Source organism: Methanoculleus sp. UBA208, from assembly GCF_002498065.1.
Taxonomy (GTDB): domain Archaea; phylum Halobacteriota; class Methanomicrobia; order Methanomicrobiales; family Methanoculleaceae; genus Methanoculleus.
In genome coordinates this window covers 1,091-51,751 of record NZ_DAFZ01000047.1, presented here as the reverse complement: position 1 = coordinate 51,751, position 50,661 = coordinate 1,091, and the positions used below count along the sequence as shown (strand labels likewise).

The 50,661-nt window shown below is 63.2% G+C and carries 49 protein-coding genes, 3 tRNA genes and 2 pseudogenes; 29 read left to right on the top strand and 25 right to left on the bottom strand.

What is annotated here, in order from left to right:
• Window positions 1-204: 204 nt before the first annotated feature.
• From BRA62_RS04770 to BRA62_RS04760, 3 genes are all read right to left on the bottom strand, one after another.
• Window positions 205-1,626: an aldehyde dehydrogenase family protein gene (locus BRA62_RS04770; protein ID WP_292365234.1), complete on the bottom strand. Its 1,422-nt coding sequence runs from the start codon at window positions 1,624-1,626 to the stop codon at window positions 205-207.
• A 241-nt stretch (window positions 1,627-1,867) separates the two neighbouring features.
• On the bottom strand, window positions 1,868-2,797 hold the full coding sequence (locus BRA62_RS04765) for a galactose-1-phosphate uridylyltransferase (RefSeq protein ID WP_292365232.1): 930 nt from the start codon (window positions 2,795-2,797) through the stop codon (window positions 1,868-1,870).
• A gap of 182 nt (window positions 2,798-2,979) precedes the next feature.
• Complete coding sequence (locus BRA62_RS04760; protein ID WP_292365230.1) at window positions 2,980-3,987, bottom strand: 5,10-methylenetetrahydromethanopterin reductase; 1,008 nt, start codon at window positions 3,985-3,987, stop codon at window positions 2,980-2,982.
• A 344-nt stretch (window positions 3,988-4,331) separates the two neighbouring features.
• Between BRA62_RS04760 and BRA62_RS04755 the strand changes: the two genes are divergently transcribed.
• On the top strand, window positions 4,332-6,293 hold the full coding sequence (locus tag BRA62_RS04755; protein WP_292365229.1) for a tubulin/FtsZ family protein: 1,962 nt from the start codon (window positions 4,332-4,334) through the stop codon (window positions 6,291-6,293).
• Here the strand turns inward: BRA62_RS04755 and BRA62_RS04750 are convergent.
• Window positions 6,277-7,245 (bottom strand): DUF128 domain-containing protein, encoded by a 969-nt coding sequence (locus BRA62_RS04750; protein WP_292365228.1) that lies wholly within the window; start codon window positions 7,243-7,245, stop codon window positions 6,277-6,279. The two genes, BRA62_RS04755 and BRA62_RS04750, sit on opposite strands and share 17 nt — an antisense overlap.
• Entirely contained in the window at window positions 7,242-7,667 is a 426-nt protein-coding gene (locus BRA62_RS04745) for a dCTP deaminase (RefSeq protein WP_292365227.1), read from the bottom strand. Before BRA62_RS04745 ends, BRA62_RS04750 begins: the two co-directional genes overlap by 4 nt.
• A gap of 55 nt (window positions 7,668-7,722) precedes the next feature.
• Between BRA62_RS04745 and BRA62_RS04740 the strand changes: the two genes are divergently transcribed.
• Window positions 7,723-7,794, top strand: a tRNA-Arg gene (locus BRA62_RS04740).
• A gap of 124 nt (window positions 7,795-7,918) precedes the next feature.
• Here BRA62_RS04740 and BRA62_RS04735 read toward each other — a convergent pair.
• Together BRA62_RS04735 and BRA62_RS04730 are read right to left on the bottom strand one after the other, a co-directional pair.
• Window positions 7,919-10,930 (bottom strand): Ig-like domain-containing protein, encoded by a 3,012-nt coding sequence (locus BRA62_RS04735; RefSeq protein ID WP_292365226.1) that lies wholly within the window; start codon window positions 10,928-10,930, stop codon window positions 7,919-7,921.
• 265 nt (window positions 10,931-11,195) lie between these two features.
• On the bottom strand, window positions 11,196-12,590 hold the full coding sequence (locus BRA62_RS04730) for a carboxypeptidase regulatory-like domain-containing protein (protein WP_292365225.1): 1,395 nt from the start codon (window positions 12,588-12,590) through the stop codon (window positions 11,196-11,198).
• A 149-nt stretch (window positions 12,591-12,739) separates the two neighbouring features.
• Here BRA62_RS04730 and BRA62_RS04725 point away from each other — a divergent pair.
• Window positions 12,740-13,906: pseudogene (locus BRA62_RS04725) on the top strand (RNA-guided endonuclease InsQ/TnpB family protein); the annotation flags it as partial.
• 144 nt (window positions 13,907-14,050) lie between these two features.
• On the opposite strand, the gene BRA62_RS04720 reads toward BRA62_RS04725, so the two are convergent.
• From BRA62_RS04720 to BRA62_RS04700, 5 genes are all read right to left on the bottom strand, one after another.
• Window positions 14,051-15,574: an AMP phosphorylase gene (locus BRA62_RS04720; protein ID WP_292365224.1), complete on the bottom strand. Its 1,524-nt coding sequence runs from the start codon at window positions 15,572-15,574 to the stop codon at window positions 14,051-14,053.
• Window positions 15,575-15,786: 212 nt separating this feature from the next.
• Window positions 15,787-15,987, bottom strand: coding sequence for a type II toxin-antitoxin system HicA family toxin (locus tag BRA62_RS04715; protein ID WP_292365223.1), 201 nt, complete (start codon window positions 15,985-15,987; stop codon window positions 15,787-15,789).
• 19 nt (window positions 15,988-16,006) lie between these two features.
• Window positions 16,007-16,285: a type II toxin-antitoxin system HicB family antitoxin gene (locus BRA62_RS04710; protein ID WP_292365222.1), complete on the bottom strand. Its 279-nt coding sequence runs from the start codon at window positions 16,283-16,285 to the stop codon at window positions 16,007-16,009.
• Window positions 16,286-16,562: 277 nt separating this feature from the next.
• Window positions 16,563-17,186: an acylphosphatase gene (locus BRA62_RS04705; RefSeq protein ID WP_292365221.1), complete on the bottom strand. Its 624-nt coding sequence runs from the start codon at window positions 17,184-17,186 to the stop codon at window positions 16,563-16,565.
• 417 nt (window positions 17,187-17,603) lie between these two features.
• The gene (locus BRA62_RS04700; RefSeq protein WP_292365220.1) at window positions 17,604-19,946 is read right to left on the bottom strand and encodes an MEMAR_RS02690 family S-layer glycoprotein; all 2,343 of its coding nucleotides are present in this window, start codon (window positions 19,944-19,946) and stop codon (window positions 17,604-17,606) included.
• A gap of 497 nt (window positions 19,947-20,443) precedes the next feature.
• Between BRA62_RS04700 and BRA62_RS04695 the strand changes: the two genes are divergently transcribed.
• The 4 genes from BRA62_RS04695 (at window position 20,444) to BRA62_RS04680 (ending at window position 22,632) form a co-directional block, all read left to right on the top strand.
• A complete protein-coding gene (locus tag BRA62_RS04695; RefSeq protein WP_292365218.1) occupies window positions 20,444-21,223 on the top strand; it encodes a thymidylate synthase in 780 nt (259 codons plus the stop codon).
• Between the two features lie 52 nt (window positions 21,224-21,275).
• Window positions 21,276-21,348 (top strand) — tRNA-Gln (locus tag BRA62_RS04690).
• 52 nt (window positions 21,349-21,400) lie between these two features.
• The gene (locus tag BRA62_RS04685; protein ID WP_292365216.1) at window positions 21,401-22,234 is read left to right on the top strand and encodes a TIM barrel protein; all 834 of its coding nucleotides are present in this window, start codon (window positions 21,401-21,403) and stop codon (window positions 22,232-22,234) included.
• Window positions 22,235-22,371: 137 nt separating this feature from the next.
• A complete protein-coding gene (locus tag BRA62_RS04680; RefSeq protein WP_292365214.1) occupies window positions 22,372-22,632 on the top strand; it encodes a type II toxin-antitoxin system HicB family antitoxin in 261 nt (86 codons plus the stop codon).
• A 1-nt stretch (window position 22,633) separates the two neighbouring features.
• On the opposite strand, the gene tnpB is transcribed toward BRA62_RS04680, so the two are convergent.
• On the bottom strand, window positions 22,634-23,809 hold the full coding sequence (tnpB, locus tag BRA62_RS04675) for an IS200/IS605 family element RNA-guided endonuclease TnpB (RefSeq protein ID WP_292365212.1): 1,176 nt from the start codon (window positions 23,807-23,809) through the stop codon (window positions 22,634-22,636).
• 115 nt (window positions 23,810-23,924) lie between these two features.
• On the opposite strand from tnpB, the gene BRA62_RS04670 reads away from it, so the two are divergent.
• From BRA62_RS04670 to BRA62_RS04660, 3 genes are all read left to right on the top strand, one after another.
• Window positions 23,925-24,170 carry a type II toxin-antitoxin system HicA family toxin gene (locus tag BRA62_RS04670; RefSeq protein ID WP_349680539.1) on the top strand — a complete coding sequence of 82 codons (246 nt, stop codon included), beginning with the start codon at window positions 23,925-23,927 and terminating at the stop codon, window positions 24,168-24,170.
• Window positions 24,171-24,366: 196 nt separating this feature from the next.
• Entirely contained in the window at window positions 24,367-24,492 is a 126-nt protein-coding gene (locus BRA62_RS04665; RefSeq protein ID WP_292365208.1) for a hypothetical protein, read from the top strand.
• Window positions 24,455-24,754: a nucleotidyltransferase domain-containing protein gene (locus BRA62_RS04660; protein ID WP_292365206.1), complete on the top strand. Its 300-nt coding sequence runs from the start codon at window positions 24,455-24,457 to the stop codon at window positions 24,752-24,754. The genes BRA62_RS04665 and BRA62_RS04660 overlap by 38 nt, the downstream gene beginning before the upstream one ends.
• Window positions 24,755-25,119: 365 nt before the next feature.
• On the opposite strand, the gene BRA62_RS04655 is transcribed toward BRA62_RS04660, so the two are convergent.
• The 4 genes from BRA62_RS04655 to BRA62_RS04640 form a co-directional block, all read right to left on the bottom strand.
• A complete protein-coding gene (locus tag BRA62_RS04655) occupies window positions 25,120-25,536 on the bottom strand; it encodes a DUF7557 family protein (protein ID WP_292365204.1) in 417 nt (138 codons plus the stop codon).
• A gap of 343 nt (window positions 25,537-25,879) precedes the next feature.
• Window positions 25,880-26,614: a DUF1614 domain-containing protein gene (locus BRA62_RS04650; RefSeq protein ID WP_292365202.1), complete on the bottom strand. Its 735-nt coding sequence runs from the start codon at window positions 26,612-26,614 to the stop codon at window positions 25,880-25,882.
• 31 nt (window positions 26,615-26,645) lie between these two features.
• Window positions 26,646-27,248, bottom strand: a complete 603-nt coding sequence (locus BRA62_RS04645) for a fibrillarin-like rRNA/tRNA 2'-O-methyltransferase (protein ID WP_292365200.1) — start codon at window positions 27,246-27,248, stop codon at window positions 26,646-26,648.
• The gene (locus tag BRA62_RS04640; protein WP_292365199.1) at window positions 27,245-28,108 is read right to left on the bottom strand and encodes an NOP5/NOP56 family protein; all 864 of its coding nucleotides are present in this window, start codon (window positions 28,106-28,108) and stop codon (window positions 27,245-27,247) included. Before BRA62_RS04640 ends, BRA62_RS04645 begins: the two co-directional genes overlap by 4 nt.
• Window positions 28,109-28,189: 81 nt before the next feature.
• Here BRA62_RS04640 and BRA62_RS04635 point away from each other — a divergent pair, with 81 nt between their 5' ends.
• Window positions 28,190-29,113 carry a calcium/sodium antiporter gene (locus BRA62_RS04635; RefSeq protein ID WP_292365197.1) on the top strand — a complete coding sequence of 308 codons (924 nt, stop codon included), beginning with the start codon at window positions 28,190-28,192 and terminating at the stop codon, window positions 29,111-29,113.
• On the opposite strand, the gene BRA62_RS04630 is transcribed toward BRA62_RS04635, so the two are convergent.
• The gene (locus BRA62_RS04630) at window positions 29,106-30,317 is read right to left on the bottom strand and encodes a tripartite tricarboxylate transporter permease (protein ID WP_292365195.1); all 1,212 of its coding nucleotides are present in this window, start codon (window positions 30,315-30,317) and stop codon (window positions 29,106-29,108) included. The two genes, BRA62_RS04635 and BRA62_RS04630, sit on opposite strands and share 8 nt — an antisense overlap.
• An 89-nt stretch (window positions 30,318-30,406) precedes the next feature.
• On the opposite strand from BRA62_RS04630, the gene BRA62_RS04625 reads away from it, so the two are divergent.
• The 7 genes and pseudogenes from BRA62_RS04625 to BRA62_RS04595 all read left to right on the top strand — a co-directional run bounded on the left by BRA62_RS04625 (window position 30,407) and on the right by BRA62_RS04595 (window position 33,592).
• Window positions 30,407-31,087, top strand: a complete 681-nt coding sequence (locus tag BRA62_RS04625) for a uroporphyrinogen-III synthase (RefSeq protein ID WP_292365193.1) — start codon at window positions 30,407-30,409, stop codon at window positions 31,085-31,087.
• A gap of 5 nt (window positions 31,088-31,092) precedes the next feature.
• Window positions 31,093-32,004: an RNA-guided pseudouridylation complex pseudouridine synthase subunit Cbf5 gene (locus tag BRA62_RS04620; protein WP_292365237.1), complete on the top strand. Its 912-nt coding sequence runs from the start codon at window positions 31,093-31,095 to the stop codon at window positions 32,002-32,004.
• A 65-nt stretch (window positions 32,005-32,069) separates the two neighbouring features.
• A tRNA-Ser gene (locus BRA62_RS04615) sits at window positions 32,070-32,156 on the top strand.
• A 161-nt stretch (window positions 32,157-32,317) separates the two neighbouring features.
• A pseudogene (locus BRA62_RS04610) lies at window positions 32,318-32,503 on the top strand (CDGSH iron-sulfur domain-containing protein); the annotation flags it as partial.
• A 3-nt stretch (window positions 32,504-32,506) separates the two neighbouring features.
• Window positions 32,507-32,974, top strand: a complete 468-nt coding sequence (locus BRA62_RS04605; RefSeq protein WP_292365236.1) for a CDGSH iron-sulfur domain-containing protein — start codon at window positions 32,507-32,509, stop codon at window positions 32,972-32,974.
• Window positions 32,975-33,089: 115 nt separating this feature from the next.
• Window positions 33,090-33,335: a DUF7557 family protein gene (locus BRA62_RS04600; protein ID WP_292365191.1), complete on the top strand. Its 246-nt coding sequence runs from the start codon at window positions 33,090-33,092 to the stop codon at window positions 33,333-33,335.
• Complete coding sequence (locus BRA62_RS04595; protein ID WP_292365189.1) at window positions 33,320-33,592, top strand: type II toxin-antitoxin system RelE family toxin; 273 nt, start codon at window positions 33,320-33,322, stop codon at window positions 33,590-33,592. The genes BRA62_RS04600 and BRA62_RS04595 overlap by 16 nt, the downstream gene beginning before the upstream one ends.
• 34 nt (window positions 33,593-33,626) lie before the next feature.
• Here the strand turns inward: BRA62_RS04595 and BRA62_RS04590 are convergent, their stop codons facing one another.
• The 3 genes from BRA62_RS04590 to BRA62_RS04580 all read right to left on the bottom strand — a co-directional run bounded on the left by BRA62_RS04590 (window position 33,627) and on the right by BRA62_RS04580 (window position 36,996).
• Window positions 33,627-34,802 carry a CPBP family intramembrane glutamic endopeptidase gene (locus tag BRA62_RS04590; protein ID WP_292365187.1) on the bottom strand — a complete coding sequence of 392 codons (1,176 nt, stop codon included), beginning with the start codon at window positions 34,800-34,802 and terminating at the stop codon, window positions 33,627-33,629.
• A 40-nt stretch (window positions 34,803-34,842) separates the two neighbouring features.
• Window positions 34,843-36,054 carry an MFS transporter gene (locus BRA62_RS04585; protein ID WP_292365185.1) on the bottom strand — a complete coding sequence of 404 codons (1,212 nt, stop codon included), beginning with the start codon at window positions 36,052-36,054 and terminating at the stop codon, window positions 34,843-34,845.
• Between the two features lie 93 nt (window positions 36,055-36,147).
• A complete protein-coding gene (locus BRA62_RS04580; RefSeq protein WP_292365183.1) occupies window positions 36,148-36,996 on the bottom strand; it encodes an aldo/keto reductase in 849 nt (282 codons plus the stop codon).
• Between the two features lie 91 nt (window positions 36,997-37,087).
• Here BRA62_RS04580 and BRA62_RS04575 point away from each other — a divergent pair, with 91 nt between their 5' ends.
• Entirely contained in the window at window positions 37,088-37,447 is a 360-nt protein-coding gene (locus BRA62_RS04575) for a VOC family protein (RefSeq protein ID WP_292365181.1), read from the top strand.
• 306 nt (window positions 37,448-37,753) lie between these two features.
• Entirely contained in the window at window positions 37,754-38,368 is a 615-nt protein-coding gene (locus BRA62_RS04570; protein ID WP_292365179.1) for a cupredoxin domain-containing protein, read from the top strand.
• 46 nt (window positions 38,369-38,414) lie between these two features.
• On the opposite strand, the gene BRA62_RS04565 is transcribed toward BRA62_RS04570, so the two are convergent.
• Window positions 38,415-39,743: a cobyrinate a,c-diamide synthase gene (locus BRA62_RS04565; RefSeq protein ID WP_292365177.1), complete on the bottom strand. Its 1,329-nt coding sequence runs from the start codon at window positions 39,741-39,743 to the stop codon at window positions 38,415-38,417.
• A gap of 130 nt (window positions 39,744-39,873) precedes the next feature.
• On the opposite strand from BRA62_RS04565, the gene BRA62_RS04560 reads away from it, so the two are divergent.
• The 6 genes from BRA62_RS04560 to BRA62_RS04535 all read left to right on the top strand — a co-directional run bounded on the left by BRA62_RS04560 (window position 39,874) and on the right by BRA62_RS04535 (window position 45,655).
• Complete coding sequence (locus tag BRA62_RS04560; RefSeq protein ID WP_292365175.1) at window positions 39,874-40,566, top strand: energy-coupling factor ABC transporter permease; 693 nt, start codon at window positions 39,874-39,876, stop codon at window positions 40,564-40,566.
• Window positions 40,563-40,862, top strand: a complete 300-nt coding sequence (locus tag BRA62_RS04555; protein ID WP_292365173.1) for an energy-coupling factor ABC transporter substrate-binding protein — start codon at window positions 40,563-40,565, stop codon at window positions 40,860-40,862. Before BRA62_RS04560 ends, BRA62_RS04555 begins: the two co-directional genes overlap by 4 nt.
• Before the next feature lie 33 nt (window positions 40,863-40,895).
• Window positions 40,896-41,672: a cobalt ECF transporter T component CbiQ gene (cbiQ, locus tag BRA62_RS04550; RefSeq protein ID WP_292365171.1), complete on the top strand. Its 777-nt coding sequence runs from the start codon at window positions 40,896-40,898 to the stop codon at window positions 41,670-41,672.
• Complete coding sequence (locus BRA62_RS04545) at window positions 41,669-42,874, top strand: energy-coupling factor ABC transporter ATP-binding protein (RefSeq protein ID WP_292365169.1); 1,206 nt, start codon at window positions 41,669-41,671, stop codon at window positions 42,872-42,874. Before cbiQ ends, BRA62_RS04545 begins: the two co-directional genes overlap by 4 nt.
• A gap of 89 nt (window positions 42,875-42,963) precedes the next feature.
• The gene (gene pyk, locus BRA62_RS04540) at window positions 42,964-44,487 is read left to right on the top strand and encodes a pyruvate kinase (RefSeq protein ID WP_292365167.1); all 1,524 of its coding nucleotides are present in this window, start codon (window positions 42,964-42,966) and stop codon (window positions 44,485-44,487) included.
• Between the two features lie 184 nt (window positions 44,488-44,671).
• Window positions 44,672-45,655: a cation diffusion facilitator family transporter gene (locus tag BRA62_RS04535; RefSeq protein ID WP_292365165.1), complete on the top strand. Its 984-nt coding sequence runs from the start codon at window positions 44,672-44,674 to the stop codon at window positions 45,653-45,655.
• Between the two features lie 13 nt (window positions 45,656-45,668).
• On the opposite strand, the gene BRA62_RS04530 is transcribed toward BRA62_RS04535, so the two are convergent.
• Both BRA62_RS04530 and BRA62_RS04525 read right to left on the bottom strand, forming a co-directional pair.
• Entirely contained in the window at window positions 45,669-46,349 is a 681-nt protein-coding gene (locus BRA62_RS04530; RefSeq protein WP_292365163.1) for a hypothetical protein, read from the bottom strand.
• Between the two features lie 74 nt (window positions 46,350-46,423).
• A complete protein-coding gene (locus tag BRA62_RS04525; RefSeq protein WP_292365161.1) occupies window positions 46,424-46,972 on the bottom strand; it encodes a diacylglycerol/polyprenol kinase family protein in 549 nt (182 codons plus the stop codon).
• Window positions 46,973-47,090: 118 nt separating this feature from the next.
• Here BRA62_RS04525 and BRA62_RS04520 point away from each other — a divergent pair, with 118 nt between their 5' ends.
• On the top strand, window positions 47,091-48,356 hold the full coding sequence (locus BRA62_RS04520; protein ID WP_292365159.1) for a hypothetical protein: 1,266 nt from the start codon (window positions 47,091-47,093) through the stop codon (window positions 48,354-48,356).
• On the opposite strand, the gene BRA62_RS04515 is transcribed toward BRA62_RS04520, so the two are convergent.
• Window positions 48,331-48,597, bottom strand: coding sequence for a hypothetical protein (locus tag BRA62_RS04515; protein ID WP_292365157.1), 267 nt, complete (start codon window positions 48,595-48,597; stop codon window positions 48,331-48,333). The two genes, BRA62_RS04520 and BRA62_RS04515, sit on opposite strands and share 26 nt — an antisense overlap.
• 112 nt (window positions 48,598-48,709) lie before the next feature.
• Between BRA62_RS04515 and BRA62_RS04510 the strand changes: the two genes are divergently transcribed.
• Together BRA62_RS04510 and BRA62_RS04505 are read left to right on the top strand one after the other, a co-directional pair.
• Entirely contained in the window at window positions 48,710-49,429 is a 720-nt protein-coding gene (locus BRA62_RS04510) for a small multi-drug export protein (protein ID WP_292365155.1), read from the top strand.
• Window positions 49,430-49,484: 55 nt separating this feature from the next.
• Window positions 49,485-50,318 carry a cache domain-containing protein gene (locus BRA62_RS04505; protein ID WP_292365153.1) on the top strand — a complete coding sequence of 278 codons (834 nt, stop codon included), beginning with the start codon at window positions 49,485-49,487 and terminating at the stop codon, window positions 50,316-50,318.
• Window positions 50,319-50,661: the final 343 nt, after the last annotated feature.

Sequence of the window (50,661 nt, the reverse complement as noted above, 5' to 3'; positions counted from 1 at the left end):
CCTTCGGCCTCCTCCCCCGCCCACGAGGGGCGGGGGCAGTGCGTGGCGATATCACCTCGAAAACCGTGCCACTTGGGTCGTAGAATTGTGGCAGATGCAAAAAACGAGAAGCAATTCGCGAGCAGCGACCTTCTCAAACACCTTCCCCTTCAGGAAGCCACTGCCCGTCTAAGAAACTCGCCGCACGGTACCCACCACAGCCCCCTACGGCAAAAAGATCATCATCCGCTCTTCGGTCATCTCCTCGATCGCGTACTTCGGCCCCTCGCGCCCGATGCCCGAACCCCTGACCCCGCCGTAGGGCGCGTGGTCCATCCGGAACGTCGAGATGTCGTTGACCACCAGGCCGCCGACCCGGAGGTCCGCGAACGCCTGCGCGATCTTCCGTGAATCGTGGGTGAAGATGCCCGCCTGCAGACCGTATTCGGAGTCGTTCGCAAGTGCAATCGCCTCCTCGAAGGTCTCGTAGGGGGTGACCGTCACCACCGGGGCGAAGACCTCGGTCCGGTTCACCTCCATATCCGCCGTCGCGTCGATAAGGACCGTCGGCATAACGACCGGGCCGTCGCGGGTTCCTCCCGCGAGCACCTTCGCGCCCGCGGCGACGGCGTCCTGCACCTTCGCAAACGCCGTGGCGGCGGCAGACTCCGAGATCATCGGCCCCACGTCGGTGCCGGGCTCGCGCGGGTCACCGGCGGTAAGGGCACGGGCACGGTCGACGAGCAGCGCAAGCGCCTCCTCGTAGATCGGGCGATGGAGGTAGACCCGCTGCACCGAGATGCAGGTCTGGCCGGCGTTCGAGAACGCGCCGGCAACGATACGGCCGGCCGCGAAGGGGATATCGGCATCTTCGTGAACGATCACGGCCGCGTTGCCGCCGAGTTCGAGACCGACGCGTTTCCGGCCGGCGATCGCTCTCAGGTGCCACCCGACGGCCGGGCTCCCGGTGAAACTCACGCACGCAATCCGGTCGTCCCGCACCATCCGCTCGGCAAGATCGGTGCGGCAGGGAACGACGCTGATCGCTTCTGCAGGGATGCCGGCATCGAGCGCCATCTCCCCGAGCATCAGCGAAGAGATCGGGGTGGCCGATGCGGGTTTGAGGATGACAGAGTCTCCGGCGGCGATGGCCGGCCCCAGTTTGTGGCAGGCGAGGTTGAGCGGGAAGTTGAACGGCGTGATCGCGAGCACCGGGCCGAGCGGAAACCGGCGGAGGCAGCCAATTCGCCCCTCACCGGCCGCGTTCCAGTCGAGGGGGAGGATCGTGCCGTCTATCCTGCGCGCCTCCTCGGCGGACACCTCGATCGTCTCTCCGGCACGCAGGACCTCGTTTTCCGCGAGAGCCCGCGTCTTGCCCGCTTCGAGCATGATCGTCCCGATAAGATCCCGCGACCGTTCCCGGATGAGATCGGCGAGGGCATAGAGGATCTCCGAGCGGCGGTGGGCCGGGAGGCGCCGGGCAAGAGAGAAGCCGTCCTCTGCAGAACGGAGAGCGTCCTCGACATCCGCGCTCCCCGCCAGGCAGACCCGGCCGATCGTCTCACCCGTGTAGGGGAACCGGACCTCCAGGATCTCGGTGCTCGTTCGCCATTCTCCGCCGACCAGGAATCCGCGCGGCTCTGTCATAGGAGAGAATCGATGCGGCTTGAAATTAATTTTTGGCTCTGCTGGAGTGCTTCACACAACCTCCGGACGATATCTGGTTGTCAGTAAAAGGGAGGCCTCTGCCGGGATAGTGACATATCTTCACGCGAAATGCGACTGGCCCGCACCTCGCACCTCCGGTGCTCGAGCTCCGGACGTTCCGTCCGTCGCACTTCGCGTGAGCCGGCGGCGTATGGGTAAACCCGGAGATGCTCAACAAACCTTACGTTTTCTCCCGGAAGAGCGCGCCCAGGGCTTCGGGAAGCGTCAGGACGACCGGCTCCAGGTGCAGCCTCTCCATGAACGCCGAGTCGCACATGGAGAGGCTGTTCGGGTTTAACCGCGCGATGAGGGAGCAGAACGCCCGATGACCCCGTCCTGCCTTTCCGGGGGCGTCAAAGAAGATCGAGGCATTGAAGGCGTGTGTGCCGAGGCTCCGGTAAAAGTCGATGACACGAAGGATCCCGTCGGCCAGCGGCTCGATATACGGTTCCAGTTCCTCAAGCGTCGATATCGGGAGGATTCCCCGGACCTCACGCTCGCCGAGGGGGACGGGGTTTGCCGACCAGAAGATCTCGTCTTCGAAGAAGAGCCTCTCAGAGCAGCGCTCGATCTCTATCAGGTCGTCCCAGTAAAGGCGGCCGTGGTCGGTGAGGTAGCGGCGCCCGGCGGAGATATAGAGGTCTGCGAGGCGGGTGGGCTCCGGGTCGGCGATGCCCTGCAGGTGCGGGTGGACGATGCTCGCGCCGGCCGAAGGAAGGTGGTTCCAGTTGATGCTCGCATAACCCGGAGCCCTGGCCAGGGCCTGTGCCGTGCCGGATATGGCGTCAGCGAGGCCCCGCCGGTCGAACCGGCCGGGCGCGTGATCGGGCGCGATAACCGTGACCACGTGCCGCTCGGCGAACGGGTAGAGGTTCGGGAACGTCACGCTCTCCCCGCACCGGAGACGGCTGCCGTCCTCGAACGTCGGGGTGGAGATCTCTACGGCGCCGGGGCAGAACGGACAGTCGTCACGGGAGTCGGGCATGGCAGGGACGGTATCGATCTGCCTCTCAAAACGGACAGGACTGATCCGGCACCGGATACCGGTGAGCGATTCCCGGCGGTACTGGAGAATTCCCCGTTCAGTCCGGATCTCATGGGTGGTGAACATAGTCCTTTATACACCGATTGGCGCGCCGACCGTATAAAACCCTGTCCGGGTCGGCTGCGGTGGGAATCTGGGGGTCGGGCAGAGTGCACAAATGCCAGAGATAACCGGGAATACCCATGGAAACGGCCCGCACAGCCAGGCGCCGATGCGGTTCGGGGAAAAAAGGGTGATGGTTGTTTGCCTCAGACGATGTACTTGCCGAGGAGGCGGATGGAGTTGGTCATGTCGGGGCCGAGCGGCGAACCGAAGATGATCTGGGTAACTCCGGACTTTGTGAGGTCTTCGCACTTCTGCTTGACCATGTCGGGGGTTCCGGCGATGGTGAAGGCGTCGATCTCCGCGTCGCCGACGAGTCCGCCGACGGTCTTGAAGTCGAAGCGGCCGAGCGCTTCCTTGATCTTCGCGACGTTGTCCAGGTTGAGTCCGTGGCGCTGGAGAAGCGCGGGCGGAGAACCGGCGGCGATGAATGCGGCAACAATCTTTGCAGCGTTCCGGGCCTTCTTCTCATCCCTGTCGATGGACATGGCGGTGTAGGCGCCGACGTCGAACTTCTTCTTGTCGACTGCGTCCATTGCCTTCTTGATGATCGGGATAGCGACGTCGAAGTCCTTGGGGTTCGAGGCGTTGATCAGGGCGCCGTCACCGATCGTGCCGGCGAGCTCGAGCACCTTGGGACCCTGGGCACCGATGTAGACCGGGATGCCCTTCTTTCCGGGCAGAGTGACGCCGGTCAGCTTGGCGCCGTCATAGTCGAAGAACTCCATGTTGCCGCTCTTCTTGACTTCCTCACCGGCGAGGAGTTTCCTGATCTGCTCGACACCCTCTTTCAGGTGGCCGACGGGCTTGACGGGGTCGATCGCGAGCTTCGGAAGGGTCGAGAGGTCACCGGGCCCGATACCGAGGACGGCACGTCCGTCGGAGATCTCGTTTAAGGTAGCCATGAAGGAAGCAATGGCTGCCGGGGTGTCGGTGAACGTGTTCATGATACCCGGTCCCATCTTGATCGAGTCGGTGTTTGCCGCGATCATGGCGAGGGTCGGGTACGCGTGACGGTTGTTGTAGTGGTTGGTGATCCAAGCGTAGTCAATATCCTTCGACTCTGCGAGCTTGGTGTAGTTCACCACCTGCTTGACGTTGATTGCTCCGGGCACAAATTCAATTCCATATGTAGTCAAGGCTATGCACCTCATTGAGTAGTTACGTGCAGGGAGTTAAATATATTATCATTTTGTGCTCGTCAAACGACACGTACCGCACGGGTAGTGCAAAACGGAGAGGTGTAACGGGTTCCCGGGGACATTCGGCGAGTCTTCTTCCTTACCGTGCAGGGGGCTCCAGTGCGGGAGGATTAAACCGGAATTGTTAAATACAGGGGTTTTATGAACGGGCACACTCCCGCCTTCCCGGGGACGTACAGAAATATATATGTCCGCCCGCCCACATATTCATCAGTAGTTTGGGGTGATATGCATGCTTCTTTCGCGGCAGAAATCACTCCGGTCATGCAAGGGTACCAGGCAGGGAGTATAACGTTATGCGAGTGCTGGCGATCGGGTTTGGTGGCGCCGGGTCACGGGTCGTGGATCAACTCTACGACCACGACCGGCGAAGCAAAATCTGCTGCATGAGTGCGGTAGCAATCGACGTCGACCCGAATTCCCTGCTGCAACTCCGTCATCTCCCGGACCTCGCGAGGATCTTCTTCCCGCAGGTAGATATGACAGATCGCGCCCGGGTCACCGACGTGATCGATATCGAGGAGGTGATGACCCGGCTCCAGAGTATGGATACAATGGAGATCGATGCCATCCTCCTCTGCTGCGGGCTCGGGGGCAGCGTCATCGACATCGCGCCGCCCATCATCGACGAGCTCCGGAAGTCCTACGTGGAGCCGATCTTCGCCCTCGCCATACTCCCGTGCCTGGAAGAAGGAAAACGGGTCTCGGCCAAAGCCGCCGACGACCTCGACGTCCTCCAGGAACTCGTCGATGCCGTCATCCTCTTCGACAACGAGACCTGGTCGCACAAGGTCAGGGCGGTCATAGCTGCGGCCGAGGCGGAGAACACCGGCGTCATGAACCAGCTGCGCCAGCTCCCCATCGCATCCGACCCGAGAACGCACTACAATATGCTCAACGAGCGGATTGCACGGCAGATCGGCCTCCTCCTTCGTGCCGGGGAGTTCAACGAGTCCGGGCTCGAGGTAGCAGAGGTCGTCCTGGATGCAGGGGAGGTCCTCAACACCCTGAAAGGAAACGGTTTCGTCGCGGTCGGCTACGCCGCCGAGCGCCTGCCGACCGGATGGCTGAACTTCCTCCACCGGCGGCAGTCGCTCAAAGACTTCATCCAGGGTTCTCAGGAGAAGGTCGCCCGGATCATCTCGCTCGCCAAAAAGGCTGTCTATGAGGAGGTATCGGTTCCCTGCGACCTCACGAGCGCCGACAAGGCGCTGGTGCTGATCGCCGGCCCTTCGGCCGAACTCTCGATGAAGGGGTTCCAGACCGTCCGGAAGTGGATCGACCGGAGCATCGCCGGGCTCGAGATGCGGTCCGGCGACTACCCGGTGAAGAAGACATCGTTCGTCGGGATCATCATCGTGCTCTCGGGGATCACCAACATCCCCCGGGTGGAGGAGATCCGGGACATCCGGACGGAATACCAGCTTGAATGCGAGGAAGAAAGACTGAGAGCCGAGGAAGAGGAGCGGTTGCGCGACGAGGAGGCCGCCCTGGCATCGGGTGCCGACTCGTGGATTCCGGAGAGTGACGACGCTCCGGGCTTTGCCTCCCCCCTTGAGTCGGCATATCTTGAGGAGAGTGGATACATGACGGATACGCCTACACCGGAGAAAGACGAGATGATCGCGCTCCCCGGCAGCAGCGGGGGCGGCCAGAAGCGCAGGGACGATACCATCGACATACTCCCGAAAGCCGAGAAGAAGCAGGACGACGGCGCCGTCATCCTTCCCCCGAAGCAGGGCGGGAGAGAGATCGACCTCACCGGGTCCGCCTCGATCACCTCGTCCGTGCCCGCGCCGAAGAACTCCACCTTCGGCCTGAAAGGGATCAGCATCGAAAAGACCGCCCCAAAGGATGATGCGATAACGTACTCCGCATCTCTAAAACCCGTGCAGCGGCCGAGTGACGGGTCGCTTTCCGCAGATGCGGGCACCCTGGATCGCGGAATACAGCGGCCGAAAGAAGGGGTGTTCACCGGCGATCACGTTACGCTCGGCCACGGGATGCAGCGGCCGAAGGACAGCCTTTTCGAGGAAGCCGGCCTGCACGTGCGCGAAGGGATGCCCTTACCGAAGGACGGTTCGCTGGACCGGACCGGCCGGGGGTTCGCCCGGTCGGGTTCCCGCCCGAAGGAGGTTGACCCCTCGCGCGGGAAGCTCGAGGTGATCGACGCGGCCGCCCGACAAAAGAACCGGAAAGAAGAAGAGAAGAAACCGGACGACGACCCGGACGACGACGGGATCACCTGGATCCGGTAGCGTCCGCTATCCGTTCGAACGGGGTGGTCCCGGCACCAATCTCGGTCCTGAAGGTATATCCCTTCTCAACGGCGTTCCCCACCATGTTCATGCCGGAAAACGCGACGACGGAGAGCCGGTAGGGGTGTTTTGGGAGGTTGAACTCCCCGATGCCTCCTCCGGCGGGGAAGACGAACCCGCACTCCGTCATCAGCCCGGCGGCTTCCTCCACCAGGCCCCGTGCTGCCGCAGGCACCGCACGGACGTTCGCAAGCGCTACGCCGGCCCGGGTCGTCACCACCCGGTTTATCGAGGTGAGTCCGGCGGATATGAAGAGGTGGAGCGGGTCGACCGATGTCCCGCGGTAGCCGATGAGATCGAGGAACCCGGCAGAGCCGTTCCCATCGACAGCAATCCTGCCGGCATACTCGAGCCTCGTCGGGATACCCATCTTCTGGAGGACGCCGTCCAGGGTGACGCTGCAGGCCGTCATGATCCCGGCATGGCCGTCGGGTACGCGGGGGTCGGAATCGACGATCCGGTAGGTGTTCAGGAACCCGTAGCCTGCGGCTGCCACCTCGTCGAAGGCTGCCGTGACGGCTGCGAGGTCATCCTCCCGCACGATGGAGAGATTGTAGGCGACGCTTCCTGTCCCGGTCATGGGATCGAAGGTGCTCCGGAAGGAGAGACGCTCGAGCCTCGATATGATGAAGCCGATCCGCTCGCCGACGAGCGCGCTCTCGCTCTCGGCGGTCCCCGCCTCGGTGAGGAGGCGGCCCCGGTTCCCGACCTTCTCCGTAAACCCCATCTCGTCGAGATACTGGAGGTAGTACTGGACGGCGCGATCGCTCAGGACGAATCCCCGTTCGGCCATCTTCTCGCTCAACCGTTTCGCGCCCAGGGGTTCGTGCGACTCCGCAAGGATCCGCAGGATTTCGAGGTACTTCCGTTCGGAGCGTATCGGCGGGCTCATCGCGTATGCACCACACCTTCACTATCCTGATACCGGCCCGCATAAACCCGGTCGCCGTTCAACACTTCCTGCAGGATCATCTGCACGACCCGGTCGCCTTCTGAAAGGCGGATCTCCTCCGGACCGGCGTTCGTCAGGCAGAGCGTCAGCTGGCCGCGGAACCCGGGGTCCACGAATCCACCGCCGAGGAGGACGCCGCGGCGGGCGAGCGAGGAGCGGCACCGGAGGGTTGCCGCAAGGTCTTTGGGGAGTTCCACCCGCTCGATCGAGGGAACGAGGGTGCATGCACCGCGCGGAAGCACGGTCTCTTCGGCCGCACGGAGGTCATAGGATGCGGGCTGCTGGGATGCACCATGATATGGCTCGATGACGAGATCGCCGTTCTGGAGCCGGCGAACGATTTCGCTGGACGAAATGATCATTGTATAGGGTACTGGCATAAAAACGCTTAATAACTTATGATAGAAACCGAAGAGGGGACCCATGGGGTAGTGGACATCCTTTTGGGCTTCGAACCCAAGGACGCGGGTTCAATTCCCGCTGGGTCCGTTGTTTTTCCCGGGTGCAAGCACGCCCGGAGATTGTTACGCGAGCAGGATATACGCCGTACGGTGTTCTCCGGCCCGGTACCGGGTGCGCCGCCTGCAGGAGGGCGCACCACTCTGTGAAGCGATCACTGGAGCCTGATGTAGTCCTTCTGCCCGTTTCCGATATGGGCCGAACAGGTATCCCAGGCATCCGGGGCATCGGGCGCGGTGGCATAGACCCTGATCATGTAGTCACCCGGGGGGAGGTCCCGGACGTCGAGAGAGGTTTCCATCGAGCTCACGCCGGGCGGGGACTTCAGGGTATCGAACCGTATCCACGTGTACCCGCCATTGTCCGAGTAGGAGACCTGCTGCACGGCCTCGGACTTTCCGGTGTAGTTCAGGTCCCAGGCGAGAGGGAGGAACTCGGCGGCCGGAGACGTGCAGTTGAGGTCGGAAACGGTGAGCGAACCGGTATCCACGGTGGTGTTCTCTTCGCCGAACGCCGTTATGTAGACACGCGGCAGCGGCACCCTGTTATTGTCGTTGAACGTGATGGTCGCTCCGTTCCCGAAGAGACCGATCGTGCCTTCCTCGAGGACCCGCAGCCGGAAGGTTGCCTCCCAGGTCTGGTTGAGGCGGATGGTACCGATATCGAAGTGCAACGCACGGTCATCCTGCCAGGCAGCGGTGTCGTCCCTGGTGTACGCGGGGATGATCTCGGTCGTGCTGTTGTAACTCCGTATCAGCGTGGACGCTCCCTCTTCGTAGACGTAGTCAAAGACCTGGTCGCCGGCGACCGGGGTGCTGTTCACCTCCACGTTCTCGAAGGCGATGTCTACGGTGGTGTTGACACCCGCTTCGGTCTTGAGGTCGCCGGCGATCTGCCGGTAGACTCCGGCGAGCTCCGAGGCTGTCCGCGCGATATAGTGCTTTCCTCCCGAGTCCGTGGCGAGGAGCCGCATTGTCTCGTTGCAGTCGGTCGAGACGGTGGATGAGAAGGTGATGGTGTAGATCCGGACGTCGTTGTTCCGGGCATATACCGCCATGTTCTCTTCTCCGTCGGGAAGGCCGAAGGGATACCAGTTATTGGTCCGCTGCCCGAACTGCTCGGGATCTTTTGTATCCAGGTAGGCTCCCGAACGGGCGAGGGGATCTCCGTACCAGTCGTAATCCCCGTCGATGAGGAAGACCAGCGCCTTCACCGCTCCCGGCCTGCCGTTCTCCTTCAACTCGGTGATTCCCTCGTACAACGCCTTGCGCACCGGGTTCCCGCCGCTCGGGATGAGGGTGCTGATGCCGGTCCGCACGTCATTGAAGTTGTTCGCGCCGGGGGAACCGTCTTTCGGCAGCGGGACGTCCAGGGTGGCGTGACCGGCGTAGCTCTGCCGGTGGCTGCCGTCGCCGGGGTAATGGACGATGTAATTGTCATCGTCACTCTTGTCCTGATCAATCCCGAGATCCTGAACCCTTGAGTTTGCGATCGTGCACTCCTTGCCGTTCTTCGCCAGATCAACGGAAGCGGTCCCGTTATACCCGAACGAGAGCAGGCCGATCCGGTCCCACCCGGGGATCATGTGGTCGATGAAGACCGGAGCGGCCCCCATGACCGTGACCATGTGGTCAGGGTAGTCGCTGACCATCGTCTCGGCGCGGTCGACGCAGAGGAGCACGTCGATCGGGTCCGGCTTCATTGCCCAGCCGTCACCCTTCAGCCGGATCGTGATGTCGACCGTCTCGTTCACCGTGACCGTCTCGGGAGTGACGTTTGTCGCGACGGAGAGGTAGGGGTAGTTCATCCAGGTGAGGGTGACGGGCCGCTCGATACCGTTCCACTTCGCGACGACTTCACAGGTGCCGGTCGCGGTCGGACTGTAATCGGGAGCCCCGTACTCGATGGTGAACGCGCCCGGGGTGAACTCTGCCGACGCGATGCCGTACGCGTCGGTTACGGCGCTCGCCGCGGAGAGCGAGGGGGGTGCGGTCTGGTTGTAGGGTTCGACGGCGACGTTGCGTATCGAAAACGAGACCGTCTCCCCTGCCACCGGGTTGCCGTAATGGTCAACGACCTTCGCCCGTATGACGGCCGGGGTAGAACCGGGGACGTCACGGCTCGGCATTGTCTCGGGGCAGGTGGAAAGGAGGAGGTTCTCCGCGTCGCTGCTGACGAACGCGAGGTCCCGCGAACAGGTGACTGAGGTGTTGTCGACGGCGGTCGCCGTGATCGTGACGTTACCGGTCGTCTCCCGCGGGCCGTAACTGACCTGCACCTGGCCATGCACGTTCGTCGTGAGCAGGGTCTCTTCCTCGCCGCTCACGCTCGTGGTGAACGCAAGTACTCTCCCGCTGGACGGGTTTCCGTACCCGTCGAGGAGCGTGTAGGTAAGGAGGAACCTGCTTGTCCCGTCCGCAATCACGCTGTCGGGCTGCACGTCGACCTCGATCGCGCAGGGATCTCCGTCTGTCACGCCGGAGATCGCCAGGTAGCGGTCGGGCAGCGGTTCGGGCGGGCTGATCAGGACGATGTTCTCGCCCGGCAGCGTGTCGACCCGGAGCGTCGCGGTGGCGTTCCCGGCCGCATCCACAGCTACGTCGGTGCTATCGAGCGCCGCGTTCCCCGATGGCGAACCTGCCATGAAGCCCACGGTCTCGGCAATCTTCCGATTGTCCACCGCATTCCCGTAGCGATCGACCATCCGGACGGCGATCTCCGTCGTCTCCCCGACGGTCACTTCCGGCGAGTACCAGATGTTGGCGATCCGGTACGGCGCCGCATGATCGATCTGCTGGTCGACGCTGCCGGTCAGGGGCTCGTCCAGCGTCTCGTACGATACCGTCGCCGTGATCGGCGCGGTCCCGCTCCGTTGGGCGGGCTTAAAGACCGCCGTCGCCATGCCGGTGGCGTCGGTCGTGGCGACGGCGGGCGTGATGCTCCCAAAGGCACTGTCCACAGCGAACTCAACGGCCCCTCCTCCAAACCCCGTGATCCCGGTGGCGGTGTCCGAGACCTGCACCGTGATGATCGCGGTCTCGCCGCTCCCCGCCGTCAGCCACTCGCTGCTCGTGCCGACCTCGACTTTATCGGGTACCAGGGCACCGGCCGGGACCGCCAGCAGAAGCAGCCCGACGGCCAGGCACGCATATGTCCACCTATCCATACTCCACCGTATCTCATCCTGAGACACCATACCATATAAAGGTTGTCAGTGAGAGGGGCAACCGAGAGCGCTTCTTTTTCTGATCGAACAATAATATCCACGCAAATTGAACAGGATTTCGGCAGAGTGGATGCCCGGATGAAAGAAAGGTATTCCCGGACCTCAATCGGAAAAATACCTTTTCCTCGGGGGGAGAATTCCGCCGTCCGACACCGGGAAAATATACCACCCGGGGCACGGACTCTAAAAAGCGGTGCAGGGAGGCCTACAGGCTGTCCCGGCCGCGTGACTTGCCCCGATTCCGTCCGGCACGCCTGCGCCGCACGACCATGACCGCACCGAGGAGGACCGCGGCAACAACCCCGACGCCGGCCACGAGCACCCAGACGTTGAAGTCCTTCTCCATGACGAGCGGGACGGTGAACTCGGCCGTGCCGAGCGGAATCTCAGCGTCGACCGAGATGTTCCGGTATCCCTCACAGGCAGCGGTGACCGCATACGCCTTGTTTGTAACGAGCGCCGTATTGAGGCATCCCTGGCCGTCGGTCGTCCCGATAACCCGGCCGTCGATAACAACGACTGCGTTTGCCACCGCTTTCTGGTCGGGATCTTTCGCGCGAATGGTCACGCTCGCCCGATCGTAACCGAGTTCAGCTACGATATCCTCTCCCTGGCCGGAGATCTGGCGCGTTTCGCTCCAGTCCTGGTAGCCGGATGCCCGCACCACAATCTCGTAGGTGCCCGCATGGATGTCGGAGAGCATGAACCGGCCGTACTGGCTGGTCTTGCCCTTGAGCGTCCCGTTGAGGTAGACCTCGGCCCCCGCGATCGGTTTCGTCGCCTCGTCGAAGGCCGTTATCGAGACCGGGTATGCAGACTTCGAGAGGTCCACCGTGAAGAGGACGTCATCCACCTCGAGATAACGGCTCTCCTGGTAGGGCTGATAGTCGGGCGCCGTGACCCTGAAGGAATACCTCTTCGCCCGCTCAAGGTGGAGCGGCAGCCTGCCGTCGGCGTCGGTCACCCCGGCGCGCGCGTTGTCGATGTACACCTCCGCGCCTTTGAGGGGAGCAAGGGTCTCGGCGTCCCGGACCTGGATCGCCAGGAGGTCGTTAGAAAAGAGCCAGTACTGGACGACCCTGTCGCTGTTTTCCATCTGCACGGTCTTTGACAGGTCGTAATAACCCGACGCACGGATCTCGACGTTATACAATTCACCTGCCTTCACCGGGAAGTTCACGAGCCCGCTGCTGCCGGTGACCTCCGAGTCGGAGTAGTCCGTGCCCTCGACGCGCACCACGGCACCGACAACCGGTTTCAGGGTCGCCGCATCGTAGAGTTCGAACGTGAGGGTCTCGTCCTCCCGAACCATATCGACCTCAACACGGGTCGCGTCGTAATCGACGTATTCCACCCAGTTCCGGTAGCCTTTCCGGACGACCTTCAGGTACAGGTCCTTCTTTCCTGAATGGACGTAGGAATAGGTGCCGTCCGATGCGGTGGTTCCCACGTAGTCCCCGTTGACGTATATGGAGGCATCAACGAGCGCGTCATCGGTCTGCTCGTCGACCACGCTGATGCGCAGGGTGACCGCCTGCGCCGTACAGCAGAGAAGGACGCAGGAGATGAGAAGAGCTATGATGAGACGACGATTCTTCATGCTGGAGTATACTGCGCTTGAAAATTTGAGTTCTTCGGTTTATCTCTGTGGAGTTGAAGCGACAGAGCGGGAAGATCCCCTGCGCAAACTGGGGGATAAGAGCGGCACCCAAACGTTGGATTCATCTTCACCCCGCGCGGCTATTCTTCATGCTGGGGAACACCAAATACCGAATGAGCGAATCGGCAGGAGAGTTCCCGATGTACGTTACCACGAAGATCAAGATCCAGGTCACACCCGAACAGGAGGACGTGCTCTGGCATCTCTCCGAAAAGTGCCGGTTAGTCTACAATTTTGCGCTTGCAGAGCGGAACCGGAATTACCAGGAGAACAAAGACAGACCCGACAAGCAGTACATCAGGTATGCGCAGCAGGCCAACGCTCTCCCCGAGTTGAAGAAAAAGTACCCTGATTACCGATGGGTGTACTCCAAGGTACTTCAGACGACCCTGAAGTCCCTGGACGACAACTTCAAGTCGTTCTTCGCCTTGCGGCAGAACGGGGATGAGACTGCAAATCCCCCAAGGTTCAAGGGGAAAGACCACTTCTGCACGCTGCGCTACAACCAGAGCGGGTTCAAGATCGAAGGGAACCGGATCCGGTTCTCCCACTTCTACAACAACGTCCCCCTGGTCTTCACCCTCCCCGAAGGGTCGCAGTTCACCAACGTGAAGCAGGTGGACCTGTTCTACGACGACATCAAAGGCGCATATTATGTATCGATCGTTCACGAAGTCCAGCCCCAGCAGGATTACCGTGACAACGGGCTCTACCAGGCATTCGATCTCGGGGTCACCAAACACGTCGGGGTGAACAGTCACGGGAAGTTCATCGAGTTCTCCGTGGCTCGCCCCGATACGTACTGGAAAACCCCGATCGCCGAGTTGCAGGCCCGGCGGGACCACTGTAAGAAGAAGAGCCGGAAGTGGCAGAAACTGAACAGGCTCAAGAGGAAGTGCGAACGGAAACAGCGCAACCAGATCAAGGACTTCCAGCACAAGGTGAGTAGGAAGATCGTTGAGAACACCCGGGCGAACACGATCCTGGTCGGCGACCTCTCCGTCAAGCAGATGCCGCAATCGAAGCAGGCCACTCCCGGGCTCAACCGCTCCACCCAGAACACCGGACACCTCTCAAGGTTTATCGGATTTTTAACCTACAAGGCAGCCCTTGCAGGTAAGAGAGTAATAAAAGTCGATGAACAGAACACGACCCGGGCCTGTTGTGTCTGTGGGGCGCTTCACGAGATGCCGCTCTGGAAACGCGTTATGACATGTGAATGCGGGAACACTCTGGATCGCGACCGGAACAGTGCGGTCAACATCATGGTGCGGTTCCTATCACAGAATGCCCTGTGGACGGGCTACCGGCAGTTCGCCGGTAATCTGCGACAAACAGGCCCGAGGATCCCGGAGATCCCCGGACACTCGCAGGAAGCCCCTTGCGTAAGCGGGGGTAGTTCACACCCAGCGCTCCGGAGGAATACGTTCAAGTACCATGCCTTCCACAAGCACCGGCATCAGCGTCCTGCCGACCTCGATCGCACGTTCAAGCCGCCATTCCCGCTCCGCATAGATGGTGAAGATGGGGTCGTCCTTCTTGACCCGGGTCCCTTTCTTTGCGTGGATCTCGAGCCCCGCGCCGTGATCGTAGGGTGAGCCGGCGAGCCGGGCGAGCGTGACGAGGGCGCTGTTGTTCAGCTCGATGACGTAGCCGTCCTGAGGCGCCCGCACGTCGAACCGGTACTCCCCGGGGACGATATCTTCGGCCTTCACCGCCGGGTCGCCGCCCTGGATCTCGATGATCTGCCGCATCTTCTCGAGCGCCTTGCCGCTCCGGAGGATCTCTGCGGCCGCCTCGGCACCCTGCCCGGGGCCGGCCTTGCCGGCCATCTCGAGCGCGATCCCGGCGAGCGAGAGGCTCTTCTGGATCAGGGAGTTCGGTTCGGTCGCCCCCTCGAGGACGGCGAGCGCCTCGTGTACTTCGAGGTTCGGGCCGATGGTGTGGCCGACAAGCGATTCCCCGTAGCTCAATGCACATTCGACCCGCATGCCGAGCCGTTCGCCGAGTTCGATGAACTCCCGGGCGAGTTTCCGTCCCTCCTGCGCCGTTGCAATCTTGGTGTTCCGGCCGACCGGGATATCGATGACCACGAGGTCGGCGCCGACGGCGAACTTCTTGGCCATGACGCTCGCGATCATCTGGCCGCGGGCGTCGATCCGCAACGGGTACTCGTAGGTGATGATCTTGTCGTCGGCGGGGGCGATGTTCGTGGCCCCGCCCCAGACGATGACGCCGCCGACCTTCTCGGTCATCTGCTGCACCTCGATCGCCGGGAACGAGACGGGCGCGAGGACCTCCATGAGGTCTGCGGTCCCGCCGGCGCCGGTGATGGCGCGGGAGCTGGTCTTGGGGATCATGAGGCCGCTTGCGGCGATGATCGGCGCGATCAGGAGGGTGATCTTGTTCCCGGGCACGCCCCCGATGGAGTGTTTGTCGACGACGGGGTGCCGGGTGAAGCGGAGGTGTTCCCCGGTCTCGACCGTGGCTCTCGTCAGGTACTCCACCTCGTCCATATCGAGGCCGTTGATGTAGGATGCGGTGACATAGGCGGTGATCTCGCCCGGCGAGAGGGTGTCGTCGACGATATCCCTGACGATATCCATGGTTTCGTCCTTGGTAAACCGGCCGCCGTCCATCTTCTTCTTGATGTGCGAGAGTGATGCCGGCCGCTCGGCGCCCCGGACCTCGACGGGAGTCCCTTCGTCGACGGCGAGCGTGGCGTTCACCGGCCGGTAGACGGCGATGACGCCCGGCTCGATGAGCGAGCCGGTGGTGTCGACGTGGGCCTGGGCGGTCCTCCCGGTCGCTTCGTCGACGATCTGGACGCGGTCGCCGTCGCGGACCCGCATGCTCTGTGCGTCGGTGCTGTGGAGGAGGACCCCCCGGTTTTCGATGTCGAGCAGTTTCACGGTCAGTTTCATCTGAGTAACCCCATCCTGGTTGAGATTGAGGTGTTGTACTACTTAAGGACGGGTGATCGGGGGGCGATGGGGTTGGGAGATCCCGGGATGATAGAGCCGGTCGTACTCACTGCGGCACGGCCTCATCGGCAGCGAAATGCATATCCTGTAGTGGGGCTACTACTGAATGGAGGCTTGGTGTGGGGAGACTCCGGGGGGGTTAAAAGACGAGATTACCGGAGCATTTCCAGTAATTTTTCTTTGGGAATGTCTGTTTGGTTAGAGATATCATTGAGGAGCACGTTTAGAGTTTTGACGTTAATCTCGTTGTGGAGAGGAACAGTAATCGGTTTAACTCCGGTTACGCATTGTTTCCCCATTCGGACATGGCTCCCGGTCTGTCGAAGAAAAGAATATCCGATTGATTCGAGCATTCTGATTATCTTGTATCCGCTAACAACTGGCCGTTTTGGCAATAATATCAACCCTGTACTTGAATTGGATGCCCGGAGTGTCGGGGGTTGTTTCTGCAGGAGGTTCGGGGGTGGTGGTGATGGTAATTCGTTCGCCTTTCTCGATTTCCTCTTCGAAATGAAGCTCTGTTGCCTCCAAGATATTATCGATGAGATCGCCGACGGTTTTTCCCTGGGTATAGATGGAGTGTTTGGTAGCGTGTGCGCCCCACCATCCGTCGCAGTAGTACGTTTTAAATTCGACAATCATGATATTCATCTCGATAGATGTGACATCTGTTTGGTAATCTTATAAATTTGATGTTTATCTTGCGGGGTGAAAAGAGCGGAGCGGGAAGACCCCCGTGTCCGGCTGCGATCTCAAGGATCTCACCTTTTCGTTCGAACAGTTCCGCACGCAGACCCATTCAATCTCTCCTGCATCGATCTTATGGAGCAGAGGATATAAGGATCCTCCCGGGTGGACTATTTTCATCTAATGTTTCACGCACCAGGCAGGAGAAGGGGGCAATCACCAGAGCAAAAAAATACAGGGTCTATACCTGGATACCGGCCCGGGCAAGGGCACCCTTGATAGAGGCGAGTTCCTTTTTGATCTCTTTGAACTCGTCGTCAAGGCACTTCCCGGTGTCTTTTCGAAGTCCGGTAATCTCTTCTTTTGTCTCAATCCCGATCTGAAGACTCTGATCCTGCTTCTCCAGCATCATGTGCTGTAACTGGAGGCTCTGATCCTGCTTGTCGAGCATTGTATGCTGTAACTGGAGGTTCTGGTCCTGTTTGCCGAGCATTGCATGCTGGAACTGGAGGCTCTGGTCCAGCTTCATGTCCATGCTGTGCAGCACCTTCCCGGCGTAATCCATCCGTTCGAATGTCTCTTCCTGGAGATCTCCCCGGATGATCTCGAAGTCGGCATACTCCCCTGTTGCCTCCCCCCACTGAACAGTGAACGATTTGACGGCAATGGGCCTTCGTACGATATTGATTTTGCTTATAAAATCCAGGAGCTCCTGCTCGTCCCCCTCTGCAACGATCTCGACCTCACCAGTTTCGAGATTCTTTACGTACCCGGAGATATCCCGCTCAAACGTCTCATTATATACATGATCCCGATAGCCAACCCGCTGGACACGTCCTCGCGCAGTGGCTACAAATCGCTTCATCTATTTTTCACTCTGTATGGTAGAGTTAAATAGTTTCTTCCGGCCTGCTCTTCGCCCGGCAGATGGTGTTCCATCCCACTCCTCCCCGGTCCTGTTCCCGACTCTTCCGGCTCCACCACATCAGCCCCCTCCTCCGCCCCGACAGCCGCAACAGTCGCACCGCCCTTCTCGAGCACTATCACAAAGACGGAGAACCCCGGCGCCGCTTCGTGGCGGAACGTTGCAGCCGATCGTTCGCACAATGCTGCCGCGAGATCGTGAGATTGCTGCCCCGGCGCCTGAGGCGGGAGACTATCAAGCGTATACCCCAATTACCGGCAGGTAGATCCCGGAGAAGCCGCGGGCCCGCGGCACCGTCCCGTACCCAAAAAATCTCACCAAAACAGCGCGAAACAAAAAATTAGGGTTGGTTAGGGTTTAGTCCCGCCGCAGGACCAGGAAGGCAACCGCACCAAGGCCGGCCAGAGCAAGGAGTGCTCCGAATCCGGGGGACTGGGTGGGGGTAGCCGTGGTGGTCGCGGTCGCGGTCGGGGTGACCTCGCCGGTCACGGTCGTGGTCGGGGTGGGCTGCGTTGTCGCAACTGCCTCGACTACGTTGAAGGTCGCGGTCGCGGTCGTGTCGGTGTCGATGGACTCAACCCGAACGATGTACTGGTCGGGCTTGAAGCTGGTTCCGTCGACCTCGAAGGACCACGTGTTCGCGCCGTCACCCTGCTGGACTTCCGCAGTGCCGGCAACGCTCGCGAAGCCGGCGGCTTCGGTCTTGCTGGTCGGCTGGAACGCAGCGGAGGTGACCTCGACGTTCAGCGTGTCGCCGACAGCGAGGTTGGTGGTGCCGGTGATCGTGAACGTGCTGCCCGCAGCCTTGTCGCCGATCGGGTCGATGAAGATCTGGGCTTCCTCGATCACGAAGGTGAGCTTCACGTAGGTGTCGTCGACATACGGGGAGTCAAGGGCGGTGATCAGCGCGTTGGCTGCTTCGGACGCCTGCAGGCCCACGAGGTTTGCTACGAACACAGTGGGGTTACCATCGGCGCCGAGCCTGAAGATACTGTTGGAGTCTGCATCCGATCCCGGCACAACACCGAATCCGCTGGCCATCGGGTGCTGGACGACAACGAAGTACTGGCCGGAAGCGAGGTTCGAGGTGTCGATGTTGTCTTCCTCGAAGCTGCCGTCGGACTCAACGTTAGCAGTTATGACGTCCAACGCATTTTCCGCACCGTAGTAGTTCTTGCCGAAGATCCAGATACGGACCCCGTCGTCCGGGTTGCCCTGTGCGGTTCCGCTGATCGTCAGGTCGTCGCCCTTCGCGACGGTGGCGCCGCTCGTGGTCGCGGTGATGAACCCGGACCGGAGCTGGATGGAGGCCGAGTCGTACTTGACGCCAGAGAGGTCGTTCCTGCCCTGGGGCTCCGCAGCAGCGTAGATCGTGTAGCCGCCGGCATCAAGGGACCTGCCGAGGTTGGCGGTGTTCCAGTCGAACGACCAGGTGTCGTCGGCTTCGACCTCAATTCCACTCTTGGTGAAACTGGACCCAGTGCCACTCACCACGGCGGGCAAATTCTCGTCAAGACTGACACCGTTGCCGTTCAGGTTCGGGCCGGTCATGAAGAGGTAGACGGTGTTGTTGTCGGTGCAGGTACCGGAGAGGGTGATCTCCTCGCCGATGTAGTAGACACCGGTGCCGGATGCGGTGATAGTGACCGCACCTTCCTCAACTCTCACCCTGACACTGTCGGTCTTGCTGTTGGCAGCCTTCTCGCCGTCCACGATGGGACCCTCGACTTCGACGGTGTAGGTCCGGGCCTCAGTGGCGGTGGTGGTGCCGAACTCGACGGACCGGGTGCCGCCGGCGTTGGTCTTAACGACCGCGCTGGAGTTGTCGTTATCATCTTTTACACCGATCTGGTTCGGCTTGATTGTCGGGAGATCGTCACCGGCAGTTGTAACGTTCAGCCAGTAGTCCGTCTCCGACTCGCCGGTGATGGTCACGGTGAAACTGTTGCCGCGAACAACCGTGTCCTTGTTGGACGTGATGGCGACTGTTCCCGAGACGATCTCGAAGGTCACGGCGTTGCTGTCCTCAAGGTCGGCAGAGCCGGTGGGCCAGACCGCACGGGCAGTGTAGGTGCCAAGTCCGAGACCCGTCAGGGGGATAGCGGCAGTCTCGTTCCACTGACCGGTGAGGATCAGGTCAAGGTCCACGTTGTTGAGGACATCAACCGTACCGCCGCCGGGCAGGGTAACACGGACCTGCATGGTGCCGTACTCACCGCCACCAAGGCCTGCGAGGTTGTGGTTAATCCGGAACCGGATATCGTTCGCCCGGGTTACGGACTGACCGTCCACGGACGTGGTGCCGCTGTCACCCAGCAGGACACCAAGAGTTGCCGAAGGCTCCTCAACAAGGACACTTCCATTGGCGGTGCTCGGGTCGGTGAAGGGAGTGTTCTCAAACGCATACCACGTTCCGAACGAGGATCCGACTCCGGTTGCAGTCAGATCAAACTCGGAGATGTTGGCTACGCTGATAGTCCTTCCGACCGTCCCGGCGGTCGTGGACGCGATGTTGCTGTAGTAAACCAGGTAACCATCGCTGTTAGGTGTAACACCAACAAACACGCCATCTAGGTTAAGGTTGTCTTCACCTACATAGATGGTGCCGCCATCGGTAACATCCCGTGCCGCAGCCGGTACGACGACCAGCGCAGCCACGAGGACCATGGCGACCAACATCAGTTTTGTTATACTCTTCATACTATACCTCCATTGTGATGACATGAGGGAATGTGAACGCGAGGTACTCGACAGACGTCGAATACGGGTTCACCACGCTCTATACTCCGAATCACGGAATATGTCACAATATTTGTGGAACACTTAATATATCCTTTGTGGTCGACCGGGGATCTGGCGTCCCTGATAGGCACCACAACAAGGGAAAACGCCCCGAATGCGCCAGGATTCCGCTTCATTCCCGGATCACCGGGATTCATAGGTATACGAGGATAAAAACCTTACCCAGGGGTAACACGAGAGCGCCCGGTCCTGCCGGCGCTCCCTCTGCCCCGTAACCGCGTGGCTTTCCCCCTGCACCCACGGTCGCCGCACCTCCCTGGCAGTCAGCGCCGCGGGTGCCCGCCCCACCCGCACCCCGGGCGGCGGCCCCGGCCGGCGTCACCTGCCGGAGCATCTATATACAAGCCCCTCCCCAGTGCGGAGCCTTTTCTATCCCGGCCCGCCAACTACTCTCTATGCGGATCATTCGGGCCCCCACGCTCGCACGGGCACACGAACTGGCGGTCAGGACCGTCCTCGAGAAGGGATGGGTGCTGGATACCGAGAACGACGAGGCGACGATCGAGTGCGAGGAGCTCGCGCTCGAGGTGGAGTCGCCGGAAAGCGAGCCGATGGCGAGCCCCGCTTCCCGGTTCCAGCAGCGGTTCCTGGACGCCTACGCCGAGAACCTCCTGCACGGCTCCGACGCGAAGTTCGAGTACGACTACCACCGGCGGCTCTTCGACTGGGGGGAAACGCTCCGGGTCGCACCTCTGGAGCGACCGGGTTGCTCCATTCAGGAACAACTCCGGGTCGCGCCGGAGGGCGAAGACGTCCACATCGACCAGATCGCCTACATCGCCCGGAAACTCGAGCAGGCCCCGAACTCCCGGCGGGCGGTCGCGGTCACCTGGAACCCGGTCGTCGACGAGAACCTGGATGACTGCCCCTGCCTGCAGCTCGTCCAGTGCCTCCTCCGGGACGGGAAACTCCAGATGAAGGTCGTCTTCCGGAGCAACGACATCCTCTCCGCCGCCGGTTCAAATATGTACGCACTCGTCCGCCTCCAGAAAGCGATCGCGGACCGGCTCGGTGTAGCCTGCGGGCGCTACACGCATATCGCGCTCGTCCCCCACGTCTACTACCGCCGGGATCTCAACGACATCGAGCCGTTTTGCAAATCCGGTACCGAGATCAGGCCCGTTGCCGAGGTCTGCCGGGCCTGCGGGAAGTGCCCCCGCTCGTCCGGCGTGTGACCCGGAGCCGTCAGGTTAATTAGGGTTCAAAAATAACATTTTAGAGCCCAATAGCCCGGTAGTGTAGCGGTCAATCATGTGAGACTCTGGATCTCGCGACAGCAGTTCGAATCTGCTCCGGGCTACTCGAACCTTTTTCTCCGACACCTGAGAACCCATACACCGGAGGGTTGGTATATGGCTGATTACAATCTCGGCTGCACCGTGCGGCTCGACGACGAACAAACGCTTGCCCTGCTCGCAGAGCTCCACAAAGAAGGCGCGATCCGCCATATCCAGGTGCAGGCCGTCCCCCTGGCCCGGCAGTTCTTCCGCGAACGCCTCGACCGGATCGCCGCGTCCGGCATCCCGGTCGTCGTCCACGCACCCCACCACGGCCACGGCGTCAACCCCTGCGCCCCCGCCGCCTATGACGACCGGCCGGCGAGCGAGATCGAGGAATATATAGAGGAGGCGATGAGCCAGACCCTTGAAGCCGCCGACACCCTCGGCGCGGAGACGATCGTTCTTCACGCGGGGAGATATGAACCGGGAGGGCGCTCTGCCGCCGCGGAGACATTCGCCGGATTCCTTGACCGCCACGCCGATCCCCGCCTCACCCTCGAGAACCTCCCCGCGGTCTACGCCGGCTACCCTCTCCTCGGGAACACCGCCGGGGAACTCGCGGCCCTTGCGGGCAAAAAGATCGCCCGGATCTGCCTCGACTTCCCTCACCTCGCCTGCACCGTAAATTACCGCCGTCTCTCGTTCGTGGATGAGTTAGAACGGTTCGAAGGGCTCAACGTCACCCTCCACCACCTCTCGAACATACGGTGCGGCTCGATCACCGACGAGCACCTCGAACTCGACCATCACGACGGCGGCCTCGACCTTGCGGCGGTCTTTGCCCGGCTCCGGCAGCACCCCGATGTGCCGACGACGCTCGAGTACAAGGAGGACTCGGCGGACGTCTACGCCCGGCAGGTGAAGGTCTTTTCCGGGCTCTGGGAAGATCACCACGCCGGGGCGTGAATCGCGTCCCGGCCGCATCGGGGCCACCCCGGGGATAACCGACACCGAACCGAATGGCTAATAGCCAGCAGTCGTGATCCCGCCTGGCCGGGGAAAGCAAAATCCTATATGCGGGGGCAATCCCATTGAAGTATATAATGATCCTTGAGTATATCAACGCGGCACTCGAACACGCCAACTACGAGATTATCGAGGACGATGAACCGTATTACGGAGAGATCCCGGAACTTCCCGGGGTCTTTGCAACAGGCAGGACGCTCGAGGAGTGCAGGAGAAACCTTGCCGGCGTCATCGACGAATGGTTGATTGTACGACTCCGGCGTGGCCTCCCGATACCTCCGGTCGCCGGCCGCACAGTGGGAGAGATCGTCAGGGTTGATACGGGTGCCGGAGCGTGAACTACCCCCCACTTGTGCAGGGGGCTTCCTGCTTCATCCCCCTCCCCACCGGGAGCGAGTCCACAGGCTCTTCGGCGCGTCCCGCGCCTGCAAGTGCAAACTGTTTGATGTTGATTGCAGCATTGATGTCCCGGTCGTGATGCGTGCCACATTCGGGGCAGGTCCACTCCCGATCCTTCAGGGTCAGGTCGGTCTTCCGGTAGCCGCAGACCGAACAAGTTTTCGAGGACGCATTGAACATCCCCACCTGGAGCAGAGGTTTCCCAGCCTCCTGACATTTGTACGTCAGCATTGAGACAAAAGAACCCCACCCGGCGTCGCTGATCGCCCGGGCCAGTTTGTGATTTTTCACCATGCCGCCTACGTTCAGAGACTCCACTGCCAGTGCTTGGTTTTCGCGAACCAGTCGAGAAGAGAGCTGGTGCTGGAAATCCCACCGTTGGTCGGCGATCTTCTGGTGACATCGGGCAACCTTGAACCGGGCCTTGTTCCGGTTCTTGGAACCTTTTTGCTTGCGGCCGAGCCGGCGCTGGAGCACGGCTAACCGTTGCTGGGTGTTCTGGAGATACTTCGGGTTTGCCACCGCATCGCCGGTCGAGAGAATAGCATAGTGCATGAGACCCAGGTCGATCCCAACCGTCTGGTTCGGGATCGGATCAGCGGGTTTCGGAGCTTTCTTACCATCTTCGACTACGATGCTGATGAAGTACCGGCCGGTCGATCTGCGGATCACTGTCGCGGACTTCATCGTCCCTACGAAGGTGCGGTGGTACTTGACCTTGATCCCGCCGATCTTCGGGAGTTTTACTGTTCCTTGCTTGAAATCCACGGTATACGACTGCGGCACCGTGAATGTCTGTTCGGGGGCGTGCTTCTTCTTGAAGGTCGGCTCCTCGGCACGTCCCGCGAAGAAGTTCGTGAATGCACGAGCAAGGTGAATGATCGATTGCTGCAGCGACTGAGCGTTGACCTCCTTCAGCCAGGGATGCTCGGTCTTGAGAGGCACGAGTTCCTTTATGAGATCGTACCCGGACAGGCTGATCCCGTTGGCATGATACGCCTGATTCTTGCGGTCGAGCGCCCAGTTGTACACATACCGGCAACACCCGAGGTGCTTGGCGATCAGAATCTCCTGAGCCCTCGTGGGGTAGATCCGGTACTGATACCTCCGCAACATACGATACGACCGTGTTGCCCCTCCATCGGCATAAAGAAGAGCCGGGCATTGCGAAAGTGAACAGACGTTGGGGCGCCGCGTTCACCTCCCCCGTACGGAGGGAAGACTCCCGCTTGTGCCGCCGTCGGACCCCGCGGAGCATAGGATCACGCCCGTCTCATGGAACCAGCTTGTGAAGAATCTTCAGGCCCTGGGATTCGAGGGACCATGCCGCGGAGGCAGACACCCTTTCATGGTGAAAGGAGATCTTGTTCTGACCATCCCAAATCCGCACAGGTCAGAGATCGGCGTCGACCTGCTCGTGCGCATCCTCCGGCAGGCGGGCATATCCCGTGAGGAATGGAATCGACTCGCCAGGTAACGGCCTATGTCACCTTTTTGTGGTTGCGAGACTGAACGACCGTCCGGGGACCCCGAATGGCGATATTGACCTTATGGGGGAAATGGGACAGGCGACCAGTCCGATCCGGCCCCCGCCACGGGAAACGTTAATGTGAGAGCGATCCCCATCCAGAACCTACAGAACTTCCGGGCGCGCCACGGGGGGGTGAGAGGGAGTGAACCATTTTGTCCGGCACGCGCTTGAGCGGGCGGAGACCGTCGAGGGTTTCGAGAAGGTCCGCTTCATCATCCTCTACGATTCCGTTGCCGAAGGGCGGGCGAGGACAGGGTCCGATATCTAACTCTCGCATCTACCACGACGGGGATCGCGAGGAGGCAGCCCGGTTCAGGTTTGCAGCGCTCTCCGATCTTGCCGACGACCGCTACGACATCCAGATCTTCTCGTTTCTGCCGCTCTATGTCAGGACGGAAGTCCTCCGCGGAAAGGTAATCTACTGTCCCGACGAGCGGTTCCTCTACGACGTCGCGTACCGGACGATCCGGGAATTCGACGATTTCGAGCACCGGTTGCACGACTACATCGGCAAGGAGGCGATGGCGTGACGGGCGATATCCAGGATACGGATTGCCGTATCAAACTCCAGGAGATTGGTCAAAGAACGCCTCCCCATTCAGTCGATACGTCCAGCGTCATAATTGGTGCATCTCCTTATATACTGCAATCAACCCCGCTTCATCGAGTCGGCAGTCGATGAGATCAAGGAACTGCTGCCGGGAGAGATTGAGTTGTTCCGCCATACGTGAAAGCAGCCGGTCGCTAATCTCCTTTGTGCCATGGGAAACCCATGTACGGATTCCTGTGTCACAACCGTTGTAGCTAAATACCAGTTTGATATGTTTTGACATCCTGGCATCAAACCCCTTCTTCATGAGACGGCGTACGACGGTCTTGTTTTTTCGAGGCACGATCAGGTCTCTCCGGGTACGAGTGCGATGAGTTTCCTCCTCAGGTCGCGAGCACCTCCAAGTAAAGCACTCTCATCCTGCAGAACGAAATCGTTCCAGTTTTCCTCAAACTCGTCAATAATGTCCTTCAAACCTTCAGAGAGATCCGGGGCGACGACCAGTAGTCGGTACTCGTGATTATACAGGATATACTCCCCTTCATCCATCTCAACCGAGATCTCGATAGGATGCTTGAGTTCCCGGATGACTCCATTGATCCTGACATGAATAAGAGGAATTTGCCATGGAGACAACTCTGTTTGCGCCTGGGAGGCCAACCTGGAGATGAGATCGCTGTAGGTCTCACGGGGATGTATCTTGAGATGGTTGAGTCGATCCTTTACCCCTGTTGCGATCTTAATTGATGTCATCTCTGACATACTACCGTGTACCACCACAGTAGTATATATCAGGTTCGATCGCCGGTATCTCAGATCTCAACGCCATCAAATCAAGCCGGTCGCGATCCCCTTCGTCTTGCGGGGTTAAAGGGGCGGAGCGGGAAGAGCGCGGCCAACAGGTGTGGGGATGACACGGCACAACCCTCTGGGTTGTGCCTGTCAGGGAAATCTTCGATTTCCCGTGCACGGCACAACCATTTTGGTCGTGGGTGACAGGGCAACTATCTAACGCATTCACCCGGCGCACAAGCCCGGAACGGGTAGATCCCCCAGGCTTCGCCGCCGGGTCAGGCCGCCGGATTCCTCCCGACGCCCTACCCCCTCATGCGAGCAGCGCCGCGATGATCCCGGAGAGAAATATCCCGTCGAACGTTCCCGCCCCCCCGATGCTCGCCGTCGGCGCCCCCAGTTCCGCGATATGGTGCAGGTTCAGGAGATCCGCCCCGATCAGGGTGCCGAGCGTCCCGCTCACGTAGGCGATAATCACCGCCGCGGCCGGGACGCCGCCCGCAAAGAGCGAGAGGATCAGAGCCGCAAAGAGCGCCGCGAGCGGCGGGATGAAGAACGGCGTCGCGATCCCGAGGCCCGGCACCGGGCGGGCGACGAGTTTCGTTGCGACGGTCACGACCGCGACCCCGGCGAGGGCGAGCCAGAGAAGCAGGTAGCCACCACTGATCACGACCGACTCGTAGAGCAGGTAGAGCGATATCGCGACCGGAATGAGGGCGCCGCCGACGTTGATCGCGAGGACCGTCCGCGGCGCCTGCCGCGGGATGCGGTAGAGCCGCCCGTACATCACGGCGTAGCGGTCGTAGGCGGGTGCCGCCGGCCGGCCCTCAAGCGTCCTCACCGGGATGTTGATGAAACTCCCGATAAGCGTCAGGAAGAGAATGAAGAGCGCCTGCCACCAGGAGAACCCGAGCCGCGTGAACGTCGCCCCGATCGCCGTCAAAAAAAGGATCGGAAAGACGATGACGGCGAGGAGAAAGAGAACGAGCAGTCCGAGGAAGAAAAGAAGCATCATCGGGGAGAAGGGGTTGAAGACGACCCGGTCCATGTGAAGGAGTCGGCCTCCCTTCTAATATATACTACCCCCGCCGGGAGCAGACGATCGCGGTGTGGTCCTGGTGGTAGGGGTCGAGCCACCGGACGTCCGCGACATCGAGGCGCCGCTCGAGCCCGGCCCGGGCTTCGGCGAGCACCTCGGCCGGGTCCCGCCGGACATCCACACTCCGGGTCTTGAGCATCAGGATGAGGTGGCCTCCCGGTTTGAGGAAGGCCAGGTTCCGCTCAGCGATCTCGACCTGGTTGGGCTGCGCCACGTCCTGGTAGACCAGGTCGACCGCCTCCATGAACGGCGCATACTCCTCCGGCCGGCTCGCGTCGGCCATGATCGGGACGATGTTCCTCCTCCGCCGTGCAACCTCGAGGAGATCCTGCATCGGCCGGGGCGCAAACTCCACCGCATAGACGGTCTCGACGTAGTCGGCGACGTGCGAGGCCGTGGTCCCGTTCGCCGCACCGAGGTAGAGCACCCTTATTTCGGGGGTGAGTTCAATCCCCCCGCCGAGGGTGTAGAGCGCCGCCAGCTTGCTCCGGTAGGGGTCCCAGACCCGGTAGCCCTCAAGCGTCCGCTCCCCGTAGACCCCGCCCTCGCCGGGCGAGACCAGCACGTTTCCAAGCCACTTCATGATGCCTCGACCCCCGCCTCGTCGATCCGCGCCTGGGCGTCTTTGAGGAACTCCGGCACCGCCTCGCCCCGGTAGTAGTCGAGCCGGGCCGCGATGGCGAGTTTCGCCGCGAGCACCCGGGCCACCCGCCCCCGCACAGGTTTGGGCGCGTTGTGGACCCGCCGGTGCTGGAAGATGATCCCGTGCTTGGGCGGCGGCGTCCCGCCCCGGAGGTGCGAGAAGAGGGCACGTTCCGAGCCGAGGACCTGGATGGTGCTCCCCGGCATCCTTGCGAGCGCGGGAAGCCCCCCGGCTTTGGAGAGGAGCCGGGCTGCGACCAGCCCGCCGATGAGGGCGCTCGTATTCGGCATCACCTCGTCGGCCCGGGCCGAGACCTCCCGCATCAGGCGGCTCCTCGTCCCGGCGAGCCGGTCGATCTCTTCGGCCGCATCGGACAGACCTCCCCGGGCCCCCTTCCGGATGATCCCGAGCATCTTCTTCGCCGGAAGGGAGCGGTACTTCCGGGAGAACGACGGGTTCGTGACCTGGTACCACTCCGCGGCACGCTCCTGGAGAAGATTGATGACGTTGTCGAGCTCGTCGAGCATCCTGACCATCTGGAGGAGTTCGACGTCCCGGCCCTGGTAGGAGAGGGCGATCTTTTTCCGGGCAAGGGTGGTGCAGACGGAACGGAGCAGGTCGACGTACTCCTCCCGGGTCCGGACGACCCCGCAGTCCCGGGCAACCTCCCAGTCGATGGGCACAAACGAATCCATACCGGTGCGGAGCGCGGCCGCCCGCTCCGCGAGCGCGGCCGGATCGGTGCCGGCGGCCCGGCACCCCTCCTCGTCGACGTCTCCGAACCAGTAGCGCTGTAGCATGGTACGGTATTGGTGCCCGGCCGATATAAGAGTGAACCGAACGGCAACTGATATCCGGGAGCCGCCACATATCCTGCAACCATGCTCTCGCAGGTGGCCGTCTCCGTCCCGGAGTTTTTCGTCGGCATCCTCCTCCTCGTCAAGGGAGCCGACTTCTTCGTCGGCGGAGGGAGCGGGCTTGGCGCCCGGTTCCGGGTCTCACCGGCGCTGATCGGGTTCACCGTCATTGCGCTGGGGACATCCCTCCCGGAACTCCTGGTAAACCTCCAGGCCGCCACTGCCGGGGAACCCGACCTCGCGCTCGGGAACATCCTCGGGAGCACTGTGGCGAACATCGCCCTCGTCCTCGCCATCGTGGCCGTCGTCAACCCGGGGGCGCTCCGGGAAGAGAGGGCGCAGCCCGGGCAGGTCGCCGTGATGTTTGCGGCAGCCACCCTCTTTTCGCTTCTCGCCCTCCGCGGAGTCTTCGACCTTCCCGCCGGTATTGCCATGCTCGGGGTCTTTGCCCTTGCCATGGCAGTGTTGTGGCGGCAGGGCGTGGCCACCGAGGAGACGTTCGAGAGCCAGGGCATCCGCGACTACCTTCTCACCGGCGGGGGGCTTATTGCGGTCATCCTCGGCTCCCGGCTGCTGGTCGAATCCGCAACCGGGCTCGCCGCCGCCTTCGGGATCAGCCCGTTCATCATCGGCGTCAGCATGGTCGCCGTAGGCACATCGCTCCCGGAACTCGCCACATCCCTCGTGGCTGCGGTGCGGGGTGCAGGCGGAATATCGGTCGGGAACATCGTCGGCAGCAACACCTTCAACCTCCTCTTCGTGATGGGATGCGCGGCGATCGTCCTGCCGATCACGGTAGGTTCGTACGCCGACATCCTCGTCATGTTCGGGTTTGTCGCCGCTATCCTGCCGTTCTTCTCTTCCCGGGCGCGGGTGCGGCGCGGGTGGGGGCTCGTGATGCTCCTCGCGTACGCCGGGTATATCGGCCTGCTCTTCGGGCTTATATGATCCCGAAGGAGTAGGCCATCACGGGGACCATGATCGCGCCCATGCAGTAGACCCGGCGGATGTTGACGAGAGCCGGCACATAGCCGACCGCCGTTGCGAGCAGGAGGACGAGACCCCCGAACGGGCCGCAGAGGAAGAGGGAGAGGAGAGCGACGAAGGCGATGACGCCGTAGTTGAGGTTCGTGACGTTCATGCCCCCGAACCACCCCGCCGTCGGCGAGAGGAGGACCGTCAGGAGGTAGGCGCCGACCGCGGCTATCGCGCCCGCTAGGAGGACGGCAGTGGCCGGCGGCATCTCCTCGAGCGCCGATATCGCCGCCATCACCCCGCTCCGCGTCCGGGATATGGCGTAGAACGCCGCAAGCCCGAGGAAGGCGTTCACGGTGTTCGCGGCGCTGGTCGCAAGGATGTAATCCCGGGGATTGGAGTCGTAGCCGACGACGGAGGTCAGGAGGGCGTTTGCCGTGGCGTTCGAGAGGCCGGGGAGCCAGCCGACGAGAGCGCCGGCAGCCGAACCGAGCAGGGAGCACCGCCGGATTGCACCCCGGGGGAGTTCGATGCCCGTGAAGTGCTGTGCGGGCATGGCCCCGTGCGACGCCTTGAGGAGGACCGCGACCCCGAAGAGCCCGGAGAGGAGGGGCATCAGCACCCCGGACTCGCCGCCCGCCGGCCAGGCGAGGAAGGAGTAGCCGAGGGAGAAGAGCCCGAGAACCCCCGAGACCGAAAAGACCGCAAGCGCCCAGCCCGGCGACTCGGAGACGACGATGAGGTAGCCCGCCACCGCGAGGACGACGAGGCCGATGCCCCAGTCGATCGCCGGCTGGAGGGCGGGGAGGAAGAGGACGAAGGCGAGCGCGAGAGGGAGCGAGAGGGCGACGCCGACGGCGCTCCCGAGGGCCGATATCCGGACGGCCTCCTCTCCCCGCCCTTCGAGGCAGAGGGCGTGCGCGGGGAGAACCGCAAGCGATGTGTCGGCGTCGGGGATGCCGAGGAAGGTGCCCGGGACGTTGTCGAGAAACGTGTGCGTAACAAGGGTGGCAAACATCGCGGAAGCGACGACTACCGGGTCGAACCAGGCAAGCAGGAGCGCCTGGAGCGAGAGGAGGACACCTGCCATGGTGTTCGCATGGATGCCGGGGACGAGGCCGCTCACGGCGCCGCAGCCGATACCGACGGCGGCCCCGAGCACGATACCGAAGAGCACGTTAATTACCGGTTGGAACCGCCGGGGATAAACCAACCGAATCGTGTCCCACGATACAGTCATATTCCACCGGGACGAAGGTTGTAGCGATGAAGATCGCCATCACCCGGCTCGAGAACAAGGCGGCGGGAGACCGCGCCCTCTGCACTTCCTACGGTCACGACTGCTACACGGTCTCGCCGCTCCGGGCGGAACTGCGAGCTGAGCGGGTCGATACGTTCGTCGAGGCGGTCCACCGCGGCGAGTTCGACTGCCTCTTCTTCTCAAGCGCCCTCCCCGCCGCGATCGTCGGGCCGAAACTCGAGCGGTGGCCCCGGGTGATCGCGATCGGGCCCAAGACCGCCGAAGTCCTCAAGGAGTCCGGGATCGAGGCGGAGGTCCTCCCCTCGTTCTACTCCCGGGACTTCGTCCCCTACCTCGGGGACTGGCTCCGGGGCCGGACGGTCGGGATCCCGCGGGCAGACGTCCCGAACCCGGGCCTCCTCGATGCGATCGCCGCAGCAGGGGGGACGGTCAGGGAGGAGCGGGTCTACGCCCTCGTCCCGACACGGATCGAACTCGCGCTTGACGCCGCCGACGCAGTCCTCTTCACGAGCGCCATGTCCTACCGGGAGGCCCGCTGGCAACCCCGCGACGATCTGCTCCTCGTCGCCATCGGGGAGATCACCGCGGACGCCATGCGGGCCGGCGGACACCCTCCGGCGGTCGTCGGGGACGGGTCGCTCGCAGGAACCCTTGAGGCACTGAACCTTCATGCGGAAGGCAGGTGAGATCGTTGACCGGCCAGAACTATTCCGTCCCGGAATCCGGGATCGTCGTCATCGACAAGCCCCGGGGGCCGAGCAGCCACCAGGTGACCGCCTGGGTCGGGGATATCCTCGGGCGCCGGGTGGGCCACGCCGGGACGCTCGACCCGCAGGTCTCCGGGGTGCTCATCGTCATGTTCGGCGGCGCCGTCCGGCTCGCCCCCGTCCTCCTCTCGCACAACAAGGAGTATATCTGCCTGATGCGTCTTCACGGCGACGCATCCCGGGAGGCCGTGGACCGGGTGGCAAAGGAGTTCACCGGCCGGATCTACCAGCGGCCGCCCAAAAAGAGTGCAGTAAAGCGGAGCCTCAGGATCAGGAAGATCCAGGAGATCGAGGTCCTGGATATGGAAGGCAGGCTCGTCCTCTTCCGGGTCAGGTGCGACGCCGGGACGTATATCCGAACGCTCTGCGTCCATATGGGCTACGCGCTCGGGGTCTGCGCCCATATGGAGGAACTCCGGAGGATACGGTCGGGATCGTTCGACGAGACCGTCGCCGTAACGCTTCACGAGCTCGCCGATGCCGCGAGAGCGGCCCGGGAGGGCGACACTGAGCCCCTGCGGGGGATGATCCTCCCGCCGGAGGCCGCCGTCACCGAACTTCCAAAGGTCGTCGTCCGCGACACCGCGGTCGACGCCGTCTGCCACGGCGCGGTGCTCGCCGGAGTGGGGGTCATCGGGAAGGAGGGCGGATTTGCGAAAGGCGAGACGGTCGCGATCGCAACGGAGCGCGGCGAACTCGTGGGGCTCGGGAGAGCCCTCGTCGCTTCCTCGGCGCTGAAACCCGGGGAACCCGGGTTCGTCGTCGCCCCCACCACCGTCCTGATGCGGCCCGGCACCTATCCCCGCGGCTGGAAGGCGCACGCCGGGGCACAATGAGGGGTTGGCGGCCGATGCCGGGAGCTACTATTAATAGAATATCCCGCCAACTAATGATGCACATTGCTGAGGTAGTCTAGACCGGTAGGGCGCGGGCCTGGAAAGCCCGTGGGGCGTTGAGCCCCTCGGGAGTTCAAATCTCCCCCTCAGCGTTTAAAAACAGGGTCGATTCTTTTATCAAATCATTCACGGAGACTGCTCCGCAGTTTCCTGTCGCAACCCTCCGGGTTGTGCCGTATCATTCCACCCTTTAGCGTGAGGACTCCCCGGTCCGCCCCCCTTAACATGCAGAAGAGCTACCGGTGATGATACCATGAAGATCCGGGTGAGCAGGAATGGCCCATACATCGTGACCGGGAGTGTCCCGCTCATGGTGATGGAGATCTCCCACGATGACGAGGGCGACTGCCGTTCATGGCAAAAGGTACGGGATTACCCTCTGCAGGAACGCTACGCCTTGTGCCGCTGCGGGCATTCGAATAACAAACCCTTTTGCGACGGGATGCATGCGAAGATCCGCTTTGACGGTACCGAAACTGCCGGGGATGAACCGTATCTTGAGAAGCCCGCCGTCATCAGAGGACCGGAACTGGAGCTGGTCGATTACGAAGATCTCTGTGCGCACGCACGGTTCTGCCTGCGGGCCGGGGGGATCTGGAACCTCACGGAGCGATCCGATATCCCGGACGCCCGGGACACGGCGATAGACGAAGCGTGCAACTGTCCTTCCGGTCGGCTCGTCCTCCGTGACCGAAAGACCGGTGAGACGATCGAGCCTGTTCTTGAAAAATCCATCGTCGTGATCGAAAACCCCGCCAGAGGCGAACACGGGCCGCTCTGGGTCCGCGGCGGGATCCCTGTCTTGTCCGCCGAAGGAAGGCCTTACATGGTCAGGAACCGGGTTACCCTCTGCCGGTGCGGGAGATCACGGAATAAACCGTTCTGCGACGGGAGCCATGTAGGGCGATAAAAGATCCGATCCTCGCCCTTACGGCGCAAGGGTCCGCAAGGGAGAGATAGCGTCGCATAGATATGTCGAAGATGATCGCAACGCTGATATTCAATAGAGCACTATAGACCATAGCATGCCCCAGACGACAGTGTGGGTATCCCGGGAGACGAAGGAGCGGCTGGTGGGGATGAAGCGGTACCCTCGCGAGACCTTTGATGACGTTATCAGGCGGCTTATGGACACCGCCGAGGACGAAGAGCCCCTGAGCGCCGAGGCTATCCGAGGCATCGAGGAGTCGCTCGAAGACATCAAGGCCGGCCGCCTGTATACCCTGGATGAGGCACGCGCTGAGCTGCAGGCGGTATGGGATACACAGTAAAACTCACGGCGGCGGTGGTGCGGAACCTCGCGAAGATGCCCGCGAGTGTCGGAACCCGGATCCTCGACGAGGTGGAGGCGCTCGCTCAGGAACCGGATCCCACCCGGCACGTGAAGAAACTGAAAGGAGGAGGCCAGAACCCTTTCTATTCACTGCGGGTCGGAAAATACCGCGTTATTTTGAATATCTGTGACGATGTCCTTCTGATCGTCGTGGTGGAAGTTGGTCATCGGTCGAAAATATACCGGAAGCACTGACTCTTTCCCGGGGAAAAAACCGGGGTCTTGCCCCTCAGAACTGTATCCCGGCCATCAGCAGAGAGAAGAGCACCAGATCGTAGACGGTATGCGTGATCGCCGACGTCGTGGTGTTCGAATACCTGCGGATATAGGCAAAGATTATCCCCGCGAGAAAGACCGAGATGAGGCCGTCCCAGCTGTACTGGAACGCGTGGAGCGACGCGAAGAGGAGCGCCGGGAGGAGGATGCCGAACCGGGGCTGGAGCAGGCCGCGGATGCTCACCTCCTCGCCGAACCCCGCCGCGACGGATGCCACGACGATCCCGGGCAGGGTGAGCGTTCCGGCAAAGAGCCGGTTGACGGCCTCCGTATCGGTGACCGGAAGGCCGAGCCAGCCCACAAGCGCGGCGAGCACCGGGTCGATGAAGTGGAACGCGCCAACGAGCGTGAAAGCCGCGACGACTGCGAGAACGATCTGCTTCCCCGTCGGGCGGACGAGCCCCAGCCGCTCCAGGGTCTCGCGGGGCGTCCGCCGGACGCATGCCCCGGCGATGAAGAACGAGCCGATAAGCGTCCAGAAGAGGGTGTAAGCGTTTAGCGTGACCGTATCCGCGAGGAGATCCCCGGACTCGAGCAGGAAATCGAGGAACTGCGGCGAGAGGTAGGGTGGAATTCCCGTCACCAGGAGCGGCACCGGGGGAATGAGGGTCATCGCAAGGATGACCACGAGCGCGACCGTATGGAGGAGCGAGTCCGGGTCGAACGGGAGGTAGCCCGCGAGCCGTACCCTGAACCGGCGGGAGAACCCGATGAGGCTTGCAAGGGCGGCCGCAAGGACGCCGAGGAGGAGCAGGGCAACCTCTGCGGCCAGGGCAGGGTCGACCGTCTCCGGATCGACCTCCCCGGCCCCAAGCGCCTCCGCCGGCAGGATCGCTACGGCGCCGAATCCTGCCGTGGCGGCCGCAAGGGCGCCGATGAGGACGAGGAGCCAGAGGACGGCGGCCCATCGGAACGCAGGATGCCGGTTGTCGGCCAGATAGACGAGCATTGCAAGGACGACGAAGAGCGCCACGTCGAGCGCTGAGGTGAGGAACGCTCCCGCCTCCCCCCCGACGTCCCCGAAAGCCGCGGCCAGGACGATGAGGCCGAAGAAGGCGATCAGCAGTTTGGGGGCGTGGCGACGGCAGAATTTCAGCGGCATGGCATCCCCGGTCCGATGATCGGTCATACTATGGTACCCATTGGCCCGGCGGCACGAAGAACGCAGCTCACCGCCACCCAAGCCTCCCGATGATCAGCAAGCCCAGAGCCCCCATAGCCGCAAGGACCGTCGCCTGCAGCAGGAATATCGCCGAAAGCGGCCACCGGGCCGCGATGACGGCTCCCGCGAACGGCCCGGCCGAGAGCCCGACGGAGAAGAAGGTATTGTACATGCCGTAGGCGGCGCCCTGCGAGCCCCGCCCCCGGTAGATGCCGGCGAGGATCGGCATCGCCGGCACCAGGGCGCAGCTCAGCGCGACCCCCAGCGCGAAAACGGCGGCGGTGGCATGCATGAGGGTCTCTGCCTGCATGGCGGCGACGATCGCAACCCCCGAGAGGAGAAGCCCGCCGCCGATGAGGTAGCGGCTGCCACCGTACCGGTCGTAGATCCTTCCTGCAACCGGCTGGGCAAGGATAGCCGCAACCGCCAGCACCGCAAAGACGAGGCCGATCGTCGCCGGGGACGCCGAGAAGGCGGCGTCCAGGTAGACCGGGAGGTAGGGGTCCACGACGCCGTAGGTCCCGGAGACCGTGACGATCGCGGCCGCACAGGCGGTAAGCGGGAGAAAAACTCCCCGGGGCAGCACGGGCGACCGGCGTGGGCTGCCGTCCGCCCTGCAGGTGCGCACCGGTACGGCGAAGACGAGCAGGCCGACGGAGGCCACCAGCACCGCCGGGACGAGGAAGGTCGCCATGTAGCCCGCGTATTCGAAGAGCAGCCCTCCGACGACCGGGCCGAGGACGGTCCCGAGCCCGACCGCCGAGAGCGCGACACCCATCTTCTCCCCGAGCCGGGAGGGGTCGCAGGTATCGGCGAGGAGCGCAAGCCCGGCGGACCAGGTGGCCGCGGCCGATACCCCCTGGACGGTCCGGGCGACGACCAGGTGCGTGACCGTCGTCGAGAATCCGAAAAGCGCCGTCGCGAGGGCCAGGAGGAGCATCCCGACCACGATGAGGGGGCGGCGGCCCACCCGGTCGGAGAGGAGGCCCATCGGGATGGAAAAGAGGAGGAGCATGGCGGCGTAGATCCCGAAGACGACCCCGATGACCGGTTCGTCCACCCCGAGCCGGGGGGCGTACTGGGGAAAGACCGGGATGAGGAGGCCGTAGATCATCATGTCCATGAAGATGACGAGCACGACCAGTACGAGGACTGCGTCCGGCGATGCGGCAATGCGGTTCCTGAGTGCGCGGAGCCGGTACGGTTCCCTGATTGCCATGACAGTTCATCTCCCCGCGGCAAGCCGCTCTCTCCCTGCAGGTTGGCGGCGGCGGCATATATCGATAACAGAAGGGGATCTGCCGGGACCGCCTCACCAGAATCCCCGGTAGTAAGCGAGCTCGCGGGCATAGGGACGGAACGCTTCGACGAGCGCCGCCGCCTCATTGTCTGGCAGGGGCCCGCTCCGCCCGGCGGCGGCAAGCGCCTGCACCTCCGCGGGCGTCGAGCAGCCGACGATCGCGACGGAGACGTCCTGTGCGAGGGCGTATCGGACGAGGGCCTCCGGGGTCACTCCTGCGTCGGGGACGAGGTAGTTCGACCCGCCGAGCACCTTCATCCCGATGACCGCGACCCCCTGCTCCCTCGCGGCGGGGAGCGTCGAGGAGAGGAAACCCCCGAGCGCCCCCTCCACCGGGTTGACGGGCATCATCACGGCGTCGACCGGCCAGTTCTCCACCGCGTGCGAGAGGACATCCGGATCATGGTGCCCCGTCACCCCGATATGCCGGACGATGCCCCTCTCCTTAGCCTCGACAAACGCCTCAAGGGCGCCGCCCGCCCCCTCGATCTCCCGGATCTCGGAGAAGGTCCGGACGTCGTGGATCTGCCAGAGGTCGAGGGTCTCGATGCCCATCCTCTGGAGGGTCTCCAGGAGATCCATCTCGGCGCCCGCGTGTGCCCGGTTCGCCGACTTGCTTGCCTGGAAGACCGGTGCCCGGAGATCGGGACGGCTTACCCAGACCTCGCCGTAGTAGTCCTCGCTCCCCGCGTAGGCCTTCGCCGAGTCGAAGTAGGCGATCCCCTGATTGATGGCCTCCATGATGACGGCATTTGCCTCCGCGTGCCGCCCGTACGTCCTGAGAACCCCCTCTCCCCCGAGCCCCACCAGGGTGACTTCCCCCCCGGTCTTCCCGAACCTGCGCTTCTCCAGTGCCGTCATGGACCATCCTATCCGTACCCGCCTATAAATAATCTTCGGCCGGAGCCGGGGGAAACCGTTATGCGTCGCGGCCCCCACGGGGGCCTGAGGTATGCATGTGCCGACGATTGTCTGGTTCAATATCCCCGCCGGCGAGAGCGACCGGGCGCGGGCGTTCTACGAGAAAGTCTTTGCCTGGACGACGGAGCCTTTTCCGGGGATGGAGGGGGCCTTTGAGATTGCGACGGGCGGGATAGGCGGCGAGATCCTGGCGCGGACCTACCCCGGAGAGCCGATAACGGTCTTCGTCGGCGTCCCCTCCGTCGAGGAGTATGCAGCCCGGGTTAGGGGAGCCGGAGGAAGAGTCGTGATCCCGAAGATGCCGGTGCCCGGAAGGGGCTACTTCGCCGTCTGCGAGGATACCGAGCAGAACCGGCTCGGCCTCTGGGAGGACGACCCCTCGGCGGGCTGATCGGGCATCGGCCGGCCCCTGCCGGTGCGGCACCCCCTCCTCCGGACTCCCGGCGGCGCCAGGGATGAGGAGACTGTCCTGCTCCGCCGTCGACCCCGGCGGGATCCGGCCGTCTCAAACCAGAGCGTATAACCAATTAACAGGCAATAGGAGTTATTTAAGACAGGTTATGGCCTGAAGAACCTTCGGGACCATCCCTATACCCGGATGAACGGGCATGACGTTGCTGCGACGGCTTTACGCCCCGAATTTGAGTTTTCCGACCAGGGGTAAAGTTTATTTACGCCAAGAAGCATCGTCCACCACATGAAGAGGATGTTTGGTATCCTTGCTCTCATGGTGATCGCGAGCATCATGATTGCAGGGTGCGTACAGCCAACGGGTAACGAAACGGTGACCCCCGGCACGACACCGGGACTCACCGAGACCCCGATGGAAACAGAAACCCCGATGACGACCGAGACGCCGATGGAGACGGAAACCCCGATGGAAACAGGGACCCCGATGACGACCGAGACGCCGATGGCGACGGAAACGACACCGATGGAGACCGAAACCCCGATGGAGACGGAGACAGCGATGGGAACCGGGACGCCGATGGAGACAGAAACGACCCTCGCCGCGAATGCGACGGAGACTCCGCCGGGAACGCCGGCGGCCCTCGTCGCTGACGAGCTCATCTCCATCACCGACAGCGGGTACGTGCCGGACACGATCACCGTCCCCACAGGCACCACGGTGGGATGGACCAACGACGCCTCGTCGAATCAGACTGTCTCAGCAACCGGGGCAACCGGGTTCTTCGATTCCGGGCCGCTCCAGCCGGGCGAGTCGTACAGTTATACCTTCAACGGCGCGGGCAACTACACCTACCAGTCGTTGACGACCGGGATTGAAGGTGAAGTCATCGTCACCGCCTAACACTTCTTTTTCCCGTCGGCGGCCGTAAGGGGGGCCGCGACACCCCTTACGATCGCCGGTACGCCCCGGCCGCCTCGACCAGTCTTTCGGCGAACCCTTCCGGGAAGTAGGCATGGGTGTACTGCCCGACCGCGTTCTGCACGGCAAGCCCGTCCCGGCCGCCGTCGATCCCCCGGCCCCGGAGGAGTTCCAGGATAAAGCGTGCGTCGGGAGCGCAGTCGAGATGTGAATAGTGGAACTCGTGGCCCCGGAAAGCGGAGCCCGGCGCAAGGACCGGCACGGCCCCGGCAACCCGGGCTTCCACATAGCCGAGGGCCTGGATACGGCCCATCATCTCCGTCGCCGCGGGGAGGACGCCCGCCATCGGGTAGTCGCCCTCGCCGGTCACAAGCCGCTCCGTGAGGTAGGCGAGTCCGCCGCACTCGCCGTAGACCGGCATGCCGTCGTCGACCGCTCTCCGGACGTCCTCCCGGCACCGGGAGGCCGCGAGCGCCTCCGCGTGGAGCTCCGGGTAGCCTCCCCCGAGGTAGAGAGCGTCCACGTCCGGGAGCCGGTCAGTCATCGGCGAGAAGAAGACCAACTCCGCCCCGGCCCGTGCGAGCCCATCAAGGTTGTCGGCATAGTAAAAGCAGAACGCCGCATCGCGTGCGACGCCGATCCGGACCTCCGCCTCAGGCCGGCCGGGGCTCTCCGCCGGCGCCAGGGACGGGGCCGACCGGGCAAGATCGATGATGCCGGAGAGATCGCACGTCTCCTCCACCACCGCACCGAACCCTGCCATCGCCCCGGTTTCGGCCGCCATTGCGAGCCCGAGGTGCCGGCTTTCGACCGCGAGGTCTTTGCGCCGCGGGATTCCCCCGTAGACCGGGAGGCTTTTCGTCTCCTCAATCATGGCCAGGTGGCGGGGACTCCCGATACGGTTGAAGATGGTCCCGGCGACCCGGACGGCCGGGTCGAACCCCGCGTAGCCCCGGACCATGGCGTGGACGCTCCGTGACGCGCCCCCTGCATCCACCACGAGAAGGACCGGGGCGTCGAGGATCTTCGCGACGTGCGCCGTGCTCGCGATATCGGTCCCTTCGAGCCCGTCGTAGAGCCCCATCACGCCCTCGACGACGGCGATGTCGGCCCCGGCAGAGGCCCGGACGAACGTCTCGCGCACGCCTGCCTCCCCCATCATGAACGGATCGAGGTTGCGCGAGGTCCGGCCGCAGATGGCCGAGTGGTGCGTGGGATCGATGAAGTCCGGGCCTACCTTGAACGGCTGGACGGCGAGCCCCCGGGCGGCGAGCGCCGCCATCAGGCCGCTTGCAAGCGTGGTCTTGCCGCAGCCGCTGTGGGTTCCGGCAACGATTACTCGTGGAATCTGGCGCATAACGTTCCTGTAATGTTGAATACCGCAGAAGATAAATATGACCGGGGATAACCATGATACATCAAATTAATTTGTCTTACAACAACCCAATTTGACTGGGCCGCCGACACGGCGGTTCACGGGTGATATCATGCACATCATGGAAGGATTCTTACCAAGCCCCTGGTGGGAGATCTGGTTCCTTGTCTCCCTGCCCTTCATCGTTATCGGACTGTACCAGCTCAACAAACTCGTACAGGAGAAACGGGAAGCCCTGCCGCTCCTCGCCGTCGCAGGCGCCTTCGTCTTCGTCCTCTCCTCGCTCAAACTCCCCTCGTTCAACGGGAGTTGTTCCCACCCCACGGGGACCGGACTTGGCGGCGTCCTCTTCGGCCCCTGCATCGCCGCCGTCCTCGGGCTGATCGTCCTGATCTTCCAGGCGGTCTTCCTCGCGCACGGCGGGCTCACCACCCTCGGGGCGAACGTCTTCTCGATGGGGATCGCGGGACCCGCCGTCGCCTACCTCATTTATAAGGCCGGGACCCGGGCGGGCGCGAACACCTACGCGACGGTCTTTTGCGCTGCAGCCCTTGCCGATCTTTTCACCTACGTCGTCACCTCGATCCAGCTCGCCCTCGCGTTCCCCGGGACCGCCGGGTTCCTCGGGGCGTTCTCGGCCTTCGCCGCGATCTTTGCCGTCACCCAGGTTCCCCTCGCCATCGTCGAGGGTGCGGTCATCATGCTCGTCTTCAAGTATATCGTCCAGCTCAAGCCCGAGATTCTCACCCGCTTAGACCTCCTCTCCGAGAGCACCATTCAGAAACTCCGGGAGGCCGCAGCATGAAGTACGGGATGGAGATCGCAGTCGCCGCGCTCATCATCGTCTTTGCCGCCGTCTTCCTCGTCCAGGACGCTGCGATCCAGGCCACCCTCGGTGACGGGGAGGAGGCATGGGGCGGGGCGGACGGCGAGGCCGCCGATCTCATCGAGGCCTCCGGCTACGAGCCCTGGACCGAGCCCTTCTGGGCACCCCCGAGCGGGGAGGTCGAGTCGCTCCTCTTCGCCCTGCAGGCCGCCATCGGCGCCGTGATCATCGGCTACATCTTCGGCTACTGGCAGGGCAGCAGGAATACCACCTGATTTTTTTGGTAATCCGGCAAACCAGGTGAGAGAATGTACGAGGTGCTCGAAGATTTTGCCCAGCAAAACGATCTGCGGGAGACGAGCCCGGGACTCAAACTCTTCATCGGGGTCTCGAGCATCCTCCTCTGCGTCTCGTCGCCCGGCCCCGTCGCCCCCCTGCTGGTCGCGGCCACGATGAGCGCCGCCGTTCTCGCCCTCGCGAAGATCCCGGCACGGTTCTATGCCCGGCTTCTCCTCATCCCTGTCTCGTTTGCGGTGATGAGCATCGCCGTGGTCCTCTTCGTCACCGGGAGCGGAGCGGTGCTCCTCGAGATCCCCGGCCTGCCCCTCGCGATCACGGCCGGCGGTGCGAACCTCGCCCTCCTTCTCCTCGCCCGGGTCTTCGGGGGCATGTGCTCGCTCTACTTCATCGCGCTCACGACCCCGATGACCGAGATCTTCGATATCCTCCGGAAGCTCCGGGTGCCCGCCGTCTTCATCGATCTTTCCATGCTCACCTACCGGTTCATCTTCATCCTCATCGAAGAGGCCGGCCAGATCTACCGCTCGCAGGTGATGCGCCTCGGCTACGGCCGGTTCCGGGAGTCGGTGCGGTCATTCGGGATGCTTGCCGGAGCGCTCTTCATCCGGACCTGGGAAAGCGGCGAGAGCCTGATGCTCGCGATGGACGCACGCTGCTACGACGGCAGACTCGGCATCCCGAGCGATTCCCGGCCGGTCTCCGCCCTCGCGCTCGCGGCGGCCCTGCTCTATCTCTCGGCCGTCTTCGGCGTCTCGCTCTCCACCGGAGGCCTGGTACTCGTATGACGACACCGCTGCTTGAAACCGACAATGTCACCTACACGTACCCGAACGGTCCTGCCGCCCTCGCCGGGGTGAGCGTCCGGATTGATGCCGGGTCAAAGACCGCCCTCGTCGGCCCGAACGGTGCCGGGAAGTCGACGCTTCTTTTGCTGCTCAACGGCATGCTCCGGCCCGCCGCGGGTACGGTCCGTTTCGGCGGCCGGGCGCTCGCCTACGATGACAGGAGCCTCCGCGACCTCCGCCGCCGGGTCGGGTTCGTCTTCCAGAACCCCGACGTCCAGATCATCGCCCCGACCGTTGAAGCGGACGTGGCCTTCGGCCCGGTGAACCTCGGCCTCCCCCCCGACGCCGTCCGGCAGGCGGTCAGGGACGCACTCGGCTACGTCGGACTCAGGGGCTACGAGAAGCGGCCGCCCCACCACCTCTCCGGCGGCGAGAAGAAGCGGGTCGCCATCGCCGGGATCCTCGCGATGGAGCCGGCAGTCCTCGTCTTCGACGAACCGACGAACACCCTCGATCCCGCAAGCTCGGAGGAGGTGATGGAACTCCTCGACGAACTCGCCTCCGGCGGCCGGACGGTGCTGATATCCACGCACGACGTCGAGCTCGCCTACCGCTGGGCCGACTCGGTCATCCTCATGGAGCACGGCAGGGTCCTTGCCCGGGGTCCGCCGGAGGAGGTCTTCTCGGACCACGCCCTCCTCGCGGCCGCCAGGCTGAAACCGCCCGCCCTCCTCGACCTCTACAACGAGCTCGGTCTGCGGGGCGTCATCGACCGGGGCGTCCCCCCGAAAAGCGTGCTCGAGTTCACCGACCGGATCGAGCGGGAGATGCACGGCCACGCTCCGGCCCGGGACGGGGCCGGGACAATCTACCTCTGCAACGCCGACCTGACCGGCGGGGACGCGATCCTGCAGCTCATCGAGCAGGGGACGGTCGAGCACGTCGGGGCGATGGGCACCCGCGCGAAGGAGTTCGCCAACCGGGAGCGGATCCTCCTCGATTACACCTACGGCGTCATCGACAAGTGCATCTTAAAAGCCCTCATCGGGGAGAACTCGCTCATCATCACCACCGGAGGCATGGTCGAACACGTCCGCCGCCGTATAGGGGAATACAGTGCCGAGAGCGGGCAGGCGCTTGCGGTGAGCCCTGTGCGGGAGCAGGTGAACCCCGGACCCGGCCCGGAGAGCGTTCCGGAGTGAAGGGAGCCGCACGTCTCCCTGGCGGGCGCTTAGGCTCTGCATATCCGTTTTCCCGGACCCTCCGGGACCGCCGGGCGAAGGTTAATCCGATGCCGGTACCCGAAGGGTACCCCATGATGCTCGAACAGGTGCTGCAGCAGATATCGGAGCAGGTGAAACGGAAGCGGATGCCCCTGCCCGACCACAAAACGAAGATTGTCTGTACCATCGGGCCCTCGTCACGCTCCCGGGAGGTGCTCGCCCGGATGATCCTCTCAGGCATGAACGTCGCCCGGCTCAACCTCTCCCACGGCTCGTTCGACGAGCACCGGGAGAATATCAAAAACATCCGCGCCGCTGCGGAGGATGCGGACCTCCCGGTCACGATCCTGCTCGACCTGCCGGGGCCGAAGATCCGGGTAGGCATCCTCGCAGAAGAGCCCATGACGCTCCGGAAGGGGGAGACCGTCACCCTTGTCGCCGCCCCGGCATCGGACGACCCCTCCGTGATCCCCGTCGACTTCAAGCAGTTCCCGCAACTGGTCTCGCCTGGAAGCACCATCTACCTCAGCGACGGGTTCCTCCAGATCCGGGTCGACGAGGTAGGGGAGACCGATGTCCGGGCGACGGTGGTCGTCGGCGGCCCCCTCCTCTCGCGCAAGGGGATGAGCCTCGTCGGGGGCGGGGGGATTCTCGCGGTCAGCGCCCTGACCGAGCGGGACCTCGAGTGCATCGAGTTCGGGCTCGGCGAAGGGCTCGATACTTTCAGCATATCCTTCATCGAACGGGCGGAGGATATCCGGAAAGCCCGGGAGTATGCTGCACGGGCCGGGAAGTCCATCCGTGTGATCGCGAAGATCGAGCGGCAGGAGGCGCTCGCAAACCTCGCCGAGATCCTCCGGGAGGCCGACGGGGTCATGATCGCCCGGGGCGACCTCGGGGTCCAGACCCCCATCGAGGAGGTTCCTGCGGTGCAGAAGCGGATCATCCAGAAGGCCAACATCCTCGGCCGGCCGGCGATCACCGCCACCCAGATGCTGATGTCGATGACCGACAACATCCGGCCGACCCGGGCGGAGGTGACCGATGTCGCGAACGCCATTCTCGACGGAACGGACGCCGTCATGCTCTCGGAGGAGACGTCCATCGGGAAATACCCGGTCGAGACGGTCGCGATGATGGCGAAGATCGCCCGCTCGACCGAGGAGAAACGTGCAAGCGTCGGGGCAGGGTGCGGCCCGCTCGATTACTTCCGGCGGGGGAAGGGGCGTCAAGAGATCACCGTCAACGACGTCGTCTCCTTAAACGTCATCGAGGCGCTGGACGCGCTCGGCATCCGGTACGTGCTGACGCCCACCCGCTCCGGGAGCACACCCCGAAATATCTCCCGGTTCAAACCCGAGGCCTGGATCCTCGCGTTCACCCGGAACCCGAGCACCTTCAAGTTCCTGGCGTTCTCCTACGGGGTATGCCCGTTCCTGATCCGGAGCGAGAAGGAGTACTGGCACGGGGCGATCCTCGACTCGATCCGGGACTCGGGGCTTATCGAGCCCGGCGAGCGCGTGGTGCTGACCGAAGGAGTGTCCCCCGGGCGTGAAGGGACCGACTCGCTCATCATCCTGACGGTCGATTGAGAGAAGGGCTGCCTGCGGCAGCCTCCGGAGATCCCTCCGGAAGTCCTTCTTTCAGGCGTCCTTCCTTCGGGATCCCTCCGGCTGCCTGCGGCAGCCTCCGGGATCCTACGGCCCTCCTCCCTTCGGGAGAATGCCCTCCGGGACGACAAACCCTATCCCGGTGGAGGGTGAACACTCATCAGTCATGGAAGCGGTCGTTTCGGGAGAACAGGATGGCGTGCTCAAAGAGAAGACCGCACGCCTCTCGGTCGCGTCGAACACGCTTCTGGTCGTGGCGAAACTTGCCGTCGGTTTCGCCATCGGATCGGTCGGTATCATATCCGAGGCGATCCACTCTGCCATCGACCTGATAGCCGCTGTCATCGCCTACTTCTCGGTCAGGCAGTCGGCCCGGCCCCCCGACGAGTGCCACACCTTCGGGCACGGGAAGTACGAGAGCATATCGGGACTCCTCGAGGCGGTCCTGATCCTCGCGGCCGCCGCCCTGATCATCAACGAAGCGGCGAAAAATCTCCTCGGCGGGGAAGGGACGCTGAATGTCGAGGGGCTCGGGCTCGGCATCGTCGTCATGCTGCTCTCGGCCGGGGTGAACATATACGTCTCTTCCCGGCTGATGGCGGTGGCGAAGAAGACCGGGTCGATCGCGCTCGAGAGCGACGCCTGGCACCTGCGCACAGACGTCTACACCTCTGCCGGGGTCGTGGCAGGGCTAATCCTGATCCGGCTGACCGGCCTCGTGGTGCTCGACTCACTTGTCGCGCTCGCGGTCGCCGCCATCATCCTCCGGGCGGCATTCGATCTCATCCGGCGCTCGTTCGAGGACCTCGTCGACCGGAGTCTCCCCGCCGACGAAGAGGCACGGATCCGGGAGATCATCAGCGGGTACTGTACGGACGTCATCGATTTCCACCGGCTCCGGACCCGCCGGTCGGGGCCGAACAGGTTTGTGGACCTTCATCTGGTCGTTCCGCGGACCGCGACCCTCGAAGAGGCGTACGGCATCGTGAAACAGGTGGAGGACGATGTCCGGCGGGAATTCCCCCGGGCGAACGTCACGATCCGGGTCCAGCCCTGCACCGGCGAGGACTGCGCCGCCTGCGGGGTCTTCACCACCTGCCCGGAGTGCGACCGGCCTGCACTCTGCGAGTGGTTAGAAGAAAGGAAATAAAAGGCCGGGGGTTCTACCGCCAGGAAAAGAGGCCCCGAACCTGCATCTCCTCGTTCGCAAGTGTTCTCAGCCGGTCCTGCTCCTGCTCGATTGTCCGGACCTGCTCCTGGAGCATCGTCCGGGTTTCGTCGTCGCAGGTGCAGTTCTCGATCAGGCGCCGGAGTTCCGTGGCACGCTCCTGGTTCCGCTGCGCCTCCTCCTCGATCAGCCGTGCGGCCTGTGCATCGCCCCCGAAGAGGAACCGCATGAAGCCGTGCCGGGCCCGGATCTGCTCCTCGGCCTCGAAGGTCTTCCGGACCGAGTTGTTAATCTCCCGGGCGATGGCGGAGACGTTCTCCCCTATGCCGCCGGTCCGGTTCTCAGCGCCGAGCAGAGCGTGGACGGCGAGCCGGACCTGGTTCCGGTCAGGGGCGAACTCTCCCCCCTGAGGGGTCGCGTTCTCCGAAGCCCGCACCCGGTCCCCGGACGTCTCGTTCTCCTCCGTCCTCACCCGCTCCCGGTCAAGGACCCTCTCTTCCGCGCGGAGGGTTGCATTCTCCTCCGCCCTCACCCGCAGTTCTCCTCCCGGTGTCGTGTTCGTCTCGCCGTTCCCGACCTGCTCTCCTCCCGGGCTGCCGTAGCTCCCGGAAGCGGCGGCCGCGAATCCCGGGAGGAGGAGGAAGATGATCATGGCTGCTGCAATGATGCGCTTCACCTATCTTCACCTCTGGTGGTAGAGAGATCGGGGTGGACCTTTATACATTGATTGAACCGGGCGGTTCAACTAACTCAGAGCAGCAGCGCAAGAACGAGGCAGGCCACGACCGGGATGACAAGGTTGTCGTCCACGGGGCTCACCAGTTCGGCGAGGGCCGTGGCCGCAGCCGTCGTGAAGGCGATCGCCGGCGGGACGAGAAGACAGAGAACGATCGCCGTCACCGCGATTCCGGCAAGCGTCCCCTCGAGGGACTTGTGGTTGTAGATCCGGGTCCTGCCGAACCTGACGCCGACGAGCGTGGTGACGCTGTCGAGGAGCGCGAGCACCACGAGCCCCATGAAGGCGACCTCTTTAGCAAAGAAGACCAGGCAGAAGAGAGCTCCGAGCGCGAAGAAGAGCGCCCCTTTGCCCGGGGCGGCATCCCGCCGCTCAAGCCCCGCGATGATTCTCGAGACGACCGGGATGGTGTAGCCCCGGGAGATGGCGTCGGAGAGGATGAACCCCACGAAGAGAGCGAGCATGAGGACGGAGAGGGCGAGATCGCGGTCGAAGAGGAGGACAAAACCCGCAATCCCGAGACCGAAGATGAGGTGGACGACCTGCCGGAGCGACTCGTTCATCACACCTGAGGTTGGTGCCGGACCGGTTAAACCCTCTGCAGGCGGGGCCGGGGAAGAGCAAAGGCAGATCATGCCGATTAAGTATTCTTAGAGCCCACACATCCCCGGGAACTGACAGATGGAACCATTCACTCATACCGGAGGAAGTGCCGCCGAGGCCAGGGATCTTGATGCCGTCGCACGGTTTTACGTCAAATGCGTGCTCTGGCTCGGGGTGCACGACCCGATCTATGTGGACGCTTACTTCGGTCCGGCGGCGGTGCGGGAGGAGGCGCTCACGGTCACGGTCCCGCCGGACCGCATCGCCGGGTACGCCGCCGACCTTCTCGCCACTCTGGACCGGATCGAGCCCGACCGGCTGGAGGACGCCGGGCGCATGCGCCACGCTTACCTCCGGGGCATGGTCCGGGCGCTCGAGGCCCGCGCCGGGATTCTTGCGGGGAAGGGCCTCGCCTTCGATGCCGAGACGGAGGCGCTCTTCGGGGTCGCGGCGCCGGAGGACGACCCCACCTGGTACGAGGGGCTGCACGCGGCGCTCGATGCCGACCTCCCGGGGAACGGCGACCTTGCCGGGCGTTACCGGACGTTCATGGACTCGTTCGCCATCCCGCCGGACCGGCTGGAGCCGGTTTTTGCGGCCGCATTTGCCGAGAGCCGCCGCCGGACCGCGGAGCACCTGCCGCTCCCGGCGGGGGAGCGCCTCGAGGTCGCGTACGTCACCGGGGAGCCGTGGGAAGCTCACAACCGCTACCTCGGTGACGGGACGAGCCTCGTCCGGGTGAACGCCGATCTGCCGGTCACCGTCGACCGGCCCCTCACCCACGCCTGCCACGAGGGTTATCCCGGCCACCACACGATGCGGGCGGTTCGGGAGGCAGCCCTCGTCCGTGCCCGGGGCTGGATCGAGCACTCGGTCGTCCCGCTCGCGTCGCCGCTCGCGACGGTCGCCGAAGGCGCCGCACGGCTCGGCGAGGAGATGATCTTTCCCGCACCCGAACGGGTGCGGTTCCTGGAGGAGGTCCTCTTCCCGCTGGCCGGGTTCGACCCGGCGGATGCTGCTCTCGTCGATGCCGTCAGCACCACGGCCACGGACCTGCTCTTCCCGGGGAATACCCGGGTGGCCAGGGGATTGCTCGACGGCGCGCTCTCGCGTGAGGAGGCGTGCGGACTCCTCCGGGACGTTCTCCTCCTCGATCCGGAGGCAGCGGAGGCCCACCTCCGGTTCATCGAGGAGTTTCGGGCCTACCCGGTGGCTCTCGCGCAGGGGTACCGGCTCGTCCGTGACTACGTCGGGAGCGGGGCGGACCGGTGGGAACGCTTCGCCCACGTCCTCACCGAGCCGGTGCTGCCCGGCGACCTCACCTTGAACGGCAGTCCCGGATGAAGGCCCGGGCCTCTTCGTCGGTTATGGCATAGGTCGCCTGGGCATCGAGCGCGACCACCCGGAGGATCACCGCGACCTCGTCGAGGCGGCGCTTATGGTCGCCGCGGACGTGCTTTCTCACCTCGCGCAGGGTTTCAAGTGCGGTCCCGACGTTGGCGATCGTGCACAGAGCGCTCTCCCGGGTGCCGACATCGACGACGGGGAGGGGGCGGGGCGGCCGGGTAACAGGAACGGGAACCATGCTCCCTATCCTCGCGCTGCATGAACTTGAACCTGCTGGAACCTCTGCAGATAACGTATTTATCCGGAAACCTCAAACCTGAACTGAGGGTCTCCCGCCCGGAGATCGACCCATGAGCGCGGACAACACGACCAATATATCCGAACCGGAGGAGGGCTGGAAGGCCCTCCTCGCAAACCCCTACCTTGCCGGTCCCATAAAACTCGTCCTCCCGTTCATCATTGCTCTGGCAATTTTTGCGGCGCTCTACCTGATCGAGCCCTACCAGCAGTTTCTTGTCATCTCTGGCCTGCTCGCCGCCTACTTCGTCCCCCCGGCCGGGAAGGAGTCGATCATTCCCATCGCGATCGTGATGGGCTACCCCTGGTGGCTCGTCACCCTCGCGATCGTTCTTCTCGACGTGGCCGTCTCCCTCTTCGTCGTCTGGAACTTCGACCTGGCGCTGAAGATCCCGCTCATCGGCCGGCTGCTCGAGAGCGGGATGGCGGCTGGCCGGAACTACACCGATACCCGGCCCTGGCTCAGGCGGTTTTCGACGATCGGGCTCGTCTTCTTCGTCTTCTTCCCGCTCCAGGGGACCGGGGCGATGAACGGGGCGATCGTCGGCCGGCTGCTGGGGCTGGAGAAGGCCAGGGTCTTTGCCTGCGTCTGCGCCGGGTCGCTCGCCTCCAGCCTCATCATCGCCCTCGGGGCCGACGTGATCCTGGACATCTACCGGCAGGACCCGGCCCTCGGGACCGGCATCCTGGTTGCGATCGTCGTCGCCATCCTGGCCGCCGTCGTCGGCCTGAAGCTGCGCGAAAAACGCCTCCGGGAACGCTCGCCCAGGTGACGGAAACAGCAGAACTTATGTTTTCCGGAATCCTTTCCTTTTTCAAGGGACCCTGATGAGTTCTCACGTATATGTATGCATCATCGCCGCCCTGGCGATCCTGGTCGCCGCCTGCGCCGGTTGCGCGGCACCGGACCAGCCGGAGACCGCCTCCGTGAACGACGGAGATGCTGCGGCGCTCCTCATCCGCCTTCAGTCCGAGATCACCGTAGCACTCGAGGATCTCGACGACCGTCTGGCGTACGCCGCGTTCGACCTCGGGGAGACCGATCTCTCCGGCGACGACGCCCACGCGGTCCTGGCGAACCTCTCCGCCGCCGATCCGTCGATCGTCGACTGCACGGTCAGTGACGCGGGAGGCACGATCATCGCCGCCGAACCGGCGGCGTATCGCGGCATCGAGGGCGCGGAGATCCGGGGCCAGGCCCACGTCCGGCACATCCTCGCGACGAAGCGGCCGATCATGAGCGAGGTGATAACGGTCGCGGAAGACTTCCCGGCAACGGTCATCACGGCGCCCGTCTTCACGAACGAGAGCCTGTTCATCGGGTTCGCCTCCGTCGTCTTCCGGCCGGAGAACCTGATCGCCGGCGTCGCCGGCCCGGCGGCGAACGGCACCCCTTACCAGGTGATGGTCATCCAGACGGACGGGCGGGTGCTCTACGACACCGACCCGGCCCAGGTCGGGAAGATGACGTTTGAGGACCCGCTCTACGCCGACTACCCCGATCTGCTCGAGGTGGCCCGCCGGGTCGCCGACGAGCGCTACGGCACCGCGGCCTATGAATTTACTGCCGACGGCGGGCAGGCGGTGCAGAAAGAGATCGCCTGGACGACGGCCGGGCTCCACGGGGTCGAGTGGAGGGTGGCGGTGATACGAGCGGTTTGAGGGAGGGGGAGGGCGCGCGGCCTAGGCGCCACCCACTTTCGTCTTATTCAGCTGAAGTCAAAGACTTCACAGGATGGAGTCCAATCAAACAGCGGCGGGGGTGATGACAGATGACGAGTGAGGAGGATTTCAATTCTACATTAGTCCAATTCAAACTCGACGACCTCGAAGATGATCGCGCCGTCGGACGTCAATTTCAATCCTATCTTAATCCAATTCAAACTACATGATGTTGTCCGTCGCGAAGTCTCCAGGCATCTTTCAATCCCATCTTAGTCCAATTCAAACATTGGTGGCGTGCTCGGGCCGGACGGCAAGATCTCCTTTCAATCCTACCTTAGTC

Excerpts from the sequence above, each read along its gene's own strand:
- BRA62_RS04520 (WP_292365159.1), top strand. The coding sequence starts at position 47,091 with ATGGAACCATTCACTCATACCGGAGGAAGTGCCGCCGAGGCCAGGGAT.
- BRA62_RS04685 (WP_292365216.1), top strand. The coding sequence starts at position 21,401 with ATGGCTGATTACAATCTCGGCTGCACCGTGCGGCTCGACGACGAACAA.
- BRA62_RS04700 (WP_292365220.1), bottom strand. The coding sequence starts at position 19,946 with ATGAAGAGTATAACAAAACTGATGTTGGTCGCCATGGTCCTCGTGGCT.
- BRA62_RS04575 (WP_292365181.1), top strand. The coding sequence starts at position 37,088 with ATGCATGTGCCGACGATTGTCTGGTTCAATATCCCCGCCGGCGAGAGC.
- cbiQ (WP_292365171.1), top strand. The coding sequence starts at position 40,896 with ATGTACGAGGTGCTCGAAGATTTTGCCCAGCAAAACGATCTGCGGGAG.
- BRA62_RS04595 (WP_292365189.1), top strand. The coding sequence starts at position 33,320 with ATGGGATACACAGTAAAACTCACGGCGGCGGTGGTGCGGAACCTCGCG.
- BRA62_RS04645 (WP_292365200.1), bottom strand. The coding sequence starts at position 27,248 with ATGAAGTGGCTTGGAAACGTGCTGGTCTCGCCCGGCGAGGGCGGGGTC.
- BRA62_RS04695 (WP_292365218.1), top strand. The coding sequence starts at position 20,444 with ATGCGGATCATTCGGGCCCCCACGCTCGCACGGGCACACGAACTGGCG.
- BRA62_RS04680 (WP_292365214.1), top strand. The coding sequence starts at position 22,372 with ATGATCCTTGAGTATATCAACGCGGCACTCGAACACGCCAACTACGAG.
- BRA62_RS04525 (WP_292365161.1), bottom strand. The coding sequence starts at position 46,972 with ATGAACGAGTCGCTCCGGCAGGTCGTCCACCTCATCTTCGGTCTCGGG.
- BRA62_RS04585 (WP_292365185.1), bottom strand. The coding sequence starts at position 36,054 with ATGGCAATCAGGGAACCGTACCGGCTCCGCGCACTCAGGAACCGCATT.
- BRA62_RS04505 (WP_292365153.1), top strand. The coding sequence starts at position 49,485 with ATGAGTTCTCACGTATATGTATGCATCATCGCCGCCCTGGCGATCCTG.
- BRA62_RS04515 (WP_292365157.1), bottom strand. The coding sequence starts at position 48,597 with ATGGTTCCCGTTCCTGTTACCCGGCCGCCCCGCCCCCTCCCCGTCGTC.
- BRA62_RS04735 (WP_292365226.1), bottom strand. The coding sequence starts at position 10,930 with ATGGATAGGTGGACATATGCGTGCCTGGCCGTCGGGCTGCTTCTGCTG.
- BRA62_RS04555 (WP_292365173.1), top strand. The coding sequence starts at position 40,563 with ATGAAGTACGGGATGGAGATCGCAGTCGCCGCGCTCATCATCGTCTTT.
- BRA62_RS04625 (WP_292365193.1), top strand. The coding sequence starts at position 30,407 with ATGAAGATCGCCATCACCCGGCTCGAGAACAAGGCGGCGGGAGACCGC.
- BRA62_RS04755 (WP_292365229.1), top strand. The coding sequence starts at position 4,332 with ATGCGAGTGCTGGCGATCGGGTTTGGTGGCGCCGGGTCACGGGTCGTG.
- BRA62_RS04730 (WP_292365225.1), bottom strand. The coding sequence starts at position 12,590 with ATGAAGAATCGTCGTCTCATCATAGCTCTTCTCATCTCCTGCGTCCTT.
- tnpB (WP_292365212.1), bottom strand. The coding sequence starts at position 23,809 with ATGTTGCGGAGGTATCAGTACCGGATCTACCCCACGAGGGCTCAGGAG.
- BRA62_RS04765 (WP_292365232.1), bottom strand. The coding sequence starts at position 2,797 with ATGTTCACCACCCATGAGATCCGGACTGAACGGGGAATTCTCCAGTAC.
- BRA62_RS04535 (WP_292365165.1), top strand. The coding sequence starts at position 44,672 with ATGGAAGCGGTCGTTTCGGGAGAACAGGATGGCGTGCTCAAAGAGAAG.
- BRA62_RS04745 (WP_292365227.1), bottom strand. The coding sequence starts at position 7,667 with ATGATCATTTCGTCCAGCGAAATCGTTCGCCGGCTCCAGAACGGCGAT.
- BRA62_RS04760 (WP_292365230.1), bottom strand. The coding sequence starts at position 3,987 with ATGAGGTGCATAGCCTTGACTACATATGGAATTGAATTTGTGCCCGGA.
- BRA62_RS04640 (WP_292365199.1), bottom strand. The coding sequence starts at position 28,108 with ATGCTACAGCGCTACTGGTTCGGAGACGTCGACGAGGAGGGGTGCCGG.
- BRA62_RS04605 (WP_292365236.1), top strand. The coding sequence starts at position 32,507 with ATGCATGCGAAGATCCGCTTTGACGGTACCGAAACTGCCGGGGATGAA.
- BRA62_RS04750 (WP_292365228.1), bottom strand. The coding sequence starts at position 7,245 with ATGAGCCCGCCGATACGCTCCGAACGGAAGTACCTCGAAATCCTGCGG.
- BRA62_RS04560 (WP_292365175.1), top strand. The coding sequence starts at position 39,874 with ATGCACATCATGGAAGGATTCTTACCAAGCCCCTGGTGGGAGATCTGG.
- BRA62_RS04720 (WP_292365224.1), bottom strand. The coding sequence starts at position 15,574 with ATGAAACTGACCGTGAAACTGCTCGACATCGAAAACCGGGGGGTCCTC.
- BRA62_RS04545 (WP_292365169.1), top strand. The coding sequence starts at position 41,669 with ATGACGACACCGCTGCTTGAAACCGACAATGTCACCTACACGTACCCG.
- BRA62_RS04705 (WP_292365221.1), bottom strand. The coding sequence starts at position 17,186 with ATGAAGCGATTTGTAGCCACTGCGCGAGGACGTGTCCAGCGGGTTGGC.
- BRA62_RS04580 (WP_292365183.1), bottom strand. The coding sequence starts at position 36,996 with ATGACGGCACTGGAGAAGCGCAGGTTCGGGAAGACCGGGGGGGAAGTC.
- BRA62_RS04655 (WP_292365204.1), bottom strand. The coding sequence starts at position 25,536 with ATGTCAGAGATGACATCAATTAAGATCGCAACAGGGGTAAAGGATCGA.
- BRA62_RS04710 (WP_292365222.1), bottom strand. The coding sequence starts at position 16,285 with ATGAATATCATGATTGTCGAATTTAAAACGTACTACTGCGACGGATGG.
- BRA62_RS04570 (WP_292365179.1), top strand. The coding sequence starts at position 37,754 with ATGAAGAGGATGTTTGGTATCCTTGCTCTCATGGTGATCGCGAGCATC.
- BRA62_RS04590 (WP_292365187.1), bottom strand. The coding sequence starts at position 34,802 with ATGACCGATCATCGGACCGGGGATGCCATGCCGCTGAAATTCTGCCGT.
- BRA62_RS04650 (WP_292365202.1), bottom strand. The coding sequence starts at position 26,614 with ATGGACCGGGTCGTCTTCAACCCCTTCTCCCCGATGATGCTTCTTTTC.
- BRA62_RS04600 (WP_292365191.1), top strand. The coding sequence starts at position 33,090 with ATGCCCCAGACGACAGTGTGGGTATCCCGGGAGACGAAGGAGCGGCTG.
- BRA62_RS04565 (WP_292365177.1), bottom strand. The coding sequence starts at position 39,743 with ATGCGCCAGATTCCACGAGTAATCGTTGCCGGAACCCACAGCGGCTGC.
- BRA62_RS04715 (WP_292365223.1), bottom strand. The coding sequence starts at position 15,987 with ATGCTCGAATCAATCGGATATTCTTTTCTTCGACAGACCGGGAGCCAT.
- BRA62_RS04770 (WP_292365234.1), bottom strand. The coding sequence starts at position 1,626 with ATGACAGAGCCGCGCGGATTCCTGGTCGGCGGAGAATGGCGAACGAGC.
- pyk (WP_292365167.1), top strand. The coding sequence starts at position 42,964 with ATGCCGGTACCCGAAGGGTACCCCATGATGCTCGAACAGGTGCTGCAG.
- BRA62_RS04635 (WP_292365197.1), top strand. The coding sequence starts at position 28,190 with ATGCTCTCGCAGGTGGCCGTCTCCGTCCCGGAGTTTTTCGTCGGCATC.
- BRA62_RS04510 (WP_292365155.1), top strand. The coding sequence starts at position 48,710 with ATGAGCGCGGACAACACGACCAATATATCCGAACCGGAGGAGGGCTGG.